Raw genomic sequence first — 56,079 nt, 5'->3', positions numbered from 1 at the left:
TGCCGGACAGGGTGCGTAGCGCCGCCAGCGGCTGGTTCAGCTCATGCGCCAGACCGGCGGAGAGTTGGCCGATCACCGCCAGCTTGCCGGCATGGACAAGCTCGTCCTGGGCGGCGCGCAGGTTGCGGGTGCGCTCCTCCACCTTGCGTTCCAGGTCGTGCAGGTGGCGGCGGCGCTGCACCCACATCAGCAGCAGGATGCCGAGGAAGGCGCTGCCCACCGCGGCAAGAGCGGCGCGGGTCCAGGCCATGCCGGTCACCTGCGCCACCGGCGACAGCACGGTCATCGTCCAGCCGGTGCCGTGCAGCGGCGCGGTCTGGGCCAGGAAGCCGCCGGAGACCGGGAAGACCGTCTCCTCCAGCTGTCCCTCGGCCGGGCGGGGCAGGCGGACCAGTTCGGCATCGTCGGCGATCCGGCTGACCGGCGTCAGGCCCAGCGGCGGCAGCGGGCGGGCGTTGTATTGCAGGGTCTGGTCGAAATGGCGGCGGGTCGGCTCGTCCATCGGCCGCAGGGTGGTGAATTTCCAGGAGGGGACGGAGGCGAGGATCACCACGCCGTTCTCGTCGGTGACCAGCACCGGCGCCTCCACCGTCGACCAGCTTTGTTCCAACTGCTCCAGGCTGACCTTCACCACCGCGACGCCGACGATGGCGCCATCCTCCGCCAGGGGCGAGGACAGATAATAGCCGGCCTGCCCCCGCGTGGTGCCGACGCCGAAGAAGCGGCCCTGGCGGCCGGCGGCGGCCTCGACGAAATAGGGGCGGTAGGACAGGTCCTCGCCGATGAAGCTGTCGGGACGGTTCCAGTTGCTGGCGGCCAGCACCCGGCCCTGGCGGTTCAGTACATAGATCGACAGGGTGCCGGCCCGCTCGTTCAGCCGCTCCAGATAGCGGTTCAGCCCCCAGGCGAGCGGCGCCCGGCCGGTGACGAGGTCGAGGACGTCGCGCTCCAGCCCCAGCGTTGCCGGGAAATAGGCGTATTTGTCGATCTCGCGCTCCAGGCTCTCGGCATAGAGGTCGAGGCGGTGGTGCCCGGTCTCCTGCAAGGCGGCGAGCCCCATCCCCTCGCTGACCCGGAAGCCCACCACACCGGCAAGCAGCGCCAGACCGGCGAGCGCCGGCAGCAGAAGGCCGATGGTGCGGAGACGTCTGGCTACAGGCATGAAAAAGGCGGGCAGGGGAAGGGGCCGCCGCATCATAGCAGAAGCCCCCGTCCCATGGCCCGCCCGTCTTCCGGACCGGTCCGTCAGGATATCAGCCCGTCACTCGGCAGCGGCCGGGGCGGGCAGCGCGGCGCCGGCCTCCTCGTCATCCTCCTCGGTGCCGATGGCGTTCTCCCACTTGGCGACGACGGTGGTGGCGATGGCGTTGCCCAGCACGTTGGTGGCGGTGCGGCCCATGTCGAGGAAATGGTCGATGCCCATGATCAGCAGCACGCCGGCCTCCGGCAGGTGGAACATCGGCAGCACCGCGGCGACCACCACGAGGGAGGAGCGCGGAACGCCGGCGATGCCCTTGCTCGACACCATCAGCACCAGCAGCATGACGATCTGCTGTTCCAGCGTCAGCGGGATGCCATAGGCCTGGGCGATGAACAGCGACGCGAAGGTCGTGTAGATCATCGAGCCGTCGAGGTTGAAGGAATAGCCGAGCGGCAGGACGAAGCCGATCACCCGTTCCTTGACGCCCAGCGTCTTCAGCTCCTCCATCACGCGGGGATAGGCGGATTCGCTCGACGCGGTGGAGAAGCCCAGCAGCATCGGCTGGCGCATCGCCTTGACCACGCGGAAGACGTCGCCCTTCAGCACGACGAAGCCGGCGAAGACCAGCGTCGCCCACAGGACCGCCAGCGTCAGATAGAAGCTGCCCATGAACTTGCCGTAGACGGCCAGCACGCCGAGGCCCTGCGTCGTCACCACGTTGGCGACGGCGGCGAAGACGCCGATCGGGGCGAAGCGCATGACATAGTCGGTGACCTTCAGCATCACCGGCACGACCTCTTCGATCGAACGGGCGAGCAGACCGGCCTTGGTGTCGCGCAGCTGGCCGATGGCGAGGCCGACGAAGAGCGAGAAGATCAGGATCTGCAGGATCTCGTTGTTCGCCATCGCTTCGAAGAAGTTGCGCGGGAACAGGTGGGTCAGGAAATCCTTCAGGTTCAGGGCGGAGGTCTTCAGACCGGCGCTGGCGGCGGCATCGGGCAGCGGCACGCCGACATTGGCGCCCGGCTGCAGCAGGTTGGCGAAGACCAGCCCGATGAACAGCGACGCGAAGGACGCCATCAGGAACCAGCCGACCGCCTTGCCGCCGATGCGGCCGACGGTGCGGGCGTCGCCCATGCCGGCCATGCCGGCGACCAGGGTGGCGAAGATCAGCGGTGCGATGATCATCTTGATCAGGCGCAGGAAGATGTCCGTCACCATCGCGAAGTAGCTTGCGATGTCCTTGGCCGCAGCCGCGTCGAACAGGCTGTTGCAGACATAGCCGGTGACGATGCCCAGCAGCATGGCGACGATGATCAGCGTCGTCTGTTTGTTCATGGTCCTGTTACCTCACCTATCCCGCCCGCCTCGATGCGCCGGCCGGGTTGCGGTCGATGGGAACCGGCCCCGAGCGGGTCGGGACCGGGTGGCGGATCGGGTCAGCCGGCGGTCGCCAGCAGCCGCGGCCGGGTCAGCACGTCCGGACGCAGCACTTCGGCAAGCGCGGCGGCGGTCATCAGGCCGCGCGCCTCCACCAGTTCGGCGACACCCTTGCCGGTGCGGTGGGCCTCGGCGGCCACCTCGGTGGCGTTGGCGTAGCCGATGTAGGGGTTGAGCGCGGTGACGATGCCGATGGAGTTGCGCACGGCGGCTTCCAGATGGTCGCGGTTGGCGGTGATGCCATCGACGCAGCGGTCGGCCAGCACCAGGCAGCCCTGGCGCAGGTGGGTGATGCTCTTGAACAGGCTGTGGGCGATGATCGGTTCGAAGGCGTTCAACTGGAGCTGTCCGGCCTCGGCGGCGAAGGTGACGGTCATGTCGTTGCCGATCACCTCGAAGGCGATCTGGTTGACCACTTCGGGGATCACCGGGTTGACCTTGCCCGGCATGATCGAGGAGCCGGCCTGCCGCGCCGGCAGGTTGATCTCGCCGAAGCCGGCGCGCGGGCCGCTGGACAGCAGGCGCAGGTCGTTGCAGGTCTTGGACAGCTTCACCGCCACCCGCTTCAGCACGCCCGACAGCTGGACGAAGCTGCCGCAATCCTGCGTCGCCTCGACCAGATTGGGGGCGGTGACGACGGGAACGCCGCTGATCTCGGCCAGACGGCGGCAGACCAGGGCGGCATAGTCGGGATGGGCGTTGATGCCGGTGCCGATGGCGGTGGCGCCCAGATTGATCTCACGGATCAGCAGGGCGGCTTCCTTCAGCCGCTCCTCGTCCTCGGCCAGCATGACGGCGTAGGTGGAGAATTCCTGGCCCAGCGTCATCGGCACGGCGTCCTGCAGCTGGGTGCGGCCCATCTTCAGGATGTCGCGGAACTCGTCGGCCTTGCGCTGGAAGGCGGCACGCAGATGGCCCATCGCCTCCACCAGCCGGAAGATGCCGGTGTAGGTCGCCAGCTTCAGCGCCGTCGGGTAGACGTCGTTGGTCGACTGGCTCATGTTGACGTGTTCGTTGGGATGGAGGTGGGCGTAGTCGCCGCGGCGGTGGCCCAGCAGTTCCAGCGCCCGGTTGGCGATCACCTCGTTGGCGTTCATGTTGGTCGAGGTGCCGGCGCCGCCCTGGATCACGTCGACGACGAACTGGTCGTGCAGCTTGCCGGCGCGGATCTCGCGGCAGGCGGCGGCGATGGCGTCGGCCCGCTCGCCGTTCAGCAGCCCAAGCTCGTGGTTGGCGCGGGATGCTGCTATCTTGATCTCGGCCAGCGCGCGGACCAGATCGGGGTAATGGGAAATCGGCGTGCCGGTGATCGGGAAATTCTCGACAGCGCGCAGGGTGTGGACCCCGTAATAGGCGTCGGCCGGGACCTCGCGGTCGCCCAGCAGGTCATGTTCGGTGCGCGTTGTTGCTGCAGACATCTGACGTTTCGCTCCCTTGGTTGAGACCGCCCCGTCTTCGCGGGGCGCAACCGGTAAGGAGCAACCGCCATGCCAGCGCGGGCGGGCAGGACGTCGCGGCCTAAGCCATTGATCTTTCTGCGTATGATTGCTGGTGAGAGCCGCAGTCGTTCGGATTTCCGAATGCGCCCGCCATCGGGCGTCCGGAAATCCGAACGCGGTGGATCACTCGCCGAGGCGGTTGGTCCAATCCTCCACCCGGCCGCTCTCGACCCGGCGCTGAGCCAGGGTGCGCCAGCCGGGCGCCAGAGGCTCCAAATCCGCGATGCCGGCCAGCGTGGGGAGGTCGCCGGTGTCGTGGTAGAAGGCGCGCAGGATGCGGGCCAGCGGCCAGTCGGGCAGGGGGCGCTCGATCAGCGAGATCTCGTCGCCGACGGCGGCGATGCCGGGCTCCAGCACGCGATAATACCAGCCGGTCCGGCCGGTGGATTGCACCCGCCGCGCCATGTCCTTCACGCCGAAGCGATGGTTCAGCTTCCAGCAGGGCTGGCGCCCCTGGCTGACCTGCAGGATCGCGGTGCCGATGCGGAAGACGTCGCCGACGCAGACCGTCTCCTCCGTCAGGCCCCGGGTGGACAGGTTCTCGCCGAAGGCGCCGACGCTATCGAGCAGCGGGACGGGGGCGGGCAGGTCGGTGCGCCAAGCCGCGTAATGGTCGAAGGGGTAATGGTGGACCGCCTTGTCCGGCCCGCCATGGTTGCGGCGGTCGGCCTGCTCGTCGCCCTCCAGACCGGCCGGACCGATGGCGACCGCGGCGTCGGTCGGATGCTTGCCGATGGCGCTGAGCGTGTCCGGCCGTCCGAACGGCACCGCCTTGCCGGTCAGAATGGCGGACAGGGTCGTGGTCTTCGTCATTGGCCGATCTCTTTGGTCTTATCGTTTCGCCTGCCCTCCCTTATCAGTTTCATGCCGTCCGTGCCACGAGGGAGCCCCGCCGCGCCATGCCCGCCTTTGCCGCCAACCTGACGATGATGTTCACGGAGTGGCCGTTCCTGGACCGCTTCGACGCCGCCGCCGATGCCGGTTTCCGGGCGGTCGAGTATCTGTTCCCCTACGACCATGCGCCGGACGAGGTGGCCCGGCGGCTGGAGCGCAACGGGTTGACCCAGGCGCTGTTCAACATGCCGCCCGGCGACTGGGCCGCCGGAGACCGCGGGCTGGCCGCCCTGCCGGAGCGGTTCGAGGAGTTCCGCGCCGGCGTCGCCAAGGCGCTGGACTATGCGGCGGCGACGGGCTGCCGCCGGCTGCACATGATGGCCGGGCTGGCCGATCCCGCCGATCCGGCGGCGGCCGGATCGTACCGGCGCGCCATGGACTACGCGGGCGAGGCGCTGTCGGCGCGCGGGATCGGGCTGCTGCTGGAGCCGATCAACGGCCGCGACATGCCGGGATATTTCCTGAATGATTTCAGTCTTGCCGAGCGGATGATCGCCGACTCCGGGCTGCCCAATGTCGGGCTGCAGTTCGACATTTACCACCGCCAGATCCTGCATGGCGACGTGACCATGGCGCTGCGCCGGCTGATGCCGCTGACCGGCCATGTCCAGATCGCCTCGGTCCCGTCGCGCAACGAGCCGGACGGCGAGGAGCTGAACTGGCCCTTCCTGTTCGGGGAACTGGACCGGCTGGGCTATGGCGGCTTCGTCGGCTGCGAGTACCGGCCGAGGTCCGCCACGCTGGAGGGGCTGGGCTGGTTCGCCCCGTACCGCGCGGCGGCGGGGCAGAACCGCTAGTCCAGTTTGTGGACGAAGTGGTGGCAGCCGATCCGGTAGCGCTTGCCCATATAGACACGGTGGGCGTCGCTGCGCTCCGGACCGACGCCGGAATCGAGGTGCAGCGCCTTGCAGTCCAGCCGTTCGGCCTCGGCCTTCGCCCAGTCAAGGATGAGGGAGGCATAGCCCCGGCCGCGATGCTCCGGCAGGGTCGCCATGTCGACGATGTAGAAGGACTTGCCCAGCCAGAGGGAATATTGCAGGCGGAATCCCATGACGCAGGCGGCCGGCCCGCCCGCTTCGGGGATGATGCCGGCGAGGCGATAGCCGTTCGGCCGCAGCACGGTGTCGATGATGTGGGTCATCTCGGCCGCATCGTATTTCGGCCAAAGCACCTGCAGGGCCGGCACCGCCGACGCCGTATTTCCTTCGGTAATCTCGCTGATCTCCGGCTGCACGATTCTTCCTCTTGGTTCCGGTGCCGTCGGCAGGATGGTCCGGATGGGGAGGAGGTTGCAAGGCCGGCTTGGGCGTGGCTGCCGTGCTGCGCGGTCAGTCGACGGTGAGGACGATCTTGCCCTGGACATGACCAGCGGCGGCGCGCTCGTGCGCCTTCCGTGCGTCGGCCAGCGGGAAGACGCTGTCGATGACCACGCGGATGGTGCCGGCGTCGATGAGCTTTCCGATTTCTGTCAGTTGGGCGCCGTTCGACCGGACCTGGGTGGCCGACACGGTGACGCCCAACTCCGCCGCTTCCGTACCGGCGTCGAAGCCCAGCGGGAAGATCGGGAACAGGGCGCCGCCGCGCTTCAGCGTCGGCAGGAAGCGGCGGGTGGCCGGGCCGCCGACCGCGTCGATGACGAGATCGGCCCCGCGCACGACATCCTCGGGCCTGATCCTGGTGTAGTCGATGACCTCGTCGGCACCGAGATCGCGCAGCAACGCCTCGTGCCGGCCGGAAGCCACGGCGATGACGCGCGCACCCTTCCATTTCGCGATCTGCAGAGCCAGATGCCCGACGCCGCCGCCGGCGCCGTTCACCAGCACGGTCCTGCCGGCGAGCGGCACCGGACGGTGCTGGTCCGGCTGCAACGGATTCGGTTCGTCGTGGCCGAGATCGACCAGGAACTGCCATGCGGTGAGCAGAGACATCGGCGCCGCGGCGGCATGCACATGGTCGATGCCCGGCGGTTTGATCCCGAGTTCCGATGCCGGGACCGTGACGTACTCGGCATAAGCCCGGCTGTCACCGGCGAGGCCGACGGGAAAGCGGACCATCGCATAGACCTCGTCGCCAACGGCGACTGTCCCAACATCGTCGCCGACGGCTTCGACCATGCCGGAAATGTCGGTTCCGGGGATGATGGGGAAGGACACCTGGGGTCGCCATTCGGGCGGAAGCGTCCGGCAGCCGTCGCGCAGATACCAGTCGGGGGGATTGAGGCCCACCGCGTGGACGCGGACGAGGACCTCGCCCGCTTTCGGCCGAGGTTTCGGCGCGTCTTCATAGACCAGGACCTCCGGACCGCCGAAGGCGTGCAGCCGCACCGCTTTCATCATTTCGCTCATCACAGTCTCCTTGGGAGAGGATCGGACCTGGACGAGCATATGATCGGCGGTTAGGGATTGATAATCGGCCTCGATAGCTGTTCAATTGTGCCATGAAAGAACAAATGGGCCTGGAACGGCTGACCGGGCTGATCGCATTCGCGCGCGCCGGATCGCTGGGCAGCTTCACCGCCGCCGCGCGGTCGCTGTCGATCTCGCCCTCCGCCGTCAGCAAGAGCGTGCAGCGGCTGGAGCAGCGGCTGGGGGTCTCGCTGTTTACCCGCACCACGCGCTCGCTGACGCTGACGCCGGAGGGGCGTGAGTTGCATGAACGCGCGGTGAGGCTGCTGCGCGATGCGGAGGAGATCGAGCAGGCGGCGATGGCGGCGCGATCGGAGCCGTCCGGCACCCTGCGGGTCGCGGCCCCGCTGCCGATCGGCGTCCATGTGATCGCGCCGGCATTGCCGGCCTTCCGCAAGCTCCACCCCAAGGTGACGGTCGATCTGCGCCTGAACGACCGGATGGTCGACATTGTCGAGGAGCGGATCGACATCGCCGTGCGCATCGGCGAATTGGCGGATTCCGGGCTGCTGTCGCGCCGGCTGGCTCCGCACCGGCTCTGCTGCTTCGCCTCGCCGGACTATCTGGCGGCGCGCGGCATGCCGATGCACCCCGACGAACTGGACGGGCATGACACCGTCCTTCTGCGCTATCAGAGCACGGGGCAGGCGCTGCGCTGGCCCTTCCTCATCGGCGGCCGGCTGGTGGAGGTCGTGCCGCCGGCCGGCATCGTCGTCGACGTCAGCGATGCGCTGGTCGCCGCGCTGGCGGCCGGCGGCGGCATCGGCATGGCCGCGACCTTCATCGCCGGCCCCCTTGTGGCGCGCGGCGAGCTGGTCCCGGTCCTTCCGGACTTCGCGGTCGAGCGGAACAACATCACGGCGCTCTGGCCGGAAAGCCGCCATACCAACCCGGCGGTGCGCGCCTTCCTGGCCCTGTTGCACGAGGTGTTTCAGGAGCGGATGACGGCCGCCGGCTTTCCGGCCTGAGCCTTCCCGTCACTCCAGCGGCTTCAGTTCGCCCAGCAGGGTCGGCAGCAGTTCGGCGACGGTGGGGTGGATGTGGACGGCGCGCTGCAGCGTGGGGTAGGGCGCCTTGGCGTACATCATGTCGAGCACGCCGTGGATCGCCTCGTCGCCGCCGGGGCCGAGAATCGCGGCGCCGAGAATCTCCCGGCTGTCGGCATCGACGACGATCCGCATGAAGCCGTCGGCCTCGCCCTTTTCCACCGCGCGGCCGACGCGGGTCATCGGCCGCTGGCCGACCAGCGCCCGACGGCCGGACCGGCGGACCGCCTCGTCGGTCATGCCGACGCGGGCGAGCGGCGGGTCGGTGTAGAGCGCGTAGGCCTGGATGCGGTCGTCGACGCTCCGCGGGTCGTCGTCCAGCAGGTTGGCGGCGACGATCTCGAAATCATTGTAGGCGGTGTGGGTGAAGGCGCCGCGCCCGTTGCAATCGCCCATCGCCCAGATGCTCGGCACGTTGGTGCGCAGCCGGTCGTCCACCGTGACATAGCCGCGGGAATCCGTCGCCACCCCGGCGCGGTCGAGCCCGAGGTCGCCGGTGTTGGGCGTGCGCCCGACCGCCAGCAGCACATGGCTTCCCACCACCGACGGGCTGCCGGAGGCGCAGTTCACCCCAACCTCAATGCCGTCGGCATGGGGCGCGAAGCGGATGCAGTCGGCCGACAGGCGGACGGTCACCCCCTCCTTCTCCAGCAGCTCCCGGATGGCGTATGAGACGTCGGGGTCCTCGCGGCCGATCAGCCGTTCCCCCTTCTCCACCACCGTCACCTCGGCGCCGAACCGGCGGTACATCTGGGCGAATTCCAGGCCGATGTAGCTGCCGCCGACCACGACCAGATGCCGCGGCACATGGTCGAGGTCGAGGATGGTGCCGCTGGTGAGAATATTGACGTCGCGGACGCCCGGCATGTCCGGCACCGCGGCGCGGGCGCCGACATTGAGGAAGATGCGCTCCGCCGTCAGCAGTTCGTCGCCGACGCGCACGCTGTTGGCCGATTCGAAGCGGGCATGGCCCTGCAGCACGCGGCAGTTCGGCATGCCGCGCAGCCAGCGTTCGACATTCTGGCGCGATCGGCCGGAGACGGCGTCCTTGCGCGCCTTGAGCCGCACCATGTCGATGCGCACCGGGCCGTCCAGCATCACGCCGTACTCGGCGGCGCGCTGGGCCATCCGCGCCACGCGGGCGCTGGCGATCAGCGTCTTGGTCGGGGTGCAGCCGGTGTTGACGCAGGTGCCGCCGAACAGCTTGCGTTCGATGACGGCCACGCTCATACCGGCGGCGGTGAGGCGTTCGGCGAGCGGCGGTCCGGCCTGGCCGGCTCCGATGATGATGGCGTCGACCATGGCGGGCTCCTGCGGCCTGAGGCATTCGTTGGGGGGAAGGGGTGGGGAAAGGATGGTAGCGCCGGTTCCGCGGCCTTCTCAACCAACCCAAGGTATGACTGGCGACAGCACGTCCAGATCGTTCAAGAAGCGGGAGGCATCGGCAGGCAAGCTGCGGGGATGGGAACGGCACATCCCGAGGTTGGAGACGGGCGCATGGGTGCGGATTGGGCGGGCGCGGAGTGGAGCGGTTCGCAGGCGGCGGGCCGGGCGGCCGAGCGGCGGCTGGGCGTGCTGGCGATTCCGCTGGCGCTGACCGTGTTCGTGATCGACACCTTCACCGACATCGAAAGCGCCATCGCGGTCCTGTATGTGCTGGTGCTTCTCCTGGCGGCCACCGCGCTGTCCCGGCGCGGCGTCCTGCGGGTGGCGGCGGGCTGCGCACTGCTGGCGGTGCTGTCCTTCTTCCTGTCGCACTGGCACGACATGGACCTGTCGGCAGTGCTGCGCTGCGGCGTTTCGCTGGCGGCCATCCTCATCACCGGTGCGCTGCTGGTGCGGGACCATGACTCGCGGGCATTGCTGGTCCGGGCCAACAACGCGCTGGCGCGCAGCGAACGGCGCTATCGCGGCATGTTCGAGCAGGCGCGCATTTCGCTGTGGGAACAGGATTTCACCGCCGTGACGGCGGCGCTCGACGCGCTGCGGGCGGACGGGGTGACGGACATCGCCGCCCATGCGCAGGCCAATCCCGGCTGGGCGCGGGAGATGGGCGCGTCGGTCGTCACCACCAACGTCAACGACGCCACCCTGGAACTGCTGGGCGCCGCCGGCCGGGCGGAGGTGCTGGGGCCGCTCGAACGCTTCCTTCCCGCCGAGGATTCGGCGCTGCCGCAGATACTTCTGGCGTTTTGGGACCGGCGCGACCGCTTCGAGGGGAGGGCGCAGCTGATCGCCGCCGACGGGCGCACGCTGACTGTGCTGCTGGGCATCAGCTTTCCGGACGACGGCGTCGGCTTCGACCGGGTGGTGGTCGGCGTCGTCGACATCACACAGCGCGAACGCACGCAGGAGGCGCTGCTGGCGGCCCAGGCGGAACTCGCCCGCGCGGCGCGCGCCGCCACGCTGGGCGCCCTGTCCGCCTCCATCGCCCACGAGCTGAACCAGCCGCTGGGCGCAATCGTGCTGAACGCGCAGGCCTGCCTGCGCTGGCTGCGCCGCGACCCGCCGGACATCGAGACCGCCGCCAAGGCGGTGGACCGCATGGTCCGCGACGGCAAGCGTGCCGCCGACATCGTGCAGCGGACCCGCGGCATGCTGGTCAAGGACACCCGCTGCGACGAGACCATCGACCTGCGCCAGCTGGTGGAGGAGGTGGCGCTGCTGCTGGAGCGCGAGCTGTCGGCCGCCGCGACGGTGCTGGTCAGCGGCTTCGCGCCCGATGTGCCGCCGGTGCGGGGCAGCCGGGTCGGCTTGCAGCAGGTGCTGATCAACCTCGTCACCAACGGCCTGCACGCCATGGCGGAGGCGGGGAGCCCGCGCCGCGAACTGACCATCACCGTCGAGCTTGCGGGGGACGGCAACGAGGTGAGTGTGGCTGTCCGCGACCGCGGCCGGGGCATCGACGAGGCCAGCCGCGCCCGCCTGTTCGATCCCTTCTTCACCACCCGGCCGGACGGCATGGGCATGGGGCTGTCGATCTGCCGGTCCACCGTCGAATCCTGCGGCGGCACGCTGACCGCGCACAACCATGCGGAAGGTGGGGCGGTGTTCGAGTTCACCATACCCGCGGCCTTGCCCCAGCCCCCGGCATCTTCCGGGCCGCTGCCCGCGTTTTCCGGATCGCCGGCCGTTCCGCCGGCGCCGGCACGAGAGGACTGACCGCCATGCCACAAAGCCCCGCCCTGCCGCCCGTCACAGATGATCCGCTGGTTCTCGTCGTGGATGACGATGCCGGCATGCGGGAGGCGGTGGTCGATTTGCTGCGGTCGGTCGGCATCGAAAGCCTCGCCTTCGGCAGCACGGCCGAACTGCTGGCGGCGGCGGTTCCCGACCGGCCGGGCTGCCTGATCCTGGACGTGCGGCTTCCCGGCCTGGGCGGGCTGGAGTTCCAGACGAGGCTGGACAGCCTGGGCATCGCGCTGCCCATCGTCTTCATGACCGGTTTCGCCGACGTGCCGATGTCGGTTCGGGCGATGAAGGCGGGAGCGATGGATTTCCTCATCAAGCCCTTCCGCGACCAGGACATGCTGGACGCGGTGGAGGCCGCGATCGCCCGCGACCGGTCCAGGCGGCGCGATCGGGCCGCCGCGATGACGGTGGAATCTCTGGCCGCGACCCTGACCCCGCGGGAGCGCGAGGTGATGGCCGAGGTGGTCAAGGGCCGGCTGAACAAGCAGATCGCCGGCGATCTCGGCATCAGCGAGGTGACCGTGAAGCTGCACCGCGGCAAGGTGATGCGGAAGATGCAGGTGCGCTCGGTCGCCGACCTCGTCCGCAAGGCGGAGGTGCTGGACCCGGAGGAGTAGACCCCCGAGGAATGGACCCCTTAGGAATAGACCCCCTAGGAATAGACCTAGGTGTGGTATCTCCCCGCGGTCCCGTCCGGCTAGGATGCGCGTGGCGCCAGGGAACGGCGCCTCCATCCGGTCGAGGCATCACGAATTGTCCAACGCACCCCTGATAGCGGTGGTCGATGACGACGAGGCGATCCGCGAGGCGCTGGACGACCTGCTGCGGTCCGTCGGCTTCCGCTGCCGGTCCTTCGTCTCCGCCGAGGATTTCCTGGCGCAATTCCTGACCAGCGCCGACCGCGGCGATATCGACTGCATCATCCTGGACGTGCGCATGCCCGGCCTGTCCGGGCTGGAGATGCAGGAGCGGCTGAACGCCGACGGCGGCGGACATCCGCCGATCCTGTTCATGACCTCCTATGCCGACGAAGCCACACGGGCGCGGGCCATCGGCGGCGGCGCCCGCGACGTGCTGGGCAAGCCGGTGGACGCCCATATCCTGATCGCCTCGCTGAACAGCGCCATCGCGGCGGGGTGACGGCCGGGGGCGGCCTGCGCGTGTGCGGGGCAACCCGTTCGCTCCCTCTTCTGATCTGTTGTGCTCCGTCGATTTCCCAACGAACCTGCCGGGCCGCAAATGGCGATCGCGTGGCAGCGTTCGGCAATCCCCGGCGGTTAAGGATTGAGCGGGGCCGGACGGGAGACGGAGCAATGACGGTCGCAACCCTCAGCACCAAGGCCGGACTCGGGGCGCCATGAGCTTCCTGACCCGCCTGCTGCTGCTCGTGTTCCTGGCCCTGGTGCCGGTCTGCGCCCTGGAGGTGTGGAACCAGATCGACCTGCGCCGCCAGCGTTCGGAGGAAATCCACGAGCATGCGCGGCAGCTTCTCAGCCTGCTCGGCGGCGAGCAGCAGCGCCTCGTCGAAGGCGTGCGCCAGATGCTGGAACTGCTGGCCGAGACGTCGGCCGCGCAGGCTCTCGATGCGTCGGCCTGCCAGGCGCTGCTGACGCGCACGGGCGCGCGGATCGCGGATTATCTGTCGATCAACCTCGCCGGCACGGACGGGGTCATCCTCTGCTCCACCAACGCGGCCCTGGCCGGACGGACCATCGCCGACCGGATGCATGTGCGCGCAGCCCTGGAAAGCGGCGGCTTCACCGTCGGCGAGTTCATCCGGCAGCGTCACAACGGCAAGCCCGCCATGCCGTTCGGCCTGCCGATCCGCCGCAACAGCGCCGACGGTCCGCCGATCGGCGTGGTCACGGCGCTGATCGATCTCGGCTGGCTCGAACGCTATCTTTCCGAACACCCGCTTCCCGACAACGCGTCGCTGCTGGTGGCCGACAGCAACGGCACCGTGCTGGCCCACGTGCCGGCAAGCTCCGGACTTGTCGGCAGCACGCTTCCGCAACGGTTCCGCCCCCTGCTGGACGCCGACGCCGTGGGAACCGCCCGATTGCTGGGGATCGACGGCATCGAGCGGGTTTTCGCCTATGTTCCGCTGTCGGCCGGGGTCCGGCATATCTTCGTGGCCATCGGCATCGACCATGATGCGGCGATGCGCGGCATCGACGACGCGCTGTGGCGGTCGCTGATCTGGATCGCCGCCACGCTGATGCTGGGCCTGCTGGCGGCGTACCTGATCGCCAAACGCCATATCCATCTGCCGGTGACGGCGTTGATCGCCGCGACCGAACGCTGGCGTTCCGGTGACCGCTCCGCCCGCGTCGGCGCGGTGGACGGCCCGGAAATGAGCCGGCTCGGGCTGTCGTTCGATGCGCTGGCCGAAGACCTCGACCGGCAGATGCAAGCCAACGAGGCGGCGTCCGCCGCGCTGCGCGCCAGCGAGGAACGGCTCCGCGCCCTGGTCGAGAACGCGCCGCACATGATGTGGGTGAACCATCCGGACGGCACGCTGGAATTCGTCAACGCCGCCTTCCGCGCCTACACCGGCCGCATGACGACCGAGGCCAACCGGATGGAAGACCTCCATCCGGACGATGTCGGGCATGTCCAGGCGATCCGCGCCCGCGCCATCGCCGTCGGCGCGCCGCACGAATACGAACTGCGCCTGCGCCGGGCCGACGGAGCCTACCGGTGGCATCTGAGCCGCACCCACCCGATCCACCAGGGCGGACGGATCGTCGCCTGGTATGGCGGCGCGGTCGACATCCACGACATCCACCGCGCCCGTGACGCGGCGGAGGAAGCCGGCCGCAGCAAGAGCCGCTTTCTCGCCGCCGCCAGCCACGATCTGCGCCAGCCGATGCAGTCGATCCTGCTGTTCGCCGAGGTGCTGCGGCCACACCTGACCGACGGCCCCGGCCTGGACGCGCTCGGCCGTCTCCAGCACGGCCTGGAGATTCTCAAAGGGCTGCTGGACGGGCTGCTCGACATCTCCCGCCTGGACGCCGGCATCGTGGCGCCGCAGCTGGAGGAGTTCCGGGCGTCGGATCTGCTGAGGAGCCTGGACGACGCCTATGCGCCGCTCGCCCAGGAAAAGGGGCTGGACTGGCGGGTGGTGCCCTGCCAAACGACGATCCGCAGCGACCGTGTCCTGCTCGGCCGCATGCTGCGCAATCTGGTGGAGAACGCCATCCGCTACACCGACCGGGGCGGGGTCACGGTCGAATGCACCCTGCAGGCCGATCATCTGCTGATCGGGGTTCGCGACAGCGGATGCGGCATCCCGGCCGACCAGATCCACCGCATCTTCGAAGAGCTGTATCAGATCGAGAATCCAGAGCGGGACCGCAACCAGGGGCTGGGACTGGGGCTGGCGATCGTCCGTCGCCTGTCGGACCTGCTGGATCATCCCGTCACCGTGCATTCGCAGTCCGGGCAGGGGTCGCTGTTCAGCATTGCCGTGCCGCTCGCCACCGAAGACCGCGCCGCGGAGCCCCAGCCCGCCGAGGCGGCGCCGGCACCGCCGGAGCGGGGGGAGACGCGGCTGGCGGTGGTCGTGGATGACGATCCCATCGTCCTGGCCGGGATGGAGAGCATCCTTCACGCCTGGAAATTCGACGTGATCGCCGCCGATTCCACCGACCACGCGGTGGAGAGCCTGGAACGGGACGGGCGGCGGCCGGACATCCTCATCGTCGACTATCGCCTGCGGGACAAGCGCATCGGCACGGAGGCCATCCTGCGCATCCGTGCGATGCACGATCCGGCCATTCCCGGCCTGATCGTCACCGGGGAGATCGGCACCGAACCGCAGAACGATGCGCTCAGATACGGCTTCCACCTGCTGCACAAGCCGGTCACCCCGCGCACGCTGGCCGCCGCGCTCAGCCGGCATCTTGCGGGGAGCGATGGCGAAGATCGGACAGCGGTCGCCGACGGCGCCGGTCGACCGTCAGCGGACCTCTGAGTTATCGGTGGGGGCAATGACACTCCCAGTCAATTTTTTCGGGCAGCACATCAGCACCGACGGAACATTTCGCCTGCACCGTGTTTGTCTGCAGACATGGAAGTGAAGGAGCCATTGGTGCCCAAGCCGATCCCGATTGAAAAAGTGCAGACCGGAATTCCGGAATTCGACCTGATTTTGCGTGGAGGACTGCCGCGCGGCCGAATACATCTGCTGGAAGGCGCACCGGGTACCGGGAAGACGACCATCGCCCTGCAACTTCTGGCGCAGACGCGCGATGACGGCAGGAAAGGGCTTTATATCACGCTGTCGGAAAGTGCGCCGGAGCTGGAGGCGACCGCCGCCAGCCACGGCTGGTCGCTGGACGGCATCGCGCTGTTCGACATCGTGCCGATCGAAGCGCGGCTGGATCGCCAGCAGAGCGTGCTCTACCCGTCGGAGGTGGAACTGGGCGAGACCGTGCGCCTGATCATCGACCGCATCGAGGAGGAAAACCCCGAAGTGGTGGTGATCGACACCGTTTCGGAACTGCGGCTGCTCACCCAGGATCACCTGAGCTACCGGCGGCAGGTCCTGGCGCTCAAGCAGTTCCTGCAGAACCGCCGCTGCACCACGCTGATCCTCGACGACCTGACCCATCAGGAAAGCACGACGGAGCTGCACAGTCTGGTGCACAGCGTGATCGTGCTGGAACAGAGCGAACGATCCTACGGCGCGGCACGCCGCCGCCTGCGCATCGCCAAGATGCGCGGAGCCGAGTACCAGAGCGGCTGGCACGATTTCGCCATCACCGAACGCAATGTCCTGGTCTTCCCCAGCCTGATCGCCGAGGAGCATCGCAGCGACTTCGAGCCGGAGGAGATGGAAAGCGGACTGACGGCCCTGGACGAACTGATGGGCGGCGGCCTGACGCACGGGACCACGACGATCCTCGTCGGTCCGTCGGGCGCCGGAAAATCGTCCCTCGCCCTGCAATATGTCGCGGCGGCGGTCAAACGTGGCGAGCATGCCACCTATTTCTCGTTCGACGAGAACTTCAAGACGTTGGAGCTGCGCAGTTCGGCGTTGGGGATCGACATCGTCGAGGCCGTGCGCCGGAACCGCGTCGGCTGGCACCGCGCCAACCCGTCCCGCCTGTCGCCCGGCCAATTCGTCTGGCAGGTCCGCCGCGAGGTCGAGGATCGCGATGCCCGCATCGTGGTGATCGACAGCCTGAACTCCTACCTCAGCACCATGCCGGAGGAGCAGGCGCTTGTCCTGCAGATGCACGAACTGCTGACCTACCTGAACAACAAGGGCGTGGTCACCATCCTGATCCTGGCGCAGCAGGGCATCATCGGCGACGTGCAGAACCCCGTCGACCTTTCCTTCATGAGCGACACCGTGGTCCTGCTGCGCTTCTTCGAAGCCGGGGGCGAGGTTCGCAAGGCGATTTCGGTGGTCAAGAAGCGCACCGGCGTCCATGAAGTGTCGATCCGCGAATTCCGGCTGTTCCCGGACGGCATGCAGGTCGGCCCGCAACTGATGGAATTCCAAGGCGTGTTGACGGGAGTGCCGCATTATGACGGTCCGGCGGAGCCGCTTCTGCGCGGTCATGCAGAGGGCAGGTGAACGACGCCGATGCGCACGTCCATCCTTGTCCTGGCCCCGGAGGGGCGGGATGCCGAGGTGATCGGCTCGGTCCTCGGCGAGATCGGCCTGGAAACGCAATCCTGCTTGGATATGGCGGCTCTGTGCCGAAGCCTCGGTGACGAAACCACGGCGCTGGTGCTCTCCGAAGGGGCACTGGACGATGTCGGGCCTCTGGCGGCGTGGCTGGAGGGCCAGCCTCCCTGGTCGGACCTGCCCATCGTGATCCTGACCTCGCGCGGCAGCCGGCTGGCCGGCCGCGGTCGTCAAGCCTTCTTCCAGTCGCTCGGCAACGTCACGCTGCTGGACCGGCCGCTGCACCGCGAGGCGCTGCAGAGCGCCGCGCAGGCGGCGCTGCGCAGCCGGACGCGCCAATACCGCACCCGCAGCCATCTGGACCAGATCACCCAGGCCACCAGCCGCCTGGAGGAGCGGGTCGCCGACCGGACGCGGGCCTTGCAGGCCGAGATGGCGGATCGGCGGCGGGCCGAGACGGCCCTGCTGCAGGCCCAGAAGATGGAGGCGCTCGGGCAGCTGACCGGCGGCGTGGCGCATGACTTCAACAACCTGCTCCAGGGCATCGTCAGCTGCCTCGCCGTTCTGGAACCCACGGTGTCCGACGGCACCCCGCGCCAGCTGTTCGAGGCGGCGAACCGTTCGATCGAGCGGGGCGCAAAACTGACGCAGTCGCTGCTGTCCTTCGCGCGGCGCCAGATGCTGATGCCGGAGGCCACCGACCTCGGCGACCTGCTGTCCGGCATGGGCCCGTTGGTGGAGCGCACGCTGGGCGGCCAGATCGCCGTCACGATCGATGTGCCGCCCGGACTTCCCGCGGTGCTGATCGACCGGGCCCAATTCGAATCCGCCATCCTGAACCTCGTCATCAATGCCCGCGACGCGATGCCGGCGGGTGGTCGGCTGTCGATGACGGCATTCGTCGCCACGGTGGGCCGCGACGGCGGGGGAGATTTGCCGGTGGAACTGGCTCCCGGGACCTATGTGGCGGTCCGGGTGGAGGATAGCGGCAGCGGGATCGACCCGACGGTGATGCCGCACGTTTTCGAGCCGTTCTTCACCACCAAGCCGGTCGGCGAGGGATCGGGGATCGGCCTGTCGATGGTCCATGGCATGGCGACGCAGTCCGGCGGCGGCATCCACATCGACAGTACGCCGGGCGCCGGAACCGCGATCACCCTGTACCTGCCCAGCACTTCCACCGGCACCGCCATGCCGGATGCGCCCGCTGCCGAGGTCGAACCCGGCGCCGGGCGCACCATCCTGCTGGTGGAGGATGATGCGATCGTGCGAATGGGGACGATGGCGCTGCTGGAGAATCTCGGTCATCAGGTCATCGAGGCGGACAGCGGCGAGGAGGCCCTGGCGGTTCTCAGCGACGGGGCGGAGATCGACGCCCTGGTCACCGACTTCGCCATGCCCGGCATGAACGGTGCCGCCGTGGTGCGGGGCGCCCGGCAATTGCGCCCCGGAATACCGGCGCTGATCGTCACCGGCTATGCCGACACGCCGGACTTCGGGGAGGCGGTGCGCCTGCTGCGCAAGCCCTTCACCCCCCACCAGATCGCCGACTGCCTCGCGGCCATGCTGCCGGAGTGACAGGCCGGGGAGGCCGTCACGTCGGCGCGTAGAGCTTCAGCGCCTCCGGCATCAGGCGGTTCATCTGGCCGATGCGGTCGTCGATGCCGGGGTGGGTGGACAGGAACACCGGCGGTTGCGATCCGGCCTGCCGCATGTTGCCCCACAGCGCCACGGCCTCGCGCGGGTCGTAGCCGGCGCGCGCCATCAGCATCAGCCCGTCGCGGTCGGCCTCCAGCTCCTGGTTGCGCGAGTAGGGCAGGATCAGGCCGTATTGCGCACCGGTGCCGAGCGCCGCGGCGATCTGCTGGCTGCCGGGAACGCCGCCGGCGCCCAGTGCCGCGCCGACGATGCCGGCTCCCGCCTCCGACGCCATCTGGGTGCTGACCCGCTCGGCGGCGTGGGCATCCAGATTGTGGGCGATCTCGTGCCCGACCACCGCGGCCAGCTGCGCGTCGTTCCTGGCGTAGCGGAACAGCCCTTCATAGACGCCGATCTTCTGGCCGGGGAGGGCGAAGGCATTGGCCTCCTCACCTTGGAAGACGCGAACCTCCCATTTCGAGGCGTCGAGGCCGGCGGCACGCAGCAGGCGCGCCGACACCTCCTCCGCCCGGCGCTGGTAGGATTGGTTGGTGGTGGCCGGCGTGGAGGAGACCAGGCGTTGCCAGTCCTGTTTGCCCAGATCGGCGAGCTGTTCCTGCGAGACGAGGTTGAGGCCGAGCCCCGTCGCCCCGCTGCCGCAGCCGGCCAGAGCCAGGCATCCGCCCAACATCGCCGCGAGACGCAGCGCACGGGTCCTTTCGTTCGGCATGAGTGAATCGCTCCCTGCATTTGCTTTCCAGCTTAACCCTGGCATGTCCTGACGGTTCCAAGAAAGCTGTCCATACGGGGCGCATCAGCGGTCGCCGTCCCCGGCCCTGATGAAATCGAGGAAGGCCCTGAGCGGAGCCGGCACCAGACGGCGCCCGGCATAATAGAGGAAGGGGCCGGAAAAGCTTTGCCACCAGGGTTCGAGAACGGGCTCCAGCGCGCCGCTGTCCAGATGCGGGCGCAGCCATTGCTCGAACAGATGGACCACGCCGACGCCGGACACCGCCGCGTCGATCGCGAGTTCCATGCCACCTCCCGGACCCACCACCAGCGGACCGGGCGGATCGAGCCGGATCACCTCCCCGTCGCGCTCGAACTCCCACAGCGGAAAGGCGCCGCTGGCAAAGCGCCCGCGCAGGCAGGCATGGACCATCAGGTCGCGCGGATGTTCCGGCCGTCCCTTCGCGCGGAGATAGGCGGGCGAGGCCGCGGTCGCGAAACGCTGGCGGCGGGGGCCGATGGGAACCGCGATCATGTCCTGCTCCAGCCGCTCGTCATAGCGGATGCCGGCGTCGCAGCCGGCCGCCAGCACGTCGACGAAGCTGTCCTCCGCCATCACCTCCACCCGGATTTCGGGATAGGCGGCGAGGAAGCGCGGCAGGATCCCCGGCAGGACCAGCCTTGCCACGCTGACCGGCACATTCAGCCGGAGGGTTCCCGCCACCCGGTCGCGGAAGCCGTTCACCACATCGAGCGCGGCATCGACCTCGCGCAATGCGGGGGCGAGCCGGGCCAGCAGACGCTCCCCCGCCTCCGTCAGCACCACGCTGCGCGTGGTCCGGTTGAGCAGCCTCACGCCCAGTTGCGCCTCCAGCCGCCGCACGGCCTCGCTGAGGGCCGAGGCGCTGGCGTTGCTGGCGCGGGCGGCTTCGCGGAAGCCACGGGCGCGGGCCACCGCGACGAAGGCGTTCAGGTCCCCCAGGTCATGCTGCATTGTTCGCTGATCCGCACAGGCTGTCCCGACTGTGCAGACTAATCGAACAGGGCGATGGCGACTAGATTTGCCGAGACCAAAACGGAGGCCATCATGTCCATCCTAGACAAATCCAAGCTCGACAAATCCGGCCGTTTCACCCTCGGCGGCAAGACCGTCAGGCGGCTCGGCTATGGCGCCATGCAGCTTGCCGGTCCCGGCGTGTTCGGCCCGCCGAAGGACCATGACGCGGCGATCGCCGTGCTTCGCCACGCCGTCGAAGCCGGCGTGAACCACATCGACACCAGCGACTTCTATGGCCCGCATGTCACCAACCGCCTGATCCGCGAAGCGCTGGCGCCCTATCAGGACGATCTGCTGATCGTGACCAAGATCGGCGCCCGGCGCGGCGACGATGCGTCCTGGCTGCCGGCGGCCTCGCCCGACGAGCTGCGGCAGGCCGTGCATGACAATCTGCGCAATCTCAGCCTGGACGTGCTCGACGTCGTCAATCTGCGGCTGTGGGGCGACCATGGCCACGCACCGGCCGAAGGGTCGATCGAGCGGGAACTGAGCGTGCTGGCCGACCTGCAGCGGCAGGGGCTGGTCCGGCACATCGGCCTCAGCAACGTCACCGCGGTCCAAGTCGAGGAAGGCCGCCGCATCTGCGAGATCGTCTGCGTGCAGAACCACTACAACCTCGTGCACCGGGCGGACGACGCGCTGATCGATGACCTTGCCGGCGAGGGGATCGCCTATGTGCCGTTCTTCCCGCTCGGCGGCTTCTCGCCACTGCAGTCGGACCAGTTGTCGGACGTCGCCCGTCGGCTCGGCGCGACACCGATGCAGGTGGCGCTCGCCTGGTTGCTGAAGCGGGCGCCCAATGTGCTGCTGATTCCGGGCACCTCTTCGGTCGGTCACCTGCGCGAGAATTTGGCGGCGGCCGAGCTGGATTTGCCCGCCGATGCCCTGGAGCTGTTGGATCGCTTGGTCCAATAGCCCCGACGGCACCGTGGATGTCACATGGGAGCCGGTCGATAAGGGGGGCTGCCCGAACCGGTTCCCATATCCTACAATCGGCTGTTCAAGCGGATCAGCCGTAAAAGGAACAGCCCCGGTGAATCTCTTCTCCCTTCTCGATCAGGCGGCAACCCGGTTCCCCGACCATGGGGCGGTGTTCCGCGGCACCGAGCCGGTCCACAGCTTCGCGGAGTTGCGCTCGCGCGCGCTGCGCATCGCCGCCGGGCTGCGGGCCTCGGGGCAGCCGGGGAACCGCATCGCCATCGCGACGGAGAATGTGCCGGAATATGTCGAGCTGTTCTTCGCCATCTGGGCGGCCGGCATGGCGGCGACGCCGGTGAACGCCAAGTTGCATCCGCGCGAGCTGGTGCAGATCCTGGAGGATTCCGCCGCGACCACCGTCTTCGTCTCGCCCAAGCTGGCCCCTGGATTGGAACAGGCGCTCGACGGATCGCCGGCCGCCTCCTGCCGCCGGATCGTCATCGGCGGGAGCGATTACGCGGCCCTGGCGGCGGGGGAGGAGTGGGCCGGGCCGGTCGATCCCGATCCGCAGGCGCTGGGCTGGCTGTTCTACACCAGCGGCACCACCGGCCGGTCGAAGGGGGCGATGCTGTCGCACCGCAACCTGCTGGCCATGACCATCGCCCATCTCGCCGATGTCGAGGCGGTGGACGAGGAGTGCAGCCTGTTGCACGCGGCGCCGATGTCGCACGGCTCCGGCCTCTACATGGCGGCCTATGTCGCCCGCGGCGCCCGGCAGGTGGTTCCGGCCTCGTCGGCCTTCGAACCGTCGGAGTTCCTCGATCTCTGTGACCGCCACCCCGGCTGCGGCGCCTTCCTGGCCCCGACCATGGTGCAGAGGCTGCGGCTGGAGGCGGAGCGCAGCGGGCGCCGGCCGGTCAACCTGCGCTCCATCGTCTATGGCGGCGGGCCGATGTATGTGGAGGAGCTGCGCCGGTCGCTGGCGGTCTTCGGCCCGGTCTTCGTCCAGATCTACGGCCAGGGCGAGGCGCCGATGACCATCACGTCCTTGCGCCGCCGCGACCATGCCGCGGACGACGATGCGGTGCTGGGATCGGTCGGCTTCGCCCGCAGCGGCGTCGAGGTGGCGGTGGTGGATGCCGAAGGCCGACCACTGCCGCCCGGCGAGGTGGGCGAGATCGTCTGCCGCGGCGACGTGGTGATGGCGGGCTATTGGAACAACGCCAAGGCGACGGCCGAGGCGCTGCGCGACGGCTGGCTCTACACCGGCGACATGGGGTCGTTCGACCGGCGCGGCTACCTGACCCTTCGCGACCGGTCGAAGGACGTCATCATCAGCGGCGGCACCAACATCTACCCGCGCGAGGTGGAGGAGGTGCTGCTGCGACACCCGGACATCGCCGAGGTCTGCGTCACCGGCCAGCCCGATCCCGAATGGGGCGAGATCGTCGTCGCCTTCATCGTCGCCGAAGCCGGCCGCGACATTTCCCCCGACAGCCTCGACGCCCATTGCAACGCCAGCATCGCCCGCTTCAAGCGCCCCAAGCGTTACCTGTTCGTCGAAGCGCTGCCGAAAAACAACTACGGCAAGGTGGTGAAGCGCGAGTTGCGGGCGCGTCTGGCCGGCGGCGCGTAGGGCAGGGGAAGGCCGGTCAGCGGCCGGCCGCCTGACGGCGCAGGGCCTTCAGCTCCTCGAAGCGGGCGGAGACGTCGCGCATGACGGCGGCCATTCCCATCATCGCGCCGTCCGCATCCTTCAGCGGCACGATGGTGAACTCCACCGAGATGCGGCTGCCGTCCTTGCGGGTCGCCGGAACCGACAGCAGGTCGCCGCTGCCATAGCGGCTGACCCCCGACTTCATCACCTCGTCATAGCCGTCCCAATGGCGCTGGCGCTGCCGTTCGGGGATGATGATGTCGAGCGACTGGCCCAACGCCTGTTCGGCGGTGAAGCCGAACACCCGCTCGGCACCGGCGTTCCAGAAGCGGATGATGCCCTCGCGGTCGGAATAGGCGATGGCCTCGGCCGGGCTGTTCAGCAGCGCCAGCCCCAGCCGTTGCAGGTCGTCCTCGGTCATGCGTGCTCCCCCCTTTCATCGTTGAAATGTCGTCGTTGAATGTCCCGGACTCACAGGTCCAACACCAATCTTGCGCTGCGGGCACGCGACACGCACAGCATCATCGTCTTGCCGGCGGCGCGTTCGGCGTCGGACAGCACGCTGTCGCGGTGGTCGGGTTCGCCCTCCAGCACCGTAGTCTCGCAGGTGCCGCAGATGCCCTGTTCGCAGGACGAGTCGACCGTGACGCCGGCGGCATAAAGCGCCTCCAGCACGCTGGTCCCCGGCGGCACCGTGACCGTCACGCCCGACCGGGCGCAGACCACCTCGAAGCTGTCGTCCTTGAAGCTGTCGGCGGCCGCATCCTCGCGGACGGGCTCGACCCGCGGCGTGAACCATTCGAAGCGGACATCCTGCGCCGGCCGGGCCGCTGCGGCAACCGCCTCCATCAGCCGTTGCGGACCGCAGCAGTAGATCGGGACATCGACGGGCGTCGCGGCGAGCAGCGCGTCCACCGTCAGCTTCCGCCCCTCGTCGGCGGCATGGACCTCGACACGGCCATGGGGCAGGGCGCGGAGTTCGCCGAGGAACGGCGCCGCCGCGGCGCTGCGCACGCAATAATGCAGGGTCCAGTCGGCGCCCCGGTCGGCCGCCGCGCGGATCATCGGCAGCAACGGCGTGATGCCGATACCGCCGGCGATGAACAGATAGCGCGGCGCCTCGTCGTAGCGGAAATTGTTGCGCGGCAAACCGATGGCGACGGCGGCGCCCGGCTCCAGTTCGCCATGGACGAAACGCGATCCCCGCCCGCCGGGCACGTTCAGAACGGCGATGCTGTAGGCCTGCCAGTCCGCCGGATTGCCGCACAGCGAATAGGACCGCACCACCCCGTCCGGCAGATGGATGTCGATGTGCGCGCCCGGCTCCGCCGGCGGCAGGACCTGCCCGTCTGGGTCGCGCAGTTCCACCAGCATGACCTGCGGCGCCACCCGCTCCAGACGATGCACGCGCAGCGTCCGTGTCTTCGAAAGCGGGCGCTGCAGTGTCTCCGGCTGAAGGGTGTTCATCATCGTACCTGCCTGAAAAGTTCGTCGGTGGGGAAGGGTGCTGGCGTTTGGTATACCATATCCAACACAAACAGCATAAAACCTCAAGTCAACTTCAGGTCAAGCGAAAATGCCGGAATGCCGCCGCGAATTCGACGCCTTGCGGACCTCCCCGGCGAACGGCCAATGGATCATCCGCGCCTTGCCGGGTGTTGTTCGCGAAACGGTGCGCACCGGCACAACAGCGGGAGGAGCGGTCATGTCACGCAATACGATCATTGTCCTGGTTGCGGCACTCGGACTGGCGGCAATGCCGGCGCTTGCCGCATCCGGCGATGTCCATTCCGTGGTGGGAGAGAAGGTGAACCTGCGCGCCGGCCCCTCCGACGATGCGGCGGTGCGGTCCACCGTCGCGCGCGGCGGCGAGGTGGTCGAGTTGCGGCGGGAGGGCAACTGGCTGGGCGTCCGGGTGCTGCGCACGGGGGAGGAGGGCTGGCTGTTCTCCGACCTCGTCAAGCGGCAGACCGCCAGCACGCTGGGCGGCGGGGAGGCGGCACCGGCGCAGGCCGGGTTCGAGCGGCTGTCGCCCGGTTTCGACGGGCTGGTGGCGACCATCGGCGAGCGTCTCGGCTACCGCTTCGCCGACAAGGTGGACCAGGCCGGCAACGGCGCCCTTCGGGTCGTGCCGACCCAGGAATGGTCCTACAACACCGGCCGCGACGCCAAGATGTACGCGGCGCTGGCCCTGTACCAGATGTGGAAGAACTACAACAACGGCCGACCGGTGACGGTGACGCTGGGCCCCCAGGGGCCGTCCGCCATCACCATCGCCGATGCCGCGAAGGGGCCCGAGCTGACCATGCCGACGCTGAACCCGTCTCGCTGAGCCGAGGCCGGGCCTTGGACTCGGGCTGAATGGATCGGGCTGAGCGAATCGGCCCGAATCCGCGCGTGGTGCCGATCACTCGGGATGGGCGGCCATGCGACGTCGCGCCGCCCTCCCGTCGCGGCTCCTGCCCGATGTGCGGCGTGTTGGCGCAGGAACGGCGTTGTCCGGCCTTCCGCAGCGCCGTCCGGTCGACCATCCGCCGCCACCGCACCCAAATTTCCTGAAATACCGCCATATGTAAACCGGGCCGCAATAATTGGCCTCGACACTGACATCAGAGTGCGTAGCCCGCACGGCAATCGTCCGGTCGATCGAGTTCGAAAAGGTGCACCCCCATGTCCGTGTCGCCAACCTCCGTGCCGCCCACCCGCACGCGCCTCGTCACCAAGATCATGGGGCCGTCGCTGCTGCTGGCCGCCATCGCCGTCGGGATTGCGGTGTATGGCCTGACGTCGCTCTCCACCCTGCATGAACGGAACGTCCAGCTGGTCGAGCGCGATGCGGCACGTCTGGAGATGGCGCTGCGGCTGAACAGCGAGTTGAACGTCACGGCGATCGCCACATCGAACGCCGTGCTCGCCACCAAGGCGGAGGATGTGAAGACCATCCGCGGGCGCTACCAGCAGCGTCTGGCCGCCGTGCTGGATTACTCGAAGCGGATCCTGGAGACCAACCCCGCGCCGGCCATCGCAAAGCCGGCAAAGGACATCCAGGACCTGTCGGGCGATTACGACCGGCTGGCCCAGCGGGCCATCGCCCTGTCGGCCGAAGGCAAGAAGGACGAGGCCTTCCAGGTGATCTTCGGCGAGATGCGCGACGTGCGCTTCAAGATCAACGGCGAGTCGGACAAGCTGGTCGCCGCCGCCAAGGAGGAGATGCAGGCAGCCCAACGGAGCGGCGATGCGGTCTATAACGCCGCCCTGTTCTGGCAATCGCTGGGGTCGGTGCTCGGCATTGCGCTGTCGCTGGGTCTGCTGGTCTGGATCGTCCAGCGTCACGTCTCCCGCCCGCTGACCCGCCTGACCTCGGCGACCGAGCGGCTGTCGCGCGGCGATCTGGAGGTCGAGCTGGAGGCCCTTGACCAGGGGCGCGGCGACGAGGTCGGCACGCTGGCGCACGCGCTCCACATCTTCCGCGACAACGCGCGCGAGATGCGCCGTCTGGAGGCGCAGCAGCATGAGGAGGAGGCGCTGAAGGACCGGCGCCGGCAGGCCGTCGACGGGCTGATCGCCAATTTCGAGAACGGGATCACCGGGCAGCTCACGGTGCTGACCAATGCCGCCGACCAGATGCAGCAGACCGCCCAGCTGATGAACCGCACCGCGGAGTCGACGCACGAGCGCACCGCCGCGGTGGCCAACGCCTCCGAGGTGGCGTCCGGAAACGTGCAGACGGTCGCCGCCGCCGCCGATGAACTGACCGCGTCGATCGCCGAGATCAGCCGCCAGATCGAGCAGGCCAACGGCGTCGCCGGCGAGGCCGTGCAGCAGGTGATGCAAACCAACACGACCGTCGAGGGGCTGTCGTCCGCCGCCGCCCGGATCGGCGAGGTCGCCCATCTGATCACCGAAATCGCCAGCCAGACCAACCTGCTGGCGCTGAACGCCACCATCGAAGCGGCGCGGGCGGGAGAGGCGGGCAAGGGCTTCGCCGTCGTCGCCCAGGAGGTGAAGAACCTCGCCACCTCCACCGCGCGCGCCACCGAGGAGATCACCGCGCAGATCCAGGAGATCCAGGCGGTGAGCGGCGAGACGGTCGCGGCGATCCGCAATGTCGGGACGACGATCCGCTCCATCAGCCAGATCTCCGCCACCATTGCCGCCGCCGTCGAGCAGCAGAGCGCGGCGACGCGGGAGATCGCGCGCAACACCCAGGAGGCGGCGCAGGGAACCAGCCAGGTGTCCACTCACATCGGCGGCGTGGAGGCGGCGGCCCGCGATACCGAGGCGGCGGCCGATCAGGTCAAGACCGCAGCCGCCGCCCTGTCCGGCGAAGCGTCGTCGCTGCATGCCCAGGTCGCCGCTTTCCTCTCCTCCATCCGGGCTGCCTGAGCGGTCCATCCGGTCCGGGCGTCATACATCTGTCACGGTGCTGCTGTAGCGTGACGCGCCGGCGCGAGGCCGCCCACGCCGAACAGCCGTCCGGCGGGGCCGATCCGCCAAGTCCTTCCGGAGACCCGTCGCATGGATTTCTTCCGCCGCTTCAACTTCCTGGTCTGTGCCCCCGCCTTCGAGGTGGACGAACTGGAGGGCATGCGGCTTCAGCAGATCCTGTCGGAAGTGGAGCGGATGGGCTTCGAGGTGGTGCGCGCCCGCCGGGTCGAGGATGCCGAGCTGGCGATCCGCACCGATGCCGCCATCGGCTGCATGATCGTCGATTGGGGCAAGCGCGGCGCCGACGGCAAGCAGGCCTCGCTGATCGCCTTCGCCCGCCAGCGCGGCTTGGAGATGCCGATCATCCTGCTGGTCCGCCGCCAGCGGCTGGAGAACATCCCGGTCGACGTGCTCAATCAGGTCGACGGCTACATCTTCCTGGCGGAGGAAACGCCGGAGTTCATCGCCAAGAATCTGGTCAGCCGGCTGAAGCAATATGCCGACACGCTGAAGACCCCCTTCTTCGGCGCACTGGTCGATTATGCGGAGGAGGGCAACCAGCTCTGGACCTGCCCCGGCCACAATGGCGGCATCTTCTACAGCCGCAGCCCGATCGGCCGCATCTTCGTCGAACATCTGGGCGAGGCGGTGTTCCGCGACGACATCGACAATTCGGTGCTGGAGATGGGCGACCTGCTGGTCCATGAGGGGCCGGCGCTCCAGGCGCAGAAGGAGGCCGCCCGCATCTTCGGGGCGGAGCGCACCTATTTCGTGCTGAACGGCACCTCGGCCTCCAACAAGATCGTGCTGTCGGCGCTGGTCGCGGAGGACGACCTCGTGCTGTTCGACCGCAACAACCACAAGGCGGCCCATCACGGCGGCCTGTTCCTGGGCGGCGGCATCCCGATCTTCCTGGAGACCGAGCGCAACGCCCATGGCCTGATCGGTCCCATCGATCCGCAGGCTCTGGACGAGGAGGTGATCCGCGAGCGCATCCGCCGCAACCCGCTGGTCAAGGACCCCGACGCCTGGAAGCGCGAACGCCCCTTCCGCGCCGCGGTGATCCAGCAATGCAGCTACGACGGCACCATCTACAACGCCCAGATGATGCTGGAGCGGATCGGCAAGCTCTGTGACTACATCCTGTTCGACGAGGCCTGGGCGGGGTTCCTGAAATTCCACCCGCTGTTCAAGGGCCATTTCGCCATGGGGCTGGAGGGGCTGAACGACGGCCATCCCGGCATCATCGCCACCCAGTCCACCCACAAGCAGCTGGCCAGCTTCTCCCAGGCTTCGCAGATCCATGTGAAGGACAACCACATCAAGGGCCAGCGCCGCCGGGTGGAGCATCGCCGCTTCAACGAGACCTTCCTGCTGCACGCCTCGACCTCGCCCTTCTACCCGCTGTTCGCCTCGCTGGATGTCGGCGCGCAGATGATGAAGGGGCGGTCGGGCGAGGTGTTGTGGGACGACACGATCCGGCTGGGTATCGAGCTGCGCAAGAAGATCCGCGCCATCCGCCGCGAGTTCGAGGAGCGCGAGAGTGACCCGGCGAAGCGCTGGTTCTTCGACCCCTTCGTGCCCGACCGCGTCACCCGCAACGGCGTCCCGACCGCGTGGGAGGAGGTGCCGACCGACGAGCTGGCGACCGACGTGCGCCATTGGGAATTCGCCCCCGGCGCCGACTGGCACGGCTTCCAGCATGTCGGGCCGGGCTATGCCATGACCGACCCCAACAAGCTGACGCTGCTGACGCCCGGCTTCGACCGTCACAGCGGCGCCTATGGCGACCATGGCATCCCGGCCCCGGTGGTGGCGCAGTATCTGCGCGAGAACCGCATCGTTCCGGAAAAGAACGACCTGAACTCGCTGCTGTTCCTGCTGACGCCGGGCGTGGAATCGAGCAAGGCCGGCACCCTGCTGAGCGGTCTGGTCGCCTTCAAGCGGCTGCACGACGACAACGCCCCGCTGGAGGAGGTCATCCCCGAATTCGTCGCCAAGCGGCGCGGCCATTATCTCGGCCGTCGCCTGCGCGACCTCTGCGCCGAGATGCACGCCTTCTATCGGGAGAAGAACACCAGTGCCCTGCAGCGCGCCATCTTCCGGCCGGAGCATCTGCCGACCATGGCGATGCCGCCGCGCGAGGCGACGCGCCATCTGGTGCGCAACACCGTCGATTACCTGCCGATCGACGAGATCGCCGGCCGCATCGCCACCACCCTGTGGGTCGTCTATCCGCCGGGCATCGCCACCATCGTCCCCGGCGAACGGCTGGACGAGCGGGCGAAGCCGATGATCGACTATCTGAAGGTCTTCCAGGAAAGCGCCAACCGCTTCCCCGGCTTCGACAACGAAATCCAGGGCCTGTACCGCGAGACCGACGCGAAGGGCGTGATCCGCTACTTCACCTATGTGGTGAGGGAGTGACGGTGGCCTATCCCTGAACGCTGCCGTCCTCCAGGTCGATGCGGTCGACCAGGAAATCCAGGAAGGACCGCACCTTCGGCGGCTGGATCCGCCCGCCGGGAAAGACCGCGTGCAGGTCGACATCCGATCCCTTCCAGCCGTCCAGCACCCGCACCACCTGCCCGGCCGACCGGTAGGGCCGCATGGCGAAGTCGGTGGCGAGCACCAGTCCGCCACCGGCCAGCAGCGTCGGGACCAGCATTTCCGGATCGTCAGCCGCCATCACCGGATCGATGGGCACATCGACCTCCTCGGCGTTGCGGCCCCCTTCGGTCCGGAACAGGCGCCAGCCATAGCCGGCGGAGCGCCGGGCGTTCATGTTCGCCAGCGTCAGATGCCGGGCCAGTTCGTCGGGATGGGTCGGCGTGCCATGGGCAGCACAATAGGACGAGGCGGCGTAGACGTGGCGGGGCAGGACGCCCAGCTTGCGGGCCGCCATGGCAGAGTCCTGCAGCGCCCCCATCCGGATCGCCAGATCGATGTCGCGCGCCACCAGATCCAAATTCAGGTGGCTGAGCACCAGATCGATCCGGACATCGGGATACCGGGTCCGGAAGGCGGGGAGAAGCGGTGCGATGACCTTCATCCCGAAGGACGGCGGGGTGGTGACCCGCAGCCAGCCGCGCGGCGCGTCACGAAGCTGGGCGACGGCGCTCTCGGCCTGTTCCAGTTCCTCGGAGATGCGCCGGCAGCGCTCGAAATAGACGGTCCCCGCCTCGGTCAGCCCGATGCGGCGCGTGGTCCGGTGCAGAAGCTGGATGCCGAGCCGCCGTTCGAGGTCGCGCACCTTGCGGCTCAGCGTTGTCTTGGGCAGCCGCAGCCGCTGGGCCGCCTTCGTGAAGCTGCCTTCCTCCACCACCTTCACGAAGGCGATGGTGTCGCCCAGGTCCTGCATCCGCGCCCGCCGATTGGATAGGATTTCGGCACAATGTTGCCCAAAGCCGGCGGGTAATCAAGCCGTCCGCCTGATGCTAGGTGATGGGTCAGAACGGCGGCCGGAACGAACGCCGCCGCAGTACCAGACACCCGCATCGCACCAAGGACAGGCACGATGAAATCGAAGATGCTCTTGCTGGCCGCCGGCCTGCTGTTCGCCGCCATCCCGGCCGGCCATGCCGCCGAAAAGGCCGGCGGTCAAAACGCCACCCAGGCGGTCACCCAATCGGCCGCCCAACCCTCCGCGGCCGGCGTCTACCGCTTCACCGTCGGCGATCTCCGCATCACCGCGCTCAGCGACGGCACCCTGCCGCTCGGCATCAAGCCGCTGGTCCAGGGGCTGCCGCCGGAGCGCATCGACGCGCTGCTGGCCGAACGGTTCGAGCGCGATCCGCTGGAAACCTCCATCAACGCCTTCCTGATCGAGGCCGGGCCGCGCCTGCTGCTGGTCGACACCGGGGCGGGCCAGCTGTTCGGACCCTATGGCGGCAAGCTTCCGGTCAGTCTGGCCGCGGCCGGCTACCGACCGGATCAGGTGACCGACATCCTCCTCACCCACATCCACACCGATCACTCCGGCGGGCTGGCGCTGGATGGGCGGATGGTGTTTCCGAACGCCACGGTCCATGTCGGTCAGGCTGATCTGGATTTTTTCCTGAACCGCGACAATACGGCCAAGGGTTTGCAGCCCCGCCACTATGACGAGGCCGTCGCCACCGTCGGCCTCTACGTCAAGGCCGGCAAGGTCAAGCCCTTCACCGGCCAGTCCGAAATCCTGCCGGGCGTCACGGCGGTCCCCACCCCCGGCCACACCCCCGGCCATGCCTTCTACCGGGTGACCAGCCGCGGCGAGAGCATCGAGTTCTGGGGCGACATCATCCATGTCGGCCCGGTGCAGTTCCCGCGCCCGGAGGCCACCGTGTCCTTCGACATCGACCAGGACGCCGCACGCGCCCAGCGCCTGAAGCGCTTCGCCCAGGAGGCGGACAGCGGCCAATTGACCGCCGCCGCCCATCTCAGCTTCCCCGGCCTCGGCCGTCTGCGGCGCGACGGCGACGCCTATCGCTGGGTGCCGGTGGAATACCGCAACCGCGAGTAGGGTCGCTCAAAGCGCCGCCAGCACCTCGTCCAGCGTGGCGAGGAACAGCCGGGCGTCGTCGGCCGAGAACACCAGCGGCGGCCGGATCTTCAGGATGTGCCCCTCCTGCCCGGTCGCGCTGATGAGCACCCGGCGCCGCCGCATGTCGTTCACCACGCGGGCGGTTTCCTCCGGTGCCGGGGTCTTCAGCTTGCGGTCGCGCACCATCTCGACGCCGATGAACAGGCCGCTGCCGCGCACGTCGCCGATCAGCTCATGCTTGGCGGCCAGCGCGCGCAGGCCCTCGATCATCTGCGTGCCGACGGTCAGGGCGTTCTCCTGCAGCCGCTCCGTCTTGATGACGCGCAGCACGGCGAGCGCCACGGCACAGGACACCGGGTTGCCGCCGAAGGTGTTGAAATAGCGCTGGCTGCGGCCGAACGCCTCGATCACCTCCGGCCGGAACACCGCCCCCGCCACCGGATGGCCGTTGCCCATCGGCTTGCCGACCGTCACGATGTCGGGCACCAGCCCGTGGCGCGCGAAGCCCCACATGTGGGTGCCGAGCCGGCCGAAGCCGGGCTGGACCTCGTCGGCGATGAAGATGCCGCCGGCCTTGCGCATCGCCTCCACCGCCGGGGCGAGGAAGCCGGCCGGATCGGTGAAGACGCCGCTGCTGGAGAAGATGGTGTCGACCAGCAGCGCCGCCGGGGCGATGCCCTTCTCGCGCAGATCGGCGATTGCCTCCTCGACCGAGCGGGCGAAGGCGGCGCCGATCTCGGCCTCCGGAATGCGGTAGCTGTCCGGGGCCGGCACGACGCGGACATGGTCGCCCAGCTTCACCGCGCCGCCCAGCGACGGCGACATCTCCGCCAGCGCCGAGGTGACGCCGTGATAGGCGTTGTGCGCGATGACGACACCGGTGCCGCCGGTGTGATGGCGGGCAACGCGCAGGGCCAGATCATTGGCCTCGCTGCCGGTGCAGGTCAGCATCAGGTGCGACAGCGGCGCCGGGAACTCCGCCAGGAAGGCTTCGGCGAAGTCGAGGATGCCGTCGGTCAGATAGCGCGTGTGGGTGTTCAGCACCGCCGCCTGCTTCGCCATCGCCTCCACCACCTCCGGCCGGCAGTGCCCGACCGAGGCGACGTTGTTGTAGGCGTCGAGATAGCGGTTGCCGTCGGCGTCGAACAGATACGAACCCTCTCCCCGCACCACATGGATGGGGTCGGCGTAGAACAGCCGGTAGGCCGGGCCGAGCAGCTTTTCGCGGCGGGCGATCAGGGCGCGCTCGCGTTCCGGCAGGGAACCGGCGGAGTCGGGCGCATAGGCGTTGATCATGGTCATGACGGGTCACACTCTCTGGCAGGCGCGATGGAGCAGACGGCGCGCGGTGGCGGCCTCGTCGCCGGTCAGCTTTTCCAGGCCGGCGAAGGCGCGTTCGGCATTCCGCAGGATGTAGGCGGCGTTGGCCGGATATTCGGCGGCCCGCCAGCCGGTGATGGCGATGGTCAGGGCGAGGCGTGCCGCCACCAGATCGGGCAGCAGTTCCACCTCGTCATCAGTCAGCGGCAGGACAGCGGTGAAGGCGCCAGTCATCTCGACCAGCGAGCCGAAGGGCGTCTCGCCGCTGGTGACGTGGTAGGCGAGGGCGGTCGCCAGATCGTTGACCAGCGGCGCCCTCAGCGCGTCGCCGAAATCGATGATGCCGGTGACCGTCTCGTGCCCGACCGGATCGACCACCGCGTTGTGCGGGTTGAGGTCGTTGTGGATCACCTGATGCCGCAGGGTGGGCAGCCGCGGCGCCACTTGGTCGGCGAAGTGGGCGATGAAGCCCTCCACCATCCCGCGGCGCGGGCCGTCCGCCAGATAGTGCAGCCGGTCGGCGACGCTGGCGGTGCGCGTGATGTCCCACAGCAGATCGCGCTCCGAACCGGGATGCTCGTAGTCGGCCAGCGCCAGATCCAGCCGGGCCAGCGTCGTTCCCAGCGCCCGCATCTGCCCCTTTGATGCCGGCGCCGCATGGAGCGGCGTGCCGTCGAGATAGGTCAGCAGCCGCAGGATCATGGCGTGGCCGTCGATCCGGACCGTCGCCTGGGCCTCTCCATCCAGCGTCGGCACGACGCGCGGCACCGGCAGGTCCGGGTCGCGGACGGCCACATGCTGCATCGCCCCGGTCTGGAAGCTGGTGACGAGCGCCGGTTCCGCCGGGTTGGTGAACTTCAGCACATACCCTTTCCCATCCGGGGTGGTGATGTGGAAGTTGCGGTCGCGCTCGCTGCTCAGTTCGCGGATGCTGCCGGTCACCCCGAAGCACCGCTGCATCATGGCGCCGGCCTCGATCGCGGAGATCGGCGGTGCGGCGGTGGTCAGAACATCAGGCTGCGTCATGACCGCACTCTCCTCGTTGCTCGAAGCTTTCAATGTTTGATGCATCATCGTCATGAACGAACCGGCCTTGCAAACCGATGTGGGGGGAAGGGCATCAGGAAACCAGCGCCCTGGGCGCAGGGGCAGGGGCGGGGTTGGCGGTCGCGCCGTCGATCCGCTCCAGGATCGGGCCGCTGGCCAGCAGGATGTCGGCCTGGATGGCGTGGGCGGCGGCCAAGCCATCGTGACGGCGGATGGCCTCCATCAGCGGGTAATGGTGGTCGATCATCGTGCGCCCGGCTCCGCCATAGACGTCGGCGATCAGCGGTCCCATCTGGAGCCAAAGCCGCCGCAGAATGTCGCCGAGCACCGGCATGTCGGCGATCTCCGACAGCTTGAAATGGAAGATCTGGTTGAGTTCGGTGGCCCGCGCGGTGTCGCCGGCGGCCATCGCGTCCTCATTGTGCTTCAGCAGGGCCTCCAGCAGCGCGATCTCGGCCGGCGTGGCCTTTTCCGCGGCGCGCGCGGCGGCCAGCCCTTCGAGGTTGACGCGGATATCGCGGATCTCAAGGTAGGCGGCGCGGGTCAGCATCGGAACGCGGATGTCGCGCGGCGAACGCAGCACCAGAGCCTGGTCCTGCACCAGACGCAGGATGGCGTCGCGCACCGGGGTGACGCTCGTCCCCAGCCGTTCGGCCAGATCGCGGATCTTCAGCCGGTCGTTCGGCTTGAACACGCCCTTCATCAGAGCCTCGCACAGCCGCTGGTAAATCGTGCTGCCGAGATTGTCGTGTTCAAGAAGGGTGAGGTCGAACCCGCTCATCGTCTGTCCTTCACCCGCCGCCCGCTTTTGCTGTATGATGCATCATATTGCGGCGGGAGCGGGCGGAGGTCAAGTGCCGTCGCACGTCATGTCCCTATCCGCCCGACGGAAGGCACAAGAGGGAGAGAGCGCATGAATGCCGAGACGACCGCCGACAAAACGGCGACCTTGCAGGGACCACGCATCGCGCTGATCCATGCGCTGGAGGAATCGGTGGTTCCGGCACGGGCCGCCTTCCGGGCGCATTGGCCCGAAGCGCGGATCTTCGACCTTCTCGACACCTCGCTCGCGGTCGATCTGGCCGAGGCCGGCCGGCTCGACGAGGCGATGATGGGGCGTTTCCGGACGCTGGCCGACTATGCTGCCGGCACGGTGGGAGCGGGCGGACGGACGGCGGGAATTCTGTTCACCTGCTCCGCCTTCGCCCCGGCCATCGACGCGGTCAAGCCGCGCCTGCCGATCCCGGTGCTGCGGCCGAACGAGTCGGCATTCGAGGCGGCGATGGCGATCGGCAGCCGGATCGGCATCGTCGTCAGCTTCGGCCCCTCCGCCGACTCGCTGCGCACCGAGCTGCTGGCGATGGCCGCAGCCGCCGGCCGCCGGATCGAGGTCACCGTCGCCATCGCCGACGGCGCGCTGGCCGCGCTGAAGAGCGGTGACGGCGACGGCCATGACGACCGGGTGGCCCGGACCGCCGGGCAGCTGGCGGGCTGCGATGTCGTCATCCTCGGCCAGTTTTCGATGGCGCGTGCCCAGGCGAGGCTGCAGCCGCTGCTGTCGGTTCCGGTGCTCACCACGCCCGCTGCGGCGGTGGAGGCGCTGCGCCGCCTGACGGTACCGCCGTTCCCTCATACATGAAGGTCATGATCTTCGGGCCCGGCAGATGGCTTTCCGTCAGGTCCGTGATCTCGAATCCGGCCGCGCGGATCAGGTCGTCCATCTTCCGGTCCAGATGGCAGCCACCCGAACAGCGCGACCACAGCGGCGTCAGGCGGTGCTGCCAGCGCCGAACGGCGGGAGCCGGGGCAAGGCCATGCTCGACGAAGCGCAACTCCCCGGCCGGCTTCAGCACACGGCGCGCCTCCCTCAGGGCGGCGGACGGGTCGGGGATGCTGCACAGGGACCATGTGACGACCACGGTGTCGAAGCTGTCGTCCTCGAACGGCAACCGTTCCGCCGTCTGTTCCACCAAACTCACCGGACGGGGCGACTGCGCCGCGGCACGGCGGGCCATGGCGAGAAGTTCGGCGGAGGGATCGACACCGACGATCTCCTCGGCCGCCGCGCCATAGAATGGCAGGTTGCGGCCGGAGCCGATGCCGATCTCCAGGACACGCCCGCGCGCCTGCCCGGCGACCCTGGCGCGGGCCTCCGCGAGCAGCGCCTGCCCCATGACCCAGTTGATCAGCCGGGGCAGGATGTGGTGGCTGTAGATGGCCATGGTCCCCTTGCCTTTCACATGAACGAGAAACGGCTCAGAGCGCCTCCTGCATCTCGAACAGCCGTTGAACGGCGTCGGCGGTGCGCTGGTAGTGATCCCTCAGGGCCGCCACCGCCTCTTCGGCATTGCGGTCGATCGCGCAACTCATGATCCGTTCATGCTCGCGAACCACGTCACGGTCCTGTTTGGGCACGCTGACCGACAGCCGGCGGTAACGGTCGGCCCGGACGAACAGCTTCTCGCACAGTTCGATCAGGATCGGCGACCCGCAGGCCGAGATCAGGATGCGGTGGAAATCGGCATGCCGCAGGTCCCAATCCTCGCGGATGGCGGTCGGCAGGTCGTCGCGTTCACGGGGCAGGCGCGACATCATGTGGTGCGCCGCCAGCAGCCGGCCTTCCCATTCCGAGTCGCCGTTTTCAATGGACAGGCGCAGCGCCTCGCCCTCCAGCAGTTTGCGGGTGGCGACGATGTCCAGCAGTTCGGCGACCGACAGCGGTGCCACCGAAAAGCCGCGGTGATCGTCCGAGACGGTGAAGCCCTCCGCTGTCAGCCGGACCAGCGCCTCGCGCACCGGCGAAACGCTCATGCCGCACAGCGCCTGCAAATCGGCGAACCGCAGGCGCTGGCCGGGCTTCAGCACGCCGGAGCGGATGGCCCGGTGAATGACGGCATAGGCATCGCCCGCCAGCGTGCGTGCCTCGGCACGGTCCTTCATGACTGCCCCCTCGAAACCGACACCCGCATTTTCGAAAATCCTATCCTCATTCGAAAACCATTGACAGCATATATGATCCGTGGAAACTGTATGTTAACGCAGCAATCCTGAAAAGATGACCACAAAGCTGGTCGGCGCAAGGAGACGACGTTTTGAAACTCGTTCGCTTCGGGGCTCCGGGAGAAGAGAAGCCGGGCCTGATCGACAAGGACGGTTCCATCCGGGACTTGTCGTCGGTTGTCAAGGACATCGACGGTTCTTCTCTGAATAAAAGCAGCCTGGAGAGGCTCCGGTCCATCGCGGTCGATGATCTGCCGCTGGTCTCGGGCGCGGTGCGGTTGGGACCGTGCGTGACCGGTGTCGGCAACTTCATCGCCGTCGGCCTGAACTATGCCGACCATGCGGCGGAAAGCGGCATGCCGGTTCCGGCGGAGCCGGTGCTGTTCAACAAGGCGCCGTCCTGCATCGTCGGCCCGGACGACACCGTGCTGATCCCGCCGGGGTCGGAGAAGACCGACTGGGAGGTCGAACTCGCCATCGTCATCGGCGAGCGCGCCTCCTACGTGTCGGAGGCCGATGCGCTGAATTACGTGGCCGGCTATTGCGTGTGCAACGACGTGTCGGAGCGCGGCTATCAGCTGGAGCGCGGCGGCGGGCAGTGGACGAAGGGCAAGGGCTGCCCGACCTTCGGTCCGCTCGGCCCCTGGCTGGTCACGAAGGACGAGGTGGAGGACGTCCACAACCTCGCCATGACGCTGTCGGTCAACGGCCAAACCATGCAGAACGGCTCCACCCGGACGATGGTCTTCCAGGTGCCGTTCCTGGTTTCCCACATCTCGCAGTTCATGACGCTGATGCCGGGCGACGTCATCACCACCGGGACGCCGCCGGGCGTCGGCATGGGCATGAAGCCGCCGCGCTACCTGAAGCCGGGTGACAGCATCCGCGTCGAAATCCAGGGGCTGGGCGTGCAGAACCAGCGCGTCGCCGCCACCTGACCTGACATCCGGGCCGCGATCCGTCGCGGCCCCTCTTTTCCGGCGACGCGCGGATTCGGCCTCCAGTTCGGCCACCCCGCCCGTCCCGGCCATCTTCGGCGTCCCATCGCCGCCCGTTCCAGTCAATGCAGAAAGCGGGAACTCGCCGTTGCGCGGGAGTGCGCCCGCTCGTCCATCCGAGATTTGTGGCCGAAATTTGCGGCCGAGATTTGTGGAGGAAGCGCCTCATGAACATAAAAGACAGAATGGATCGGATTCCCGGCGGCCTGATGCTGGTGCCGCTGCTGCTCGGTGCACTGTGCAAGACCTTCGTGCCGGACGCGCCCGGCTATTTCAAAGGCTTCACCCAGGGGATCATGACCGGCGTGGTGCCGATCCTGGCGGTGTGGTTCTTCTGCATGGGCGCGTCGATCAAGCTGAGCGCCACCGGAACGGTGCTGCGCAAGTCCGGCACGCTGGTCCTGACCAAGCTGATCGCCGCCTGGATCATCGTGCTGGTGATGTCGCAGTTCATTCCGCCCGAAGGCATTCACACCGGATTCTTCGCCGGGCTGTCGATCCTGGCCGTCGTCTGTGCCATGGACATGACCAACGGCGGGCTCTACGCCTCGCTGATGCAGACCTACGGTACCAAGGAGGAGGCCGGCGCCTTCGTACTGACCTCCATCGAATCCGGTCCGCTGATGAGCATGATCATCCTCGGCGCGTCCGGCGCCGCGCATTTCGAACCGCAGATCTTCATCGGCGCCGTGCTGCCCTTCCTGGTCGGCTTCGCGCTCGGCAACCTGGATCCGAAGCTGCGCGCCCTGTTCGCGCCGGGCGGCCAGCTGATGATCCCGTTCTTCGCCTTTGCGCTCGGCAACACCATCAATCTCGGCACGCTGTTCTCGCCGCTGCTCGGGCTGGGCGTGCTGCTGGCGCTCGGCGTCATCGTGCTGACCGGCATTCCGCTGATCCTGGCCGACAAGATCATCGGCCGCGGCACCGGCACCGCCGGCATCGCCGCTTCCTCCACCGCCGGCGCGGCTGCCGCCAACCCGGTGGCGATCGCCGCCGTCGCCCCGCAATTCGCCCCCGCGGCGGCGGATGCCACCGTGCTGGTGGCGATCTGCATCATCGTCACCTCCGTCGCCGTCCCGATCATCACCGGCCTCTGGTACAAGCGATTCGGCCAGGGATTGGCCGAGACGAACCGTGCCGACACCTCGCTGATGCCGGTCGGGGCGACGCCGGTGGACTGACGCCGCGACCGTTCTTCCGCCGGGATCGTTACCCACACGCATCAAGCACCGTTTTCAGGAGTAGGACCATGACCGGAAAACTGACCGGCAAGACCGCCGTCATCACGGGTGCGGCCCAGGGGATCGGCCGCGCGACCGCCGAACTGTTCGCCCGCGAAGGCGCAAGGGTCGTCGCCACCGACGTCAACGGCGCCAAGCTGGCCGAGCTGACAGGGCAGGGGATCGAAACGCGGGTGCTGAACGTGCTCGACGATCGGGCGGTGCGGTCGGTCCTGGGCGAGATCGGCCGCGTCGACATCCTGTTCAATTGCGCCGGCGTGGTCCACAACGGCACGATCCTGGAGATGACCGACGATGAGCTGGAGTTCGCCCTCGACCTCAACGTGAAGGCTCTGGTCCGCACCACGAGAGCGGTGCTGCCGGCCATGCTGGAACACGGCGACGGCTGCATCATCAACATGTCGTCGGTGGCTTCCAGCGTGAAGGGGGTGCCCAACCGCTTCGCCTACACCACCACCAAGGCGGCGGTCATCGGACTGACCAAGTCGGTCGCCGCCGACTATGTGACGAAGGGCATCCGCTGCAACGCCATCTGTCCGGGAACGGTCGAATCGCCGTCGTTGCAGGAGCGGCTGTCGGCCCAGGGCGATTACCAGGCGGCCCGCGCCGCCTTCATCGCCCGCCAGCCGATCGGTCGCATCGGCCAGCCCGAGGAGATCGCCGAATTGGCCCTCCACCTTACCACCGCCACCTACACCACCGGCCAGATCCACATCATCGACGGCGGCTGGGCGATGTAGGGGACGTCACGACAGGTGCGGCCCCCCGACCCAGGCCAGCGTAAGCCCGAGCCCCTGCAGGGCGTGGACGCCGACAAGGATCCCGACGAGGATGATGACGGCGCTGGACAGGTAGGGGGCTCGCCGCGCGAATTTGCCGAAGGCGTCCGACCAGCGTCGTTCGGCATGGCGCATGCCCAGCGCGGCGACCGCCCCGGCGGCCACCAGGGTCAGGGCCAAGCCGATGCTGAAACAGACGACCAGCGCGGCGCCGAGCGTGACCTCCTTGAGCTGGAGGCACAACAACAGAACGGTGATGGCCGCCGGGCAGGGGATCAGCCCGCCGGTCAGGCCGAACAGCAGGATCTGTCCGGTGGTGACGTGCCGACCGGCAAAGCGGCGCTGGATGTCGCGGGCATGCGCCCGCTCATGCGCATCCTGATAGTCTGACTGTCCGAGATCCAGTGCGCCGGCGTGGGCATGGGTGTGCCCACCATGGCTGTGGCCATGATGGTGATGCGCATGCCCGTGGTGGTCATGCCCATGATGATGGTGAGCATGTCCGGCCGTCTCGTGCCGCTGGTCCCGCCATGTCCGCGCCGCCATCCACAGTGCCACCGCAATGATCAACGCTGCCGAAGCGAGCTGGAAATAGGGCTCGGTCGTCTCGGCGTTCCAGCCTCGGCCGATCCACATCCCTCCAAGGGCCACGGCCCACACCACCGCCGTATGCGACAGCGTCGCGGCCAGACCGAGCAGGACCGCCTGGGCAACCGTGCCGCGGATGGCGACGATGAAGGCCGCCATCATCGTCTTGGAATGGCCCGGCTCCAACCCGTGCAGCGCGCCGAGCAGGATGGCGCTCGGGATGAACAGCCAGGCGTTGGCGGCGCCTTGCTGCAGAAGGGCGGAGAATTCGGGCATCGCTGGTCTCTACAGGTATTTCGTGATCGCCTTGAATTCCGCGATCGATGCCCGCGCTTCGGCGGGCGTGGCGTCAACCGCCGCGTCCAGGCAGTGATCCAGATGATCGTGGATGAGCACCTTCTTGGCCTCGCGCACGGCGCTTTCCACCGCATGCAATTGCTGGGCGAGGTCGAGGCAGGGCCGGCCGGCTTCGATCATTTCGATGATGCCGCGCAGATGTCCATCCGCCCGCTTGAGGCGCTTGATGATGTCGGGGTGGCTGTGGTGAGTGCTCATGCCAAAATCGTATCCCCCCGGATAGGATATGGCAAGGCCGTTGACGACGCCTGCCGATCCGCCGCTTGTGCTTTGATGGCGCAGCATGTCGGGCGGAGTTGACCGCGCCCCTGATCTTGCTCTATCCCCCTGGATAGGATCGACGATCCGACGCCCGGCGATCCGACGGAGGTCTTATGGATGATTTCGCCGGTCTGGCCGGCCTGTTCAGCGCCGCGCTGCTGGCGGCGACGATCCTGCCGGCCCAGTCGGAGGTGATTCTGGCCGGCATGCATATGGCCGGGACCCACTCGACGCCGACGCTGGTGCTGGTGGCCACCATCGGCAACGTATTGGGCTCGGTCGTGAACTGGCTGCTCGGCCGCTACCTGATCCACTTCCGCGACCGCCGCTGGTTTCCGGTCAAGGCCTCGCTGATCGACCGCGCCACCGCCTGGTATCAGAAATGGGGGGTGTGGTCGCTGCTGCTGGCCTGGGCGCCCTTCATCGGCGACCCGCTGACCCTGGTCGCCGGCATCCTGCGGGAGAATTTCTGGATATTCCTTCTGCTGGTGACCATCGGCAAGGCGGCCCGTTACGTGGCCCTGGTGGTCGCCTTCTGATAGCTTTACCGTTCAACCGAGGACCAACGATGTCGTCTTGCCCCTGCGGCTCCGGCCGTTCCTTCGAAGACTGCTGCGGCCCCATCCTGGCCGGGGAGCCGGCGCCGACCGCCGAAGCGCTGATGCGGTCCCGCTACACCGCCTTCGTCCGCCATGACCTTGACCATGTCGAGCGCACCCACGCTCCGGAGATCCGTGACGACTTCAACCGCGGCGAGGCCGAACGGGTGGCGGAGGAGTCGGAGTGGCAGCGGCTCGACATCCTGCGCGCCAGCGAGGAGGGCGACAGCGGGGTGGTGGAGTTCCAGATCCATTTCCGTCGCGACGGCAATGACATGCGCCACCACGAGCGGGCGAGCTTCCGCCGGGAGGACGGGCGGTGGCTCTATGTCAGCGGCGAGGTCAACCCGAAGGGCGAGCCGCGCCGCGTGGTCAAGGTCGGGCGCAACGAGCCCTGTCCCTGCGGATCCAGCAAGAAATACAAAGCCTGCTGCGGCAAGTGACCGGAGGGGCGCCGCCATGGAACCGCGTTTCTCCTGCACCGCCTGCGGCAAATGCTGCCACGGCTGGCTGCCGCTGACGCTGGCGGACGCGGTCGCCCATGCCGGCCGTTTCCCCCTGGCGATGGTGTGGACGCCGGTGCGGTCGAACGCCCGATCCTACGAGCTGGCGACCCGGCTGGGCGCGACGGTGCGGCTGCCCAACCGCAAGACGGTGGCGGTGTTGATCGTGCCGACCGCCTATCTGCCGACCTCCTTCCCCTGTCCGGAACTGCAGGACGACGGGCTGTGCGGCATCCATGAGACCAAGCCGTCGCGCTGCCGCACCATGCCCTTCTACCCCTACCGCGAGGAAAAGGATCAGGCCGACCTGCTGATCCCGCGCAAGGGCTGGCAGTGCGACACCTCGGCCACGGCGCCGGTCGTCTATGCCGATCACGCGATCCTCGACCGCACGGATTTCGACCGCGAGCGGAGCGATCTGCTCGACCAGGCGCCCGCGATCCAGCGTTACGCCGACTATATGCTGAAATACATGCCGTGGATCGTCGACGAGTTGGCGAAGCTGGCGGCCAAGCCGACCGGCGGCAATCTGGTCACCAGCCTGTCCTCCTTCCTCACCGCCACGCGCCGGCCGGATGCGGCGGACATCGCCGCCGCCCAGGCCCCGCTGTTCCGGGCGATGGCGGAGCGGACGAAGGACGATCCGGCCTTGCGCGATTACCACCGCAACTACAGCGGATGGGCCAAGGAGATGGAGGGGCTCGCCCGGCGGAAGTAGCCCCCGGTATTTTCCTTCAGAGTTCGGCCGCGACCGCCTTCACCGCCTTGGCCGTTGCGGACACCACGATGTCGGCCTCCTCCCGCGTCAGGCAGAGCGGCGGGGCGAAGCCGAGGATGTCGCCCTGCGGCATGGCGCGGGCGATGACGCCCCGTTCCAGCAGTGCGGCGGACAGGCGCGGCCCGACCTTCGCCTCGGCGGGGAAGAAGCGGCGGTCGTCCCGGTCGGCGACGAACTCCACGGCCGCCAGCATGCCCTCGCCGCGCACATCGCCGACCATCGGATGCCCGCCCAGCGCGTCGGCCAGCGCGGCGCGGAAATAGCCGCCGGTCTCGCCCGCGTTGGTTACCAGATCGAGTGTGTCGATCAGCTCCAGGTTGGCCACGCCGGCGGCGGCGCAGAGCGGATGGGCCGAATAGGTCCAGCCATGGCCGATCGGCCCAAGCTGGTCGGAGCCCTGTTCCAGCACCTTCCACACCCGATCGCCGACGATCACGCCCGACAGCGGCGCATAGGCGGAGGTCAGGCCCTTGGCGATGGTGATGAGGTCGGGCTTGATGCCGTAATGGTCGGAGCCGAACATGCTGCCGAGCCGGCCGAACCCGGTCACCACCTCGTCGGCGATCAGCAGGATGTCGTATTTGTTCAGCACCGCCTGGATCTTCTCCCAATAGCCGGCGGGCGGCGGAACGATGCCGCCGGTGCCCAGCACCGGTTCGCCGATGAAGGCGGCGACGGTCTCCGGCCCCTCCGCCAGGATCATCGCCTCCAGCTGGTCGGCGCAGTGCTGGGAGAACTGCTCCTCGCTCATGCTCCGGTCGGCGCGGCGGAAGTAATAGGGGGCTTCGGTGTGCAGAACCGGCGGGCGCGGCAGGTCAAAGGCCTTGTGGAACAGCTCCAGCCCGGTCAGGCTGCCGGTCATCACCCCCGACCCGTGGTAGCCGCGCCAGCGCGAGATGATCTTCTTCTTCTCCGGCCGGCCGAGGATGTTGTTGTAATACCAGACCAGCTTGATGTTGGTCTCGTTCGCGTCCGATCCCGACAGGCCGAAATAGACGCGCGACATCCCGGCGGGCGCGCGGTCGATGATCATCTTGGCGAGCGTGATCGACGGCTCGCTGCCATGCCCGACATAGGCGTGATAATAGGCGAGCTTGCCGGCCTGCTCGGCGATGGCGTCAGCGATCTCGCGGCGGCCATAGCCGACATTGACGCAATAGAGGCCGGCGAAGGCGTCCAGGCTGCGCTTGCCGTCACGGTCGGTGATGTAGACGCCTTCGCCGCCGGTGACGACGCGGGTCGGAGTGTCGCCGCGGGCATGCGCCGCCATATGGGTCGACGGGTGGAAGAAATGGTCGCGGTCCCAGGCGGTCAGCTCGTTGGTCAGGTCGGTCATGACGTTTCTTTCCCAGACAAGAATTTCGGTTCAGGCGGCGTCGAGGCAGACGTATTTCAGCTCGGTGAAGGCCTCCATCCCGTGGCGCGAGCCTTCGCGGCCGAGGCCGGATTGCTTGACCCCGCCGAAGGGAACCGGCGCGCCGGTGATCTTCACCCGGTTGACCGCCACCATGCCGTACTGCAGCGCCCGCGACAGGCGCAGGATCCGGCCGGCGTCGCGGGTCACCAGATAGGCGACGAGGCCGTATTCGGTGTCGTTGGCGCGGGCCACCACCTCCGCCTCGTCATCGAAGGGCAGGATCGCGGCGACCGGGCCGAAGGTCTCCTCGCGCAGGATCAGCGAATCCGGCGCCACGTCGGCCAGAACGGTGGGACGGTAGAACAGCGGGCCGGCGGGATGGATTTCGCCGCCGGTCAGGCAGCGGGCGCCGCGGTCCACCGCGTCGCGGACGTGGCGTGCGCATTTGTCGACCGCCCGCTCGTTCATCAGCGGCCCGATCTGCACGTCCGGCTCCAACCCCGGACCGACGCGCAGCGCGGCACTGCGGGCGGTGAAGGCGGCGCAGAAGGAATCGTAGAGCGGACGCTGCACATAGATGCGGTTGGCGGCGAGGCAATCCTGGCCGGAGGTGGCGAACTTCGCGTCGATGGAAATGTCCACCGCCCGCTGCAGGTCGGCATCGGCGAAGATCAGCAGCGGCGCATGGCCGCCCAGTTCCATCACCAGCCGCTTCATGGTGGGCGCGCAGCGCGCGGCGATGCGGCTGCCGATCCCAGTTGAGCCGGTGAAGCTCATGGCACGGACGCGGGCGTCGTCGCACAGCGCGCCGACCAGCGGTTCAGGCTCGCCGGTCAGGACGTTGAACACGCCGGCGGGGATGCCCGCCCGCTCCGCCAGTTCCGCCAGCGCCAGCGCCGACAGCGGCGTCTCGGACGACGCATGCGCCACCACGGTGCAGCCCGCCGCCAGCGCCGCCGCCGCCTTGCGCGTCAGCATGGCCGACGGGAAATTCCACGGCGTCGCCATGCCGACCACGCCCAGCGCCTCTCGCCGCAGAAGCATCTCGGCGCCGGGCAGGTGGCTTGTAATGCTCTCGACGCCCACCCGCTTGGACTCCTCCGCGTACCACTCGACGAAGGAGGCGGCATAGTCGATCTCCCCCCGCGATTCGGCGAGCGGCTTGCCCTGCTCCAGCGTCATCAGCAGGGCGAGGTCCTCCTTGGCGGCGGTGATGCGGTCGAACCAGTCGCGCAGGCGGGCGGCGCGGTCCTGCGGCAGCCGGGCGCTCCAGGCCGGAAAGGCTGCCGATGCCGCGGTGACGGCGGCGGTCGCCTGTGCGGCGTCCAGCGCCGCGACATGGGCAATCGTCCGTCCGCTGGCCGGATCGGTCACCGGAAAGGTGGCGCCGTCGGGCGCCGCGGTCCAGCGTCCGCCGACATAGGCGAGTTCGCGCAGCAGGCGGCGGTCGGTCAGGCGGCTGACGGCGTCGTGACGGTCCAGGCGGGACAGCTGCGCGGTCATGGGCACCTCCGGATTTTTGGGTTGAGCGCCGAAGCGCCCGTGTTCCGGAGTCTAGCGGTGATGCGGCGGAGACTGTGTCCGAACTGGGCCTGCGTGGCGGAGAGTGTCTCTTTGATGGGGCGGGGAGGAAGAGAAAGTCTCTATCACGATGAGACGGACCCGCCCGGCTCCTCCATCAGCGCCTCAAGCGGCATCGCTGCGTCGTCCTTCACCGTCCGCGTGACGATGTAGGTGAAATAGCGGTCGATCCCGGCGTCGCCCTCCAGCAGCCGGTCGATGATCCGCTGATAGGCGTCGACGTCGCGCGCCACCACCCGCAGGACATAGTCGAGCCCGCCGCCGACCGACCAGCAGGAGACGATGCCGGGCTCCGCCCGCACCGCCCGCTCGAACCGGTCGAAATCGGCCTGCCGGTGGCTGCCCAGTGTCACCTCCACCAGCGCCATGGCGAAGGGCGTGACCTGCCGCAGGGCCAGCCGGGCATGATAGCCGGTGACGATGCCGGCCTCCTCCAGCCGGCGCAGCCGCACCCAGCAGGGCGTCGGCGACAGCCCCACCCGGTCGGCCAGCGCCAGTTTGGTGATGCGGCCGTCACGCTGGATTTCCGACAGGATGCGCAGGTCGATGGGATCGAGCTTCAGGTCAGACATGGGGCCGGCCGCCTTTGGAAAAGTGACAACCGACGATGTCCATGCTTTCCGGCATTGTCAAATGTGATGATTTCCAGCAGAAATGTTGCATGACAAAGTGGCACCCCGATGCATCGGCTTTGAGCAGGCCCGTCTATCTCTCGCTGGCCGATCAGGTGCAGCGGGCGATCACGCAAGGCCAACTGGCGGTCGGCGACCAGCTGCCCACCCACCGGCAGCTTGCCGACGAATTGGGCATTTCCGTCCAGACCGTCAGCCGCGCCTATGAGGAGTTGATCCGGCGTGGCCTGATCAGTGGGGAAACCGGCCGCGGCACCTTCATCCGGGCAGCGCAAACCGAGGTCGATCCGCCCTACATCCCCCAGCGCACCGACGAGGTGATCGACCTGTCGATCCTCAAGCCGGTGTGCGAGCCGCTGCATGTGGAGGCGATGCGGCAAGCGCTGGTGGAGTTGTCCGCCAGCCTGCCGCCGGCCGTGGTGCTGTCCTTCCGCCCCAACACCCTGTTCGCCCGCCACCGGGCGACGGCGGTGTCCTGGCTGCGCCATTGCGGGGTGGAGACCACGGCGGCCAACGTCACCCTGACCAACGGCGCCACCGCCGGCATGACCATCGCCCTGATGGCCGCCGCCCCTCCCGGATCGACCGTGGTGACGGAGGAGGTCGGGCACCACACGCTGCTGCCGCTCGCCTCCTATCTCGGCATCAAGCTGCGCGGCGTCGCCATCGACGAGGAGGGAATCCGTCCCGACGCCCTCGACGCCGCCTGCCGCGACGGCACGGCCAAGGCGCTGTTCGTCATGCCGAATCCGATCAACGCCACCGCCACCCATATGGGCGAGACCCGGCGCGCCGAGATCGCGCGGCTGGCACAGCGCCACAACCTGTCGATCGTCGAGAATGATCCGCTCGGCCCCCTGCTGAGCGACAGGCGCCCGCCGCTGGCGGCCCTGGCGCCGGAACGGACGCTCTACGTCACCAGCTTCACCAAGACGGTGATGCCGGGCCTGCGCACCGGCTATCTGGTGGTTCCCGACCGGCTGCTCGCCGCCGTCACCAACCGCCATCTGGTGACCAATTGGATCGCGACGCCCATCGTCGCCGAGATCGCCACCCGCTGGGTCGAGAGCGGTTTCGCGATGGAGATGGTGGAGTGGCAGCGCAAGGCGCTGCACCGCCGGCACGCGCTGGCGGCGGAAATCCTGAAAGGCATCCCCCACCGCAGCCATCCCGAAGGGCTGCATCTGTGGCTGCCGCTGGGCGAAGGGCGGCCGGAGGCGACCTTCGTGTCGCATGCCCGCCATCAGGGGGTGGCGCTGGCGCCGGGATCGGCCTTCGCCATCGGTCCGGGAACGCGGCCCGACGCGCTGCGCGTCTCCATCGGCTCCACCACCGAGGCGGAGCTTCACGCCGGCCTGCGCGTGATCGTCAATCTGCTGAACAGCGACCCGGAGCCGGTGCTGCTGGCGATCTGAAGAGACCGAAGGTGAGACTCTTTAGAATTGTCATGATTTTATTTTCCGGATTGACATGATTTAAGCGGTCCCGCATCGTTTGTGCACATCCACGGTCGCCAACCATTGCAAGGGAAGACCGGTGTGACCGACACAATCATCGACATCGACTGCGTCACGAAGCGCTACGGCTCGCACACCGTGCTGAAAGACTTGTGCTTTTCAGTCCGTCCGGGTGAGAAGCTGGCGCTGATCGGGCCGTCCGGCTCCGGCAAGACCACGATCCTGCGGACATTGATGACGCTGGAGACCATCGAAAGCGGCACCATCCGCGTCGATGGCGAGCACCTGTTCCAGATGGAGCGCAACGGCCGTCTGGTCCCCGCCGACGAGGCGCATCTGCACCGGATGCGGACCAAGATCGGCATGGTGTTCCAGCTGTTCAACCTGTTCCCGCACAAATGCGTGCTGGACAACGTCACGCTGGCGCCGATGCTGACCAAGGGCGTCAGGAAGGCGGATGCCGAACGCCGGGCGATGGAACTGCTGGACCTTGTCGGCCTCGCCGACAAGGCCCGCGCCATGCCGGTCCAGCTGTCCGGCGGCCAGAAGCAGCGGGTGGCCATCGCCCGCGCCCTGGCGCTGCAGCCCAGGATCATGCTGTTCGACGAGGTGACCTCGGCGCTCGACCCCGAACTCGTGGAAGAGGTGCTGAGCGTCATGCGGATGCTGGGGTCCACCACCGACATGACCATGTTGCTGGTGACCCACGAGATGAGCTTCGCCCACGATTTCGCCGACCGCGTGCTGTTCTTCGACCGCGGCCGCATCGTGGAGGAGGGGCCGCCCGACGTTCTCTTCACCAACCCGTCGCATGAGCGGACCCAGGCCTTTTTGAAAAAGATCATCGCGGCCGGGCAGCGCATCTGACGGTCCCCCGCGACCGCAAGGCGTCCGTCACCGCTTTTTCCCCGAACGCAGGAGATTTCGGCTTCATGGCTGATTGGGCCGGCTATATGGGCTTGATGCTGGACGGCGCGCTGGTGACGGCGAAGCTGACCGTGCTCGGCTGCGCGCTGGCACTGCCGGCCGCCTTCCTCGCCGGGCTGGGCCGGCTGTCGCGCTTCTCTGCCGTGCGCGCCGCGTCGGTCGCCTATATCGAGTTCTTTCGCGGCACCTCGATCTTCGTCCAACTGTTCTGGGCCTATTTCGTCCTGCCGCTGATGGGCGTGACGCTGACGCCGCTGCAGGCCGGCGTGCTGGCGCTGGGGCTGAATGTCGGCGCCTACGGCGCGGAGGTGGTGCGGTCGGCGGTGCAGTCGATCGGCCGCGAACAGCACGAGGCCTGCGTCGCGCTGAACCTGACGCGCTGGCAAAGCCTGCGTTACGTGCTGTTGCCGCAGGCGGCGGTGGTGATGGTGCCGACCTTCTGCAACAACGCCATCGAACTGCTGAAGGCGACCTCGGTGGTGTCGCTCATCTCGCTCAGCGACCTGACCTTCCAGGCGCAGGTGGTGCGCTCGCAGACCGGCAGCACCGCCATGCCCTTCCTGACCGTCCTGGTCATCTACTTCGCCTATGCCAGCCTGATCTCGTTCGGCATGAAGGCCCTGGAGCGCCGCATGACCCGCGGCCTCGACGGGCTGCGCACCTGAGGATACCCGCCATGGAATGGGATTGGGAGTTCGTTCGCGAGATCATGCCGACGCTGCTGGACGGCCTGCGCATCACGCTGCTGGCCACGCTGCTCGGGTCCGTCCTCGCCGCCGCCGCCGGGCTGGGCTTCGCCCTGCTGCGCCGCTCGAAGAGCCGGGCGGTGGCGCGCATCACCGGCTTCGTGGTGGAGTTCATCCGCGGCACGCCGCTGCTGGTGCAGCTGTATTTCCTGTTCTACGTGCTGCCGGAACTGGGTCTGCTGCTGTCGCCGCTGACCGCCGGGGTGGTCGGGTTGGGGCTCCATTACGCCACCTACACGTCGGAGGTCTTCCGCGCCGGCATCGACAACACGCCGCGCGGCCAGTGGGAGGCGGCGAAGGCCTGCAACCTCACGCCCTACCAGACCTGGCGCCATGTCATCCTGCCGCAGGCGATCCCGCCGATGATCCCGGCGCTGGCGAACTACTTCGTCGCGATGTTCAAGGAAACGCCGCTGCTCTCCGCCATCACGGTGATCGAGCTGATGAGCGAAGCCCGCAGCGTCGCCAACAGCAACTACCGCTATCTGGAACCGATGACGCTGGTCGGCATCCTGTTCCTGTGCATCAGCCTGATCGCCGTGCCCGCCCTGCACATGCTGGAACGCCGGTTCCGGCCCACCCGCTGATCGCCGACGCGCTGATACGCTGACTCTGGAGTTCCCGAGCCATGTCCTCCATCCCCATCCTGCGCTCGGCCACCACACTGGCCTTCGACGACCGCCCGGTCGAAAAGCGCGTCGGCCTCGTCGTGCTGGCCACCGACCACACGACCGAGCCCGATTTCCGCCGCATGGTCGCCAGCGAGCGCATCGGCGTCTACACCGCGCGCATCGCCTACGCCAACCCGACGACGCCGGAGAATCTGCGCCGCATGCAGCCGCGCCTCGCCGAAGGGGCGGCGCTGATCCTGCCCGACGAACCGCTCGACGCCATCTGCTATTCCTGCACCTCGGCCAGCGTCGTGATGGGCGACGACGCCATCGAGGAGGCCATCGCCTCGGCCAAGCCGGGCGTTCCCGTCATCACCCCGCCCGCCGCCGCCCGCCGCGCCCTGAAGGCGTTCGGCGCCCGGCGCATCGCCGTGCTGACGCCCTACACCGAACAGACCAGCCGGCCGATGGCCGCCTATTTCGCCGAGCACGGCTTCGACATCGCGCGCTTCACTTGCTTCGGGCTGGACGACGACCGCGAGATGGCGCGCATCGCGCCGGCCAGCCTGGTGCGCGCCGCCATCGACGCGATGGCGCCCGACGCCGACGCGCTGTTCATCTCCTGCACCGCCCTGCGCTCGGCAGGCGTCGCCGCGGAAATCGAGGCCGCGATCGGCCGCCCGGTGGTCACCAGCAACCAGGCCACCGCCTGGGCCACACTCCGCCTGTGCGGCGACGACCGGCCCCGGCCGGAAGGCGGACGGCTGATGACCCTTCCCTTGCCGGCAGAGGCTCAACCATGACCGGGCACGGCATCGGCCTGGAGGACGTCTTCCGCGCCCGCGCGCGGCTGGCCGGGCGGATCGCGGCGACGCCGACCGTCACCTCGCCCAGCCTGACCGCCCGCTGCGGCGCCCCGGTCTTCCTGAAGCTGGAAACCCGCCAGACCACCGGCAGCTTCAAGCTGCGCGGCGCGACCAACGCGCTGTCGGCCCTGCCGCGCGAAGCTCTGGCAACGGGGGTCGCTGCAGCCTCCACCGGCAACCATGGCCGGGCGCTCGCCCATGCCGCAGCCCAAGCCGGCGTCCGCTGCGTCGTCTGCATGTCGGCGCTGGTGCCGTCCAACAAAGTCGAGGGCATCCGCGCGCTCGGCGCCGAAATCCGCATCGTCGGCCGCTCCCAGGACGATGCCCAGGTCGAGGTCGACCGGCTGGTCCGCGAGGAGGGCTTCGCCACCGTCCCGCCCTTCGACCATGCCGACGTCATCGCCGGGCAGGGCACGCTGGGGCTGGAGATCATCGAGGCGGTTCCCGACGCCGAGCTGCTGCTGGTGCCGCTGTCGGGCGGCGGCCTGATCGCCGGCGTGGCATTGGCGGCCAAGGCTCTGCGGCCCGGCCTGCGGGTGATCGGCGTCTCGATGGAACGCGGCGCCGCCATGCATGCTAGTCTGAAGGCCGGCCGCCCGGTCCTGGTCGAGGAGTTGGAGACGCTGGCGGACTCGCTCGGCGGCGGCATCGGCCTCGACAACCGCTACACCCACCGCATCGCCGCCAGCCTGCTCGACGACGTGGTCCTGCTGACCGAGGACGAGATCGCCGCCGGCATCGAGCACGCCTATTCCGCCGAGCAGGAGATCGTCGAGGGCGCCGGCGCCGTCGGCATCGCCGCGCTGCTCGCCGGCAAGGTGACGCCGCGCGGCCCCACAATCGCGCTGCTGTCCGGCCGCAACATCGCCATGGACCTGCACCGCCGCATCATCACCGGAGCCCATCCATGCCCCGCATGACCATCCTGACCGAGGCGGAGCTGCGGCGGATCGTTCCGCTCGACCGCGATGCCGTCGCCTGTGTCGAGGACGCCTTCCTGGCGCTGGCCACCCGCCCGGTGGCGATGCCGCCGATCCTGCGGCTCGACATTCCCGAATATCGTGGGGAAGTCGACGTCAAGACCGCCTATGTCCCCGGCCTTGACGGCTTCGCCATCAAGATCAGCCCCGGCTTCTTCGGCAACCCGGCGCTCGGCCTGCCCAGCGTCAATGGGCTGATGGTGCTGCTGAGCAGCCGGACCGGTCTGGTCGAGGCCCTGCTGCTCGACAACGGCTATCTGACCGACGTGCGCACCGCCGCCGCAGGGGCAGTCGCGGCCAAGCATCTGTCGCGTCCCGACAGCGCCGTTGCCGCGATCTTCGGCGCCGGGGTCCAGGCGGCGTTGCAGCTGGAGGCGCTGACCCTGGTCCGCCCGATCCGCGAGGCCCGCATCTGGGCGCGCCAGCCCGAGCGCGCCGCCGCCACCGCCGCCCGCCTGTCGGAGCGGTTGGGCTTCCCCGTCCGTGCCGCGGAGGAGGGCAGGGCGGCGGTCGCCGGCGCCGACATCGTCGTCACCACCACCCCGGCCGACCGGCCGATCCTGATGGCGGACTGGCTGGAACCCGGCCAGCACGTCACCGCCATGGGGTCGGACGCCGAGCACAAGAACGAACTCGATCCCGCCATCCTGTCCCGTGCCGACCTCTATGTCGCCGACCGCCTGACGCAGACCCGCCGGCTGGGCGAACTGCACCACGCAATTGCCGCCGGCACGGTCGCCGCCGACCGCGACTTCCCCGAACTGGGCGCCGTCATCGCCGGGAAGGCCGCCGGCCGGCCGACCACCGACGCCATCACCGTCTGCGACCTCACCGGAACCGGGGTGCAGGACACCGCCATCGCCACGCTGGCGCGCGGCCGGGCCCTGGCGGCCGGCGCCGGCACCGTCTTCGACGCCTGATTCCCTCTTCCCATGCCCCTCTTCTCATAAGAGAGACCCCGACATGCTGGAACCGACGCTGAACTTCAGCCGGGCCGAATATGCCGCACGGCTCGACAAGACCCGTGCCGCCATGGACAAGGCCGGCATCGAGCTGCTGATCGTCACCGATCCGTCGAACATGGCCTGGCTGACCGGCTATGACGGCTGGTCCTTCTATGTCCACCAATGCGTGATCGTGCCACCGCATGGCGAGCCGATCTGGTACGGCCGCGGCCAGGACGCCAACGGCGCCAAGCGCACCGCCTATCTCGCTCATGACAGCATCATCGGCTATCCCGACCATTACGTGCAGTCGACCGAGCGCCATCCGATGGACCTGCTGTCGACGATCCTGGCGGATCGCGGCTGGGGCGGGCTGTCCATCGGCGTCGAGATGGACAATTACTGGTTCACCGCCGCCGCCTACCAGTCGCTGACCACCCATCTGCCCAACGCCCGCTTCAGGAACGCGACGGCGCTGGTCAACTGGCAGCGCGCGGTGAAGAGCCCGCAGGAACTCGACTACATGCGCAAGGCCGCCCGCATCGTCGAGGCGATGCACGCCCGCATCGTCGAGCGGGTCGAGCCGGGCATGCGCAAATGCGACCTCGTGGCCGAGATCTACGATGCCGGCATCCGCGGCATCGGCGGAGCGGACGGCTTCGGCGGCGACTATCCCGCCATCGTCCCGCTTCTGCCGTCGGGGGCCGACGCCTCGGCGCCGCACCTGACCTGGGACGACCGGCCGATGAAGCTGGGGGAGGGCACCTTCTTCGAGATCGCCGGCTGCTACAAGCGCTACCACTGCCCGCTGTCGCGCACCGTCTTCCTCGGCACGCCGACCCAGGCCTTCCTGGACGCCGAGAAGGCGACGCTGGAGGGGATGGAGGCCGGGCTTGCCGCCGCCAAGCCGGGCAACAGCTGCGAGGACATCGCCAACGCCTTCTTCGCCGTGCTGAAGCGCTACGGCATCACCAAGGACAACCGCACCGGCTACCCCATCGGCCTCAGCTACCCGCCGGACTGGGGCGAGCGCACCATGAGCCTGCGCCCCGGCGACCGCACCGAACTGAAGCCCGGAATGACCTTCCACTTCATGACCGGCCTGTGGCTGGAGGATATGGGGCTGGAGATCACCGAGAGCATCGCCATCACCGACACCGGCGTCGAATGCCTGGCCAATGTGCCGCGCAAGCTGTTCGTGAAGTCCTGACCATGGCGCCCGTCACACTTGCCCCGTCCCCCATTACCCCGACGGTCGATTTCGACCGCGACGGCGTGCAGCACGGCTTTCTGCGCCTGCCCTACAGCCGGGACGATTCTGCCTGGGGTTCGGTGATGATCCCGGTCACCGTGGTGCGCAACGGCAGCGGGCCGACCGCCCTGCTGACCGGCGCCAACCATGGCGACGAGTATGAGGGCGCGGTCGCCCTGTTCGACCTCGCCCAGACGCTGACCGCCGACCGGGTCGCCGGCCGCGTCATCATCGTCCCGGCGATGAACTACCCGGCCTTCCAGGCGGGCACCCGCACATCGCCCATCGACAAGGGCAACCTGAACCGCAGCTTTCCCGGCCGCCCGGACGGCACGGTGACGCAGAAGATCGCCGATTACTTCGCCCGCGAACTGCTGCCGCTGGCCGATCTGGTGATGGACATCCATTCCGGCGGCCGGACGCTGGACTTCGTCCCCTTCGCCGCCGCCCACATCCTGCCCGACAAGGACCAGGAGGCGCGCTGCTTCGCCGCCGTGGCCGCCTTCGCCGCGCCCTATTCCATGCGCATGCTGGAGATCGACGCGGTCGGCATGTACGACACCGCGGCGGAGGAACTGGGCAAGACCTTCGTCACCACCGAACTCGGCGGCGGCGGCACCGGCCGGGCGGAGACCATCGCCATCGCCAAGCGCGGCGTCCGCAACGTCCTGCGCCACGCCGGAATCCTGACGGGCGCGCCGCCGGCAGACGGCCGACCGGCGGAGGCCGGCCGCTGGCTCGACATGCCGTCGGCCGACTGTTTCCGTTTCGCCGAGGACAGCGGGCTGATCGAGGCCTGCGTCGATCTGGGCCAGCCGGTGCGCAAGGGCGATCTGCTCGCCCGCATCCACCCCATCGGCCGCACCGGGCTGGCGCCCTCCGAGTACCGGGCGGCGCTGGACGGCATCCTGGCGGCCCGCCATTTCCCCGGCCTCGTCAAGGCCGGCGACTGCATCGCGGTGGTCGGAACGGTCGAGGACTGACCGCC

Annotated in this window: 52 protein-coding genes (1 of these 52 cut by a window edge); 30 read left to right on the top strand and 22 right to left on the bottom strand. The window is 68.4% G+C overall.

The features are described 5' to 3' along the window. The 4 genes from ACCD06_RS31110 to ACCD06_RS31095 form a co-directional block, all read right to left on the bottom strand. Positions 1-1,162: the 5' portion of a sensor histidine kinase gene (locus tag ACCD06_RS31110; RefSeq protein ID WP_413346042.1), read on the bottom strand. It extends 677 nt beyond the left edge of the window; only the first 1,162 of its 1,839 coding nucleotides appear in the window; the start codon lies at positions 1,160-1,162; its stop codon lies off the left edge, out of view. Positions 1,163-1,261: 99 nt separating this feature from the next. After that, the gene (locus ACCD06_RS31105) at positions 1,262-2,539 is read right to left on the bottom strand and encodes a dicarboxylate/amino acid:cation symporter (protein ID WP_413346039.1); all 1,278 of its coding nucleotides are present in this window, start codon (positions 2,537-2,539) and stop codon (positions 1,262-1,264) included. A 101-nt stretch (positions 2,540-2,640) separates the two neighbouring features. Then, positions 2,641-4,059, bottom strand: a complete 1,419-nt coding sequence (aspA, locus tag ACCD06_RS31100; RefSeq protein WP_413346037.1) for an aspartate ammonia-lyase — start codon at positions 4,057-4,059, stop codon at positions 2,641-2,643. Positions 4,060-4,263: 204 nt separating this feature from the next. Further along, a complete protein-coding gene (locus ACCD06_RS31095) occupies positions 4,264-4,953 on the bottom strand; it encodes an MOSC domain-containing protein (RefSeq protein ID WP_413346035.1) in 690 nt (229 codons plus the stop codon). 86 nt (positions 4,954-5,039) lie between these two features. Between ACCD06_RS31095 and otnI the strand changes: the two genes are divergently transcribed. Continuing rightward, entirely contained in the window at positions 5,040-5,831 is a 792-nt protein-coding gene (gene otnI, locus ACCD06_RS31090) for a 2-oxo-tetronate isomerase (RefSeq protein WP_413346033.1), read from the top strand. On the opposite strand, the gene ACCD06_RS31085 is transcribed toward otnI, so the two are convergent. Both ACCD06_RS31085 and ACCD06_RS31080 read right to left on the bottom strand, forming a co-directional pair. Beyond that, positions 5,828-6,268, bottom strand: a complete 441-nt coding sequence (locus tag ACCD06_RS31085; protein WP_413346031.1) for a GNAT family N-acetyltransferase — start codon at positions 6,266-6,268, stop codon at positions 5,828-5,830. The genes otnI and ACCD06_RS31085 overlap by 4 nt on opposite strands. A 94-nt stretch (positions 6,269-6,362) precedes the next feature. Then, entirely contained in the window at positions 6,363-7,379 is a 1,017-nt protein-coding gene (locus ACCD06_RS31080; RefSeq protein ID WP_413346029.1) for an NADP-dependent oxidoreductase, read from the bottom strand. 92 nt (positions 7,380-7,471) lie between these two features. On the opposite strand from ACCD06_RS31080, the gene ACCD06_RS31075 reads away from it, so the two are divergent. Then, positions 7,472-8,407, top strand: coding sequence for a LysR substrate-binding domain-containing protein (locus tag ACCD06_RS31075; protein WP_413346027.1), 936 nt, complete (start codon positions 7,472-7,474; stop codon positions 8,405-8,407). A gap of 9 nt (positions 8,408-8,416) precedes the next feature. Here ACCD06_RS31075 and ACCD06_RS31070 read toward each other — a convergent pair whose 3' ends face one another. Next, a complete protein-coding gene (locus tag ACCD06_RS31070) occupies positions 8,417-9,787 on the bottom strand; it encodes an FAD-containing oxidoreductase (protein ID WP_413346025.1) in 1,371 nt (456 codons plus the stop codon). A 195-nt stretch (positions 9,788-9,982) separates the two neighbouring features. Between ACCD06_RS31070 and ACCD06_RS31065 the strand changes: the two genes are divergently transcribed. From ACCD06_RS31065 to ACCD06_RS31040, 6 genes are all read left to right on the top strand, one after another. Then, complete coding sequence (locus ACCD06_RS31065) at positions 9,983-11,647, top strand: ATP-binding protein (RefSeq protein ID WP_413346023.1); 1,665 nt, start codon at positions 9,983-9,985, stop codon at positions 11,645-11,647. A gap of 5 nt (positions 11,648-11,652) precedes the next feature. Continuing rightward, positions 11,653-12,294 carry a response regulator transcription factor gene (locus ACCD06_RS31060; RefSeq protein ID WP_413346021.1) on the top strand — a complete coding sequence of 214 codons (642 nt, stop codon included), beginning with the start codon at positions 11,653-11,655 and terminating at the stop codon, positions 12,292-12,294. A gap of 136 nt (positions 12,295-12,430) precedes the next feature. Further along, positions 12,431-12,817 (top strand): response regulator transcription factor, encoded by a 387-nt coding sequence (locus ACCD06_RS31055; RefSeq protein WP_247871298.1) that lies wholly within the window; start codon positions 12,431-12,433, stop codon positions 12,815-12,817. A 217-nt stretch (positions 12,818-13,034) separates the two neighbouring features. Further along, positions 13,035-15,653, top strand: coding sequence for an ATP-binding protein (locus tag ACCD06_RS31050; RefSeq protein ID WP_413346019.1), 2,619 nt, complete (start codon positions 13,035-13,037; stop codon positions 15,651-15,653). Positions 15,654-15,770: 117 nt separating this feature from the next. Then, positions 15,771-17,264: an ATPase domain-containing protein gene (locus ACCD06_RS31045; RefSeq protein WP_413346017.1), complete on the top strand. Its 1,494-nt coding sequence runs from the start codon at positions 15,771-15,773 to the stop codon at positions 17,262-17,264. 9 nt (positions 17,265-17,273) lie between these two features. After that, positions 17,274-18,896: an ATP-binding protein gene (locus ACCD06_RS31040; RefSeq protein WP_413346015.1), complete on the top strand. Its 1,623-nt coding sequence runs from the start codon at positions 17,274-17,276 to the stop codon at positions 18,894-18,896. Between the two features lie 16 nt (positions 18,897-18,912). Here ACCD06_RS31040 and ACCD06_RS31035 read toward each other — a convergent pair whose 3' ends face one another. Both ACCD06_RS31035 and ACCD06_RS31030 read right to left on the bottom strand, forming a co-directional pair. Beyond that, on the bottom strand, positions 18,913-19,686 hold the full coding sequence (locus ACCD06_RS31035; RefSeq protein ID WP_109156288.1) for a M48 family metallopeptidase: 774 nt from the start codon (positions 19,684-19,686) through the stop codon (positions 18,913-18,915). An 84-nt stretch (positions 19,687-19,770) separates the two neighbouring features. Continuing rightward, entirely contained in the window at positions 19,771-20,679 is a 909-nt protein-coding gene (locus ACCD06_RS31030; protein WP_413346012.1) for a LysR substrate-binding domain-containing protein, read from the bottom strand. Positions 20,680-20,772: 93 nt separating this feature from the next. Between ACCD06_RS31030 and ACCD06_RS31025 the strand changes: the two genes are divergently transcribed. Together ACCD06_RS31025 and ACCD06_RS31020 are read left to right on the top strand one after the other, a co-directional pair. Further along, entirely contained in the window at positions 20,773-21,657 is an 885-nt protein-coding gene (locus tag ACCD06_RS31025) for an aldo/keto reductase family oxidoreductase (RefSeq protein ID WP_413346010.1), read from the top strand. Positions 21,658-21,775: 118 nt separating this feature from the next. Beyond that, positions 21,776-23,296, top strand: coding sequence for an AMP-binding protein (locus ACCD06_RS31020; protein WP_413346008.1), 1,521 nt, complete (start codon positions 21,776-21,778; stop codon positions 23,294-23,296). 16 nt (positions 23,297-23,312) lie between these two features. Here ACCD06_RS31020 and ACCD06_RS31015 read toward each other — a convergent pair whose 3' ends face one another. Together ACCD06_RS31015 and ACCD06_RS31010 are read right to left on the bottom strand one after the other, a co-directional pair. Further along, complete coding sequence (locus ACCD06_RS31015) at positions 23,313-23,738, bottom strand: PAS domain-containing protein (protein WP_413346006.1); 426 nt, start codon at positions 23,736-23,738, stop codon at positions 23,313-23,315. A 50-nt stretch (positions 23,739-23,788) separates the two neighbouring features. Continuing rightward, positions 23,789-24,787 (bottom strand): PDR/VanB family oxidoreductase, encoded by a 999-nt coding sequence (locus ACCD06_RS31010; RefSeq protein WP_413346004.1) that lies wholly within the window; start codon positions 24,785-24,787, stop codon positions 23,789-23,791. A 235-nt stretch (positions 24,788-25,022) separates the two neighbouring features. On the opposite strand from ACCD06_RS31010, the gene ACCD06_RS31005 reads away from it, so the two are divergent. The 3 genes from ACCD06_RS31005 (at position 25,023) to ACCD06_RS30995 (ending at position 30,172) form a co-directional block, all read left to right on the top strand. Continuing rightward, positions 25,023-25,649, top strand: a complete 627-nt coding sequence (locus ACCD06_RS31005; protein WP_413346002.1) for an SH3 domain-containing protein — start codon at positions 25,023-25,025, stop codon at positions 25,647-25,649. Between the two features lie 338 nt (positions 25,650-25,987). Further along, a complete protein-coding gene (locus tag ACCD06_RS31000; protein WP_413346000.1) occupies positions 25,988-27,703 on the top strand; it encodes a methyl-accepting chemotaxis protein in 1,716 nt (571 codons plus the stop codon). 132 nt (positions 27,704-27,835) lie between these two features. After that, positions 27,836-30,172: an Orn/Lys/Arg decarboxylase N-terminal domain-containing protein gene (locus ACCD06_RS30995; RefSeq protein ID WP_413345998.1), complete on the top strand. Its 2,337-nt coding sequence runs from the start codon at positions 27,836-27,838 to the stop codon at positions 30,170-30,172. 7 nt (positions 30,173-30,179) lie between these two features. Here ACCD06_RS30995 and ACCD06_RS30990 read toward each other — a convergent pair whose 3' ends face one another. Continuing rightward, the gene (locus ACCD06_RS30990) at positions 30,180-31,106 is read right to left on the bottom strand and encodes a LysR substrate-binding domain-containing protein (protein ID WP_413345996.1); all 927 of its coding nucleotides are present in this window, start codon (positions 31,104-31,106) and stop codon (positions 30,180-30,182) included. Positions 31,107-31,262: 156 nt separating this feature from the next. Between ACCD06_RS30990 and ACCD06_RS30985 the strand changes: the two genes are divergently transcribed. After that, positions 31,263-32,246 (top strand): MBL fold metallo-hydrolase, encoded by a 984-nt coding sequence (locus ACCD06_RS30985; protein WP_413345994.1) that lies wholly within the window; start codon positions 31,263-31,265, stop codon positions 32,244-32,246. A 6-nt stretch (positions 32,247-32,252) separates the two neighbouring features. Here the strand turns inward: ACCD06_RS30985 and ACCD06_RS30980 are convergent, their stop codons facing one another. The 3 genes from ACCD06_RS30980 to ACCD06_RS30970 all read right to left on the bottom strand — a co-directional run bounded on the left by ACCD06_RS30980 (position 32,253) and on the right by ACCD06_RS30970 (position 35,415). Further along, a complete protein-coding gene (locus ACCD06_RS30980) occupies positions 32,253-33,569 on the bottom strand; it encodes an aspartate aminotransferase family protein (RefSeq protein ID WP_413345992.1) in 1,317 nt (438 codons plus the stop codon). A 6-nt stretch (positions 33,570-33,575) separates the two neighbouring features. Continuing rightward, the gene (locus ACCD06_RS30975; protein ID WP_413345990.1) at positions 33,576-34,613 is read right to left on the bottom strand and encodes a phosphotransferase; all 1,038 of its coding nucleotides are present in this window, start codon (positions 34,611-34,613) and stop codon (positions 33,576-33,578) included. A gap of 94 nt (positions 34,614-34,707) precedes the next feature. Continuing rightward, the gene (locus ACCD06_RS30970; protein WP_413345988.1) at positions 34,708-35,415 is read right to left on the bottom strand and encodes a GntR family transcriptional regulator; all 708 of its coding nucleotides are present in this window, start codon (positions 35,413-35,415) and stop codon (positions 34,708-34,710) included. 132 nt (positions 35,416-35,547) lie between these two features. Between ACCD06_RS30970 and ACCD06_RS30965 the strand changes: the two genes are divergently transcribed. Continuing rightward, the gene (locus ACCD06_RS30965) at positions 35,548-36,273 is read left to right on the top strand and encodes an aspartate/glutamate racemase family protein (protein WP_169054807.1); all 726 of its coding nucleotides are present in this window, start codon (positions 35,548-35,550) and stop codon (positions 36,271-36,273) included. Here ACCD06_RS30965 and ACCD06_RS30960 read toward each other — a convergent pair. Next, entirely contained in the window at positions 36,206-36,856 is a 651-nt protein-coding gene (locus ACCD06_RS30960) for a class I SAM-dependent methyltransferase (protein WP_109156301.1), read from the bottom strand. The two genes, ACCD06_RS30965 and ACCD06_RS30960, sit on opposite strands and share 68 nt — an antisense overlap. Positions 36,857-36,890: 34 nt before the next feature. Then, a complete protein-coding gene (locus ACCD06_RS30955) occupies positions 36,891-37,574 on the bottom strand; it encodes a GntR family transcriptional regulator (RefSeq protein WP_413345986.1) in 684 nt (227 codons plus the stop codon). Between the two features lie 152 nt (positions 37,575-37,726). Between ACCD06_RS30955 and ACCD06_RS30950 the strand changes: the two genes are divergently transcribed. From ACCD06_RS30950 to ACCD06_RS30940, 3 genes are all read left to right on the top strand, one after another. Then, on the top strand, positions 37,727-38,572 hold the full coding sequence (locus tag ACCD06_RS30950) for a fumarylacetoacetate hydrolase family protein (protein WP_109156303.1): 846 nt from the start codon (positions 37,727-37,729) through the stop codon (positions 38,570-38,572). 245 nt (positions 38,573-38,817) lie between these two features. Continuing rightward, the gene (locus ACCD06_RS30945; protein ID WP_413345984.1) at positions 38,818-39,813 is read left to right on the top strand and encodes a 2-keto-3-deoxygluconate permease; all 996 of its coding nucleotides are present in this window, start codon (positions 38,818-38,820) and stop codon (positions 39,811-39,813) included. Between the two features lie 68 nt (positions 39,814-39,881). Next, entirely contained in the window at positions 39,882-40,613 is a 732-nt protein-coding gene (locus tag ACCD06_RS30940; RefSeq protein ID WP_413345982.1) for an SDR family oxidoreductase, read from the top strand. A gap of 6 nt (positions 40,614-40,619) precedes the next feature. Here ACCD06_RS30940 and ACCD06_RS30935 read toward each other — a convergent pair whose 3' ends face one another. Both ACCD06_RS30935 and ACCD06_RS30930 read right to left on the bottom strand, forming a co-directional pair. Beyond that, on the bottom strand, positions 40,620-41,516 hold the full coding sequence (locus ACCD06_RS30935; RefSeq protein ID WP_413345980.1) for a nickel/cobalt efflux transporter: 897 nt from the start codon (positions 41,514-41,516) through the stop codon (positions 40,620-40,622). A 9-nt stretch (positions 41,517-41,525) separates the two neighbouring features. Next, positions 41,526-41,795: a metal-sensing transcriptional repressor gene (locus tag ACCD06_RS30930; protein WP_085082254.1), complete on the bottom strand. Its 270-nt coding sequence runs from the start codon at positions 41,793-41,795 to the stop codon at positions 41,526-41,528. 176 nt (positions 41,796-41,971) lie between these two features. On the opposite strand from ACCD06_RS30930, the gene ACCD06_RS30925 reads away from it, so the two are divergent. Genes ACCD06_RS30925 through ACCD06_RS30915 form a run of 3 tightly spaced genes read left to right on the top strand, consistent with a single transcriptional unit; the run spans position 41,972 to position 43,678 of the window. Continuing rightward, positions 41,972-42,397: a YqaA family protein gene (locus tag ACCD06_RS30925; protein ID WP_109156307.1), complete on the top strand. Its 426-nt coding sequence runs from the start codon at positions 41,972-41,974 to the stop codon at positions 42,395-42,397. A gap of 29 nt (positions 42,398-42,426) precedes the next feature. Further along, positions 42,427-42,900 carry a YchJ family protein gene (locus tag ACCD06_RS30920; RefSeq protein ID WP_413345978.1) on the top strand — a complete coding sequence of 158 codons (474 nt, stop codon included), beginning with the start codon at positions 42,427-42,429 and terminating at the stop codon, positions 42,898-42,900. 16 nt (positions 42,901-42,916) lie between these two features. Then, positions 42,917-43,678, top strand: a complete 762-nt coding sequence (locus tag ACCD06_RS30915; protein WP_413345976.1) for a YkgJ family cysteine cluster protein — start codon at positions 42,917-42,919, stop codon at positions 43,676-43,678. A 16-nt stretch (positions 43,679-43,694) separates the two neighbouring features. Here the strand turns inward: ACCD06_RS30915 and ACCD06_RS30910 are convergent, their stop codons facing one another. The 3 genes from ACCD06_RS30910 to ACCD06_RS30900 all read right to left on the bottom strand — a co-directional run bounded on the left by ACCD06_RS30910 (position 43,695) and on the right by ACCD06_RS30900 (position 47,248). Next, positions 43,695-45,074, bottom strand: coding sequence for an aspartate aminotransferase family protein (locus ACCD06_RS30910; RefSeq protein ID WP_413345974.1), 1,380 nt, complete (start codon positions 45,072-45,074; stop codon positions 43,695-43,697). A 30-nt stretch (positions 45,075-45,104) separates the two neighbouring features. Then, positions 45,105-46,598, bottom strand: a complete 1,494-nt coding sequence (locus ACCD06_RS30905) for an NAD-dependent succinate-semialdehyde dehydrogenase (RefSeq protein ID WP_413345972.1) — start codon at positions 46,596-46,598, stop codon at positions 45,105-45,107. Between the two features lie 143 nt (positions 46,599-46,741). Then, the gene (locus tag ACCD06_RS30900; protein ID WP_136701883.1) at positions 46,742-47,248 is read right to left on the bottom strand and encodes an Lrp/AsnC family transcriptional regulator; all 507 of its coding nucleotides are present in this window, start codon (positions 47,246-47,248) and stop codon (positions 46,742-46,744) included. Positions 47,249-47,337: 89 nt separating this feature from the next. Here ACCD06_RS30900 and ACCD06_RS30895 point away from each other — a divergent pair, with 89 nt between their 5' ends. From ACCD06_RS30895 to doeB, 9 genes are all read left to right on the top strand, one after another. Then, the gene (locus ACCD06_RS30895; protein WP_413345969.1) at positions 47,338-48,723 is read left to right on the top strand and encodes a PLP-dependent aminotransferase family protein; all 1,386 of its coding nucleotides are present in this window, start codon (positions 47,338-47,340) and stop codon (positions 48,721-48,723) included. 123 nt (positions 48,724-48,846) lie between these two features. Beyond that, positions 48,847-49,632, top strand: coding sequence for an ectoine/hydroxyectoine ABC transporter ATP-binding protein EhuA (gene ehuA / locus ACCD06_RS30890; protein WP_413345967.1), 786 nt, complete (start codon positions 48,847-48,849; stop codon positions 49,630-49,632). A gap of 65 nt (positions 49,633-49,697) precedes the next feature. Then, positions 49,698-50,357 carry an ectoine/hydroxyectoine ABC transporter permease subunit EhuC gene (gene ehuC / locus ACCD06_RS30885; protein ID WP_413345965.1) on the top strand — a complete coding sequence of 220 codons (660 nt, stop codon included), beginning with the start codon at positions 49,698-49,700 and terminating at the stop codon, positions 50,355-50,357. Positions 50,358-50,368: 11 nt separating this feature from the next. Next, a complete protein-coding gene (ehuD, locus tag ACCD06_RS30880) occupies positions 50,369-51,025 on the top strand; it encodes an ectoine/hydroxyectoine ABC transporter permease subunit EhuD (protein WP_136701891.1) in 657 nt (218 codons plus the stop codon). A gap of 41 nt (positions 51,026-51,066) precedes the next feature. Beyond that, positions 51,067-51,852 (top strand): ectoine utilization protein EutA, encoded by a 786-nt coding sequence (gene eutA, locus ACCD06_RS30875; protein WP_413345962.1) that lies wholly within the window; start codon positions 51,067-51,069, stop codon positions 51,850-51,852. Further along, complete coding sequence (eutB, locus tag ACCD06_RS30870) at positions 51,849-52,835, top strand: hydroxyectoine utilization dehydratase EutB (protein WP_413345960.1); 987 nt, start codon at positions 51,849-51,851, stop codon at positions 52,833-52,835. Before eutA ends, eutB begins: the two co-directional genes overlap by 4 nt. Continuing rightward, positions 52,823-53,815, top strand: coding sequence for an ectoine utilization protein EutC (eutC, locus tag ACCD06_RS30865; protein ID WP_413345958.1), 993 nt, complete (start codon positions 52,823-52,825; stop codon positions 53,813-53,815). The genes eutB and eutC overlap by 13 nt, the downstream gene beginning before the upstream one ends. Before the next feature lie 43 nt (positions 53,816-53,858). Beyond that, positions 53,859-55,049 carry an ectoine hydrolase DoeA gene (gene doeA, locus ACCD06_RS30860; RefSeq protein ID WP_199231956.1) on the top strand — a complete coding sequence of 397 codons (1,191 nt, stop codon included), beginning with the start codon at positions 53,859-53,861 and terminating at the stop codon, positions 55,047-55,049. 2 nt (positions 55,050-55,051) lie between these two features. Beyond that, positions 55,052-56,074 (top strand): N(2)-acetyl-L-2,4-diaminobutanoate deacetylase DoeB, encoded by a 1,023-nt coding sequence (gene doeB / locus ACCD06_RS30855; RefSeq protein WP_413345956.1) that lies wholly within the window; start codon positions 55,052-55,054, stop codon positions 56,072-56,074. The last annotated feature ends 5 nt before the right edge of the window (positions 56,075-56,079 follow it).

The organism is Azospirillum sp. CT11-132, from assembly GCF_047302835.1.
Lineage (GTDB): Bacteria > Pseudomonadota > Alphaproteobacteria > Azospirillales > Azospirillaceae > Azospirillum.
This window is presented reverse-complemented; position numbering and strand designations above follow the sequence as displayed.

Bases quoted from the DNA above. Each gene is read 5' to 3' on its own strand.
- ehuD (WP_136701891.1), top strand. From the start codon at position 50,369: ATGGAATGGGATTGGGAGTTCGTTCGCGAGATCATGCCGACGCTGCTG.
- otnI (WP_413346033.1), top strand. From the start codon at position 5,040: ATGCCCGCCTTTGCCGCCAACCTGACGATGATGTTCACGGAGTGGCCG.
- ehuC (WP_413345965.1), top strand. From the start codon at position 49,698: ATGGCTGATTGGGCCGGCTATATGGGCTTGATGCTGGACGGCGCGCTG.
- eutB (WP_413345960.1), top strand. From the start codon at position 51,849: ATGACCGGGCACGGCATCGGCCTGGAGGACGTCTTCCGCGCCCGCGCG.
- ACCD06_RS30920 (WP_413345978.1), top strand. From the start codon at position 42,427: ATGTCGTCTTGCCCCTGCGGCTCCGGCCGTTCCTTCGAAGACTGCTGC.
- ACCD06_RS31065 (WP_413346023.1), top strand. From the start codon at position 9,983: ATGGGTGCGGATTGGGCGGGCGCGGAGTGGAGCGGTTCGCAGGCGGCG.
- ACCD06_RS31005 (WP_413346002.1), top strand. From the start codon at position 25,023: ATGTCACGCAATACGATCATTGTCCTGGTTGCGGCACTCGGACTGGCG.
- ACCD06_RS30905 (WP_413345972.1), bottom strand. From the start codon at position 46,598: ATGACCGCGCAGCTGTCCCGCCTGGACCGTCACGACGCCGTCAGCCGC.
- ACCD06_RS30965 (WP_169054807.1), top strand. From the start codon at position 35,548: ATGAATGCCGAGACGACCGCCGACAAAACGGCGACCTTGCAGGGACCA.
- ACCD06_RS31075 (WP_413346027.1), top strand. From the start codon at position 7,472: ATGAAAGAACAAATGGGCCTGGAACGGCTGACCGGGCTGATCGCATTC.
- ACCD06_RS31010 (WP_413346004.1), bottom strand. From the start codon at position 24,787: ATGATGAACACCCTTCAGCCGGAGACACTGCAGCGCCCGCTTTCGAAG.
- ACCD06_RS30910 (WP_413345974.1), bottom strand. From the start codon at position 45,074: ATGACCGACCTGACCAACGAGCTGACCGCCTGGGACCGCGACCATTTC.
- ACCD06_RS30930 (WP_085082254.1), bottom strand. From the start codon at position 41,795: ATGAGCACTCACCACAGCCACCCCGACATCATCAAGCGCCTCAAGCGG.
- ACCD06_RS30995 (WP_413345998.1), top strand. From the start codon at position 27,836: ATGGATTTCTTCCGCCGCTTCAACTTCCTGGTCTGTGCCCCCGCCTTC.
- ACCD06_RS30940 (WP_413345982.1), top strand. From the start codon at position 39,882: ATGACCGGAAAACTGACCGGCAAGACCGCCGTCATCACGGGTGCGGCC.
- ACCD06_RS30955 (WP_413345986.1), bottom strand. From the start codon at position 37,574: ATGAAGGACCGTGCCGAGGCACGCACGCTGGCGGGCGATGCCTATGCC.
- eutA (WP_413345962.1), top strand. From the start codon at position 51,067: ATGTCCTCCATCCCCATCCTGCGCTCGGCCACCACACTGGCCTTCGAC.
- doeB (WP_413345956.1), top strand. From the start codon at position 55,052: ATGGCGCCCGTCACACTTGCCCCGTCCCCCATTACCCCGACGGTCGAT.
- ACCD06_RS30945 (WP_413345984.1), top strand. From the start codon at position 38,818: ATGGATCGGATTCCCGGCGGCCTGATGCTGGTGCCGCTGCTGCTCGGT.
- ACCD06_RS31050 (WP_413346019.1), top strand. From the start codon at position 13,035: ATGAGCTTCCTGACCCGCCTGCTGCTGCTCGTGTTCCTGGCCCTGGTG.
- ACCD06_RS30895 (WP_413345969.1), top strand. From the start codon at position 47,338: ATGACAAAGTGGCACCCCGATGCATCGGCTTTGAGCAGGCCCGTCTAT.
- aspA (WP_413346037.1), bottom strand. From the start codon at position 4,059: ATGTCTGCAGCAACAACGCGCACCGAACATGACCTGCTGGGCGACCGC.
- ACCD06_RS31015 (WP_413346006.1), bottom strand. From the start codon at position 23,738: ATGACCGAGGACGACCTGCAACGGCTGGGGCTGGCGCTGCTGAACAGC.
- ACCD06_RS31030 (WP_413346012.1), bottom strand. From the start codon at position 20,679: ATGCAGCATGACCTGGGGGACCTGAACGCCTTCGTCGCGGTGGCCCGC.
- ACCD06_RS30985 (WP_413345994.1), top strand. From the start codon at position 31,263: ATGAAATCGAAGATGCTCTTGCTGGCCGCCGGCCTGCTGTTCGCCGCC.
- ACCD06_RS31080 (WP_413346029.1), bottom strand. From the start codon at position 7,379: ATGAGCGAAATGATGAAAGCGGTGCGGCTGCACGCCTTCGGCGGTCCG.
- ACCD06_RS30990 (WP_413345996.1), bottom strand. From the start codon at position 31,106: ATGCAGGACCTGGGCGACACCATCGCCTTCGTGAAGGTGGTGGAGGAA.
- ACCD06_RS30960 (WP_109156301.1), bottom strand. From the start codon at position 36,856: ATGGCCATCTACAGCCACCACATCCTGCCCCGGCTGATCAACTGGGTC.
- ACCD06_RS31070 (WP_413346025.1), bottom strand. From the start codon at position 9,787: ATGGTCGACGCCATCATCATCGGAGCCGGCCAGGCCGGACCGCCGCTC.
- ACCD06_RS30935 (WP_413345980.1), bottom strand. From the start codon at position 41,516: ATGCCCGAATTCTCCGCCCTTCTGCAGCAAGGCGCCGCCAACGCCTGG.
- ACCD06_RS31060 (WP_413346021.1), top strand. From the start codon at position 11,653: ATGCCACAAAGCCCCGCCCTGCCGCCCGTCACAGATGATCCGCTGGTT.
- ACCD06_RS31040 (WP_413346015.1), top strand. From the start codon at position 17,274: ATGCGCACGTCCATCCTTGTCCTGGCCCCGGAGGGGCGGGATGCCGAG.
- ACCD06_RS30915 (WP_413345976.1), top strand. From the start codon at position 42,917: ATGGAACCGCGTTTCTCCTGCACCGCCTGCGGCAAATGCTGCCACGGC.
- ACCD06_RS31105 (WP_413346039.1), bottom strand. From the start codon at position 2,539: ATGAACAAACAGACGACGCTGATCATCGTCGCCATGCTGCTGGGCATC.
- ACCD06_RS30970 (WP_413345988.1), bottom strand. From the start codon at position 35,415: ATGAGCGGGTTCGACCTCACCCTTCTTGAACACGACAATCTCGGCAGC.
- eutC (WP_413345958.1), top strand. From the start codon at position 52,823: ATGCCCCGCATGACCATCCTGACCGAGGCGGAGCTGCGGCGGATCGTT.
- ACCD06_RS30900 (WP_136701883.1), bottom strand. From the start codon at position 47,248: ATGTCTGACCTGAAGCTCGATCCCATCGACCTGCGCATCCTGTCGGAA.
- ACCD06_RS31095 (WP_413346035.1), bottom strand. From the start codon at position 4,953: ATGACGAAGACCACGACCCTGTCCGCCATTCTGACCGGCAAGGCGGTG.
- ACCD06_RS30975 (WP_413345990.1), bottom strand. From the start codon at position 34,613: ATGACGCAGCCTGATGTTCTGACCACCGCCGCACCGCCGATCTCCGCG.
- ACCD06_RS31035 (WP_109156288.1), bottom strand. From the start codon at position 19,686: ATGCCGAACGAAAGGACCCGTGCGCTGCGTCTCGCGGCGATGTTGGGC.
- ACCD06_RS30925 (WP_109156307.1), top strand. From the start codon at position 41,972: ATGGATGATTTCGCCGGTCTGGCCGGCCTGTTCAGCGCCGCGCTGCTG.
- ACCD06_RS31025 (WP_413346010.1), top strand. From the start codon at position 20,773: ATGTCCATCCTAGACAAATCCAAGCTCGACAAATCCGGCCGTTTCACC.
- doeA (WP_199231956.1), top strand. From the start codon at position 53,859: ATGCTGGAACCGACGCTGAACTTCAGCCGGGCCGAATATGCCGCACGG.
- ACCD06_RS30980 (WP_413345992.1), bottom strand. From the start codon at position 33,569: ATGACCATGATCAACGCCTATGCGCCCGACTCCGCCGGTTCCCTGCCG.
- ACCD06_RS31000 (WP_413346000.1), top strand. From the start codon at position 25,988: ATGTCCGTGTCGCCAACCTCCGTGCCGCCCACCCGCACGCGCCTCGTC.